The organism is Bacillus sp. AFS059628, assembly GCF_002571225.1.
Taxonomy (GTDB): Bacteria; Bacillota; Bacilli; order Bacillales; family Bacillaceae_G; genus Bacillus_A.
In genome coordinates this window covers 1-56,359 of the sequence record NZ_NVEC01000051.1, presented here as the reverse complement: position 1 = coordinate 56,359, position 56,359 = coordinate 1, and the positions used below count along the sequence as shown (strand labels likewise).

72 protein-coding genes and 2 other annotated features (1 of these 74 cut by a window edge) are annotated in these 56,359 nt (G+C 39.1%); of the genes, 70 read left to right on the top strand and 2 right to left on the bottom strand.

Annotated features, from left to right (window positions below; genetic code table 11):
- The 68 genes from mcsB to COL05_RS17495 form a co-directional block, all read left to right on the top strand.
- Positions 1-694: the 3' portion of a protein-arginine kinase McsB gene (mcsB, locus tag COL05_RS17830; protein WP_078418159.1), read on the top strand. Its footprint begins 371 nt before the window's first position; 694 of the gene's 1,065 nt are visible here — the last part of the coding sequence; the start codon falls outside the window, past its left edge; the stop codon is at positions 692-694.
- 22 nt (positions 695-716) lie between these two features.
- Positions 717-3,152 carry an ATP-dependent protease ATP-binding subunit ClpC gene (gene clpC, locus COL05_RS17825; RefSeq protein ID WP_000971179.1) on the top strand — a complete coding sequence of 812 codons (2,436 nt, stop codon included), beginning with the start codon at positions 717-719 and terminating at the stop codon, positions 3,150-3,152.
- Positions 3,153-3,248: 96 nt separating this feature from the next.
- Positions 3,249-4,625 (top strand): DNA repair protein RadA, encoded by a 1,377-nt coding sequence (gene radA, locus COL05_RS17820; RefSeq protein ID WP_001085207.1) that lies wholly within the window; start codon positions 3,249-3,251, stop codon positions 4,623-4,625.
- Between the two features lie 3 nt (positions 4,626-4,628).
- Complete coding sequence (gene disA / locus COL05_RS17815; RefSeq protein WP_078418158.1) at positions 4,629-5,702, top strand: DNA integrity scanning diadenylate cyclase DisA; 1,074 nt, start codon at positions 4,629-4,631, stop codon at positions 5,700-5,702.
- Positions 5,703-5,862: 160 nt separating this feature from the next.
- Positions 5,863-6,972: a PIN/TRAM domain-containing protein gene (locus COL05_RS17810; RefSeq protein ID WP_098669548.1), complete on the top strand. Its 1,110-nt coding sequence runs from the start codon at positions 5,863-5,865 to the stop codon at positions 6,970-6,972.
- Between the two features lie 16 nt (positions 6,973-6,988).
- Complete coding sequence (gene ispD / locus COL05_RS17805) at positions 6,989-7,669, top strand: 2-C-methyl-D-erythritol 4-phosphate cytidylyltransferase (protein ID WP_098669547.1); 681 nt, start codon at positions 6,989-6,991, stop codon at positions 7,667-7,669.
- Between the two features lie 115 nt (positions 7,670-7,784).
- On the top strand, positions 7,785-8,261 hold the full coding sequence (ispF, locus tag COL05_RS17800; RefSeq protein WP_000488386.1) for a 2-C-methyl-D-erythritol 2,4-cyclodiphosphate synthase: 477 nt from the start codon (positions 7,785-7,787) through the stop codon (positions 8,259-8,261).
- 89 nt (positions 8,262-8,350) lie between these two features.
- Positions 8,351-9,808, top strand: coding sequence for a glutamate--tRNA ligase (gene gltX, locus COL05_RS17795; protein ID WP_000415154.1), 1,458 nt, complete (start codon positions 8,351-8,353; stop codon positions 9,806-9,808).
- Positions 9,809-9,855: 47 nt separating this feature from the next.
- Positions 9,856-10,084: a binding site (T-box leader), on the top strand.
- A gap of 138 nt (positions 10,085-10,222) precedes the next feature.
- On the top strand, positions 10,223-10,888 hold the full coding sequence (gene cysE / locus COL05_RS17790; protein ID WP_098669546.1) for a serine O-acetyltransferase: 666 nt from the start codon (positions 10,223-10,225) through the stop codon (positions 10,886-10,888).
- Positions 10,869-12,266 carry a cysteine--tRNA ligase gene (cysS, locus tag COL05_RS17785; RefSeq protein WP_098669545.1) on the top strand — a complete coding sequence of 466 codons (1,398 nt, stop codon included), beginning with the start codon at positions 10,869-10,871 and terminating at the stop codon, positions 12,264-12,266. Before cysE ends, cysS begins: the two co-directional genes overlap by 20 nt.
- A gap of 2 nt (positions 12,267-12,268) precedes the next feature.
- On the top strand, positions 12,269-12,676 hold the full coding sequence (locus COL05_RS17780) for a Mini-ribonuclease 3 (protein WP_000564261.1): 408 nt from the start codon (positions 12,269-12,271) through the stop codon (positions 12,674-12,676).
- On the top strand, positions 12,673-13,416 hold the full coding sequence (rlmB, locus tag COL05_RS17775; protein ID WP_000093759.1) for a 23S rRNA (guanosine(2251)-2'-O)-methyltransferase RlmB: 744 nt from the start codon (positions 12,673-12,675) through the stop codon (positions 13,414-13,416). The genes COL05_RS17780 and rlmB overlap by 4 nt, the downstream gene beginning before the upstream one ends.
- A 3-nt stretch (positions 13,417-13,419) precedes the next feature.
- Positions 13,420-13,932, top strand: a complete 513-nt coding sequence (locus tag COL05_RS17770) for an NYN domain-containing protein (RefSeq protein WP_098669544.1) — start codon at positions 13,420-13,422, stop codon at positions 13,930-13,932.
- 67 nt (positions 13,933-13,999) lie between these two features.
- A complete protein-coding gene (locus COL05_RS17765) occupies positions 14,000-14,659 on the top strand; it encodes an RNA polymerase factor sigma-70 (RefSeq protein WP_000387198.1) in 660 nt (219 codons plus the stop codon).
- A 128-nt stretch (positions 14,660-14,787) separates the two neighbouring features.
- Positions 14,788-14,934, top strand: a complete 147-nt coding sequence (rpmG, locus tag COL05_RS17760; RefSeq protein ID WP_002070160.1) for a 50S ribosomal protein L33 — start codon at positions 14,788-14,790, stop codon at positions 14,932-14,934.
- A 32-nt stretch (positions 14,935-14,966) separates the two neighbouring features.
- Complete coding sequence (secE, locus tag COL05_RS17755) at positions 14,967-15,146, top strand: preprotein translocase subunit SecE (protein WP_001241321.1); 180 nt, start codon at positions 14,967-14,969, stop codon at positions 15,144-15,146.
- 131 nt (positions 15,147-15,277) lie between these two features.
- Positions 15,278-15,811, top strand: coding sequence for a transcription termination/antitermination protein NusG (nusG, locus tag COL05_RS17750; RefSeq protein WP_000415794.1), 534 nt, complete (start codon positions 15,278-15,280; stop codon positions 15,809-15,811).
- Between the two features lie 167 nt (positions 15,812-15,978).
- Entirely contained in the window at positions 15,979-16,404 is a 426-nt protein-coding gene (gene rplK, locus COL05_RS17745) for a 50S ribosomal protein L11 (protein WP_001085872.1), read from the top strand.
- Between the two features lie 177 nt (positions 16,405-16,581).
- Positions 16,582-17,274 (top strand): 50S ribosomal protein L1, encoded by a 693-nt coding sequence (gene rplA / locus COL05_RS17740; RefSeq protein ID WP_002020168.1) that lies wholly within the window; start codon positions 16,582-16,584, stop codon positions 17,272-17,274.
- Between the two features lie 49 nt (positions 17,275-17,323).
- Positions 17,324-17,467, top strand: a sequence feature (ribosomal protein L10 leader region).
- Between the two features lie 39 nt (positions 17,468-17,506).
- The gene (rplJ, locus tag COL05_RS17735; RefSeq protein ID WP_000048716.1) at positions 17,507-18,007 is read left to right on the top strand and encodes a 50S ribosomal protein L10; all 501 of its coding nucleotides are present in this window, start codon (positions 17,507-17,509) and stop codon (positions 18,005-18,007) included.
- 67 nt (positions 18,008-18,074) lie between these two features.
- The gene (rplL, locus tag COL05_RS17730) at positions 18,075-18,434 is read left to right on the top strand and encodes a 50S ribosomal protein L7/L12 (protein WP_000159736.1); all 360 of its coding nucleotides are present in this window, start codon (positions 18,075-18,077) and stop codon (positions 18,432-18,434) included.
- Positions 18,435-18,510: 76 nt separating this feature from the next.
- Positions 18,511-19,110, top strand: coding sequence for a class I SAM-dependent methyltransferase (locus tag COL05_RS17725; RefSeq protein WP_098669543.1), 600 nt, complete (start codon positions 18,511-18,513; stop codon positions 19,108-19,110).
- Between the two features lie 293 nt (positions 19,111-19,403).
- Positions 19,404-22,937: a DNA-directed RNA polymerase subunit beta gene (gene rpoB / locus COL05_RS17720; RefSeq protein ID WP_000147554.1), complete on the top strand. Its 3,534-nt coding sequence runs from the start codon at positions 19,404-19,406 to the stop codon at positions 22,935-22,937.
- A 37-nt stretch (positions 22,938-22,974) separates the two neighbouring features.
- Complete coding sequence (gene rpoC / locus COL05_RS17715; RefSeq protein WP_000567937.1) at positions 22,975-26,586, top strand: DNA-directed RNA polymerase subunit beta'; 3,612 nt, start codon at positions 22,975-22,977, stop codon at positions 26,584-26,586.
- A 113-nt stretch (positions 26,587-26,699) separates the two neighbouring features.
- The gene (locus COL05_RS17710; protein ID WP_000121830.1) at positions 26,700-26,948 is read left to right on the top strand and encodes a 50S ribosomal protein L7ae-like protein; all 249 of its coding nucleotides are present in this window, start codon (positions 26,700-26,702) and stop codon (positions 26,946-26,948) included.
- A gap of 114 nt (positions 26,949-27,062) precedes the next feature.
- Positions 27,063-27,485 (top strand): 30S ribosomal protein S12, encoded by a 423-nt coding sequence (rpsL, locus tag COL05_RS17705; protein WP_001142340.1) that lies wholly within the window; start codon positions 27,063-27,065, stop codon positions 27,483-27,485.
- 29 nt (positions 27,486-27,514) lie between these two features.
- Entirely contained in the window at positions 27,515-27,985 is a 471-nt protein-coding gene (rpsG, locus tag COL05_RS17700; RefSeq protein ID WP_001137493.1) for a 30S ribosomal protein S7, read from the top strand.
- Between the two features lie 208 nt (positions 27,986-28,193).
- Positions 28,194-30,272, top strand: coding sequence for an elongation factor G (fusA, locus tag COL05_RS17695; RefSeq protein ID WP_000090372.1), 2,079 nt, complete (start codon positions 28,194-28,196; stop codon positions 30,270-30,272).
- A 117-nt stretch (positions 30,273-30,389) separates the two neighbouring features.
- Complete coding sequence (gene tuf, locus COL05_RS17690; RefSeq protein ID WP_001029614.1) at positions 30,390-31,577, top strand: elongation factor Tu; 1,188 nt, start codon at positions 30,390-30,392, stop codon at positions 31,575-31,577.
- Between the two features lie 398 nt (positions 31,578-31,975).
- A complete protein-coding gene (gene rpsJ / locus COL05_RS17685) occupies positions 31,976-32,284 on the top strand; it encodes a 30S ribosomal protein S10 (RefSeq protein WP_001040596.1) in 309 nt (102 codons plus the stop codon).
- Between the two features lie 34 nt (positions 32,285-32,318).
- Complete coding sequence (gene rplC / locus COL05_RS17680) at positions 32,319-32,951, top strand: 50S ribosomal protein L3 (RefSeq protein WP_000160207.1); 633 nt, start codon at positions 32,319-32,321, stop codon at positions 32,949-32,951.
- Positions 32,952-32,976: 25 nt separating this feature from the next.
- Positions 32,977-33,600 (top strand): 50S ribosomal protein L4, encoded by a 624-nt coding sequence (gene rplD, locus COL05_RS17675; RefSeq protein ID WP_001127258.1) that lies wholly within the window; start codon positions 32,977-32,979, stop codon positions 33,598-33,600.
- Positions 33,600-33,890 carry a 50S ribosomal protein L23 gene (gene rplW / locus COL05_RS17670; protein WP_001205558.1) on the top strand — a complete coding sequence of 97 codons (291 nt, stop codon included), beginning with the start codon at positions 33,600-33,602 and terminating at the stop codon, positions 33,888-33,890. The genes rplD and rplW overlap by 1 nt, the downstream gene beginning before the upstream one ends.
- Before the next feature lie 28 nt (positions 33,891-33,918).
- Entirely contained in the window at positions 33,919-34,749 is an 831-nt protein-coding gene (gene rplB, locus COL05_RS17665) for a 50S ribosomal protein L2 (RefSeq protein ID WP_098669542.1), read from the top strand.
- A 60-nt stretch (positions 34,750-34,809) separates the two neighbouring features.
- On the top strand, positions 34,810-35,088 hold the full coding sequence (rpsS, locus tag COL05_RS17660; protein WP_098669541.1) for a 30S ribosomal protein S19: 279 nt from the start codon (positions 34,810-34,812) through the stop codon (positions 35,086-35,088).
- 17 nt (positions 35,089-35,105) lie between these two features.
- Positions 35,106-35,447, top strand: coding sequence for a 50S ribosomal protein L22 (gene rplV, locus COL05_RS17655; protein ID WP_001148024.1), 342 nt, complete (start codon positions 35,106-35,108; stop codon positions 35,445-35,447).
- A gap of 3 nt (positions 35,448-35,450) precedes the next feature.
- Positions 35,451-36,110: a 30S ribosomal protein S3 gene (gene rpsC / locus COL05_RS17650; protein WP_000529956.1), complete on the top strand. Its 660-nt coding sequence runs from the start codon at positions 35,451-35,453 to the stop codon at positions 36,108-36,110.
- A 1-nt stretch (position 36,111) separates the two neighbouring features.
- Positions 36,112-36,546, top strand: coding sequence for a 50S ribosomal protein L16 (gene rplP / locus COL05_RS17645; protein WP_000928971.1), 435 nt, complete (start codon positions 36,112-36,114; stop codon positions 36,544-36,546).
- On the top strand, positions 36,536-36,736 hold the full coding sequence (gene rpmC, locus COL05_RS17640) for a 50S ribosomal protein L29 (protein WP_000855718.1): 201 nt from the start codon (positions 36,536-36,538) through the stop codon (positions 36,734-36,736). Before rplP ends, rpmC begins: the two co-directional genes overlap by 11 nt.
- 20 nt (positions 36,737-36,756) lie before the next feature.
- Positions 36,757-37,020, top strand: coding sequence for a 30S ribosomal protein S17 (gene rpsQ / locus COL05_RS17635; protein WP_000004106.1), 264 nt, complete (start codon positions 36,757-36,759; stop codon positions 37,018-37,020).
- Positions 37,021-37,063: 43 nt separating this feature from the next.
- Complete coding sequence (rplN, locus tag COL05_RS17630; protein WP_000615912.1) at positions 37,064-37,432, top strand: 50S ribosomal protein L14; 369 nt, start codon at positions 37,064-37,066, stop codon at positions 37,430-37,432.
- A 38-nt stretch (positions 37,433-37,470) separates the two neighbouring features.
- The gene (gene rplX, locus COL05_RS17625; RefSeq protein WP_000558200.1) at positions 37,471-37,782 is read left to right on the top strand and encodes a 50S ribosomal protein L24; all 312 of its coding nucleotides are present in this window, start codon (positions 37,471-37,473) and stop codon (positions 37,780-37,782) included.
- Between the two features lie 26 nt (positions 37,783-37,808).
- A complete protein-coding gene (rplE, locus tag COL05_RS17620) occupies positions 37,809-38,348 on the top strand; it encodes a 50S ribosomal protein L5 (protein ID WP_098669540.1) in 540 nt (179 codons plus the stop codon).
- Between the two features lie 33 nt (positions 38,349-38,381).
- Positions 38,382-38,567 (top strand): 30S ribosomal protein S14, encoded by a 186-nt coding sequence (gene rpsN / locus COL05_RS17615; RefSeq protein WP_001085700.1) that lies wholly within the window; start codon positions 38,382-38,384, stop codon positions 38,565-38,567.
- A 29-nt stretch (positions 38,568-38,596) separates the two neighbouring features.
- On the top strand, positions 38,597-38,995 hold the full coding sequence (gene rpsH / locus COL05_RS17610; protein WP_000245511.1) for a 30S ribosomal protein S8: 399 nt from the start codon (positions 38,597-38,599) through the stop codon (positions 38,993-38,995).
- A 32-nt stretch (positions 38,996-39,027) separates the two neighbouring features.
- Entirely contained in the window at positions 39,028-39,567 is a 540-nt protein-coding gene (gene rplF / locus COL05_RS17605; RefSeq protein WP_000086558.1) for a 50S ribosomal protein L6, read from the top strand.
- 31 nt (positions 39,568-39,598) lie between these two features.
- Positions 39,599-39,961 (top strand): 50S ribosomal protein L18, encoded by a 363-nt coding sequence (rplR, locus tag COL05_RS17600; protein WP_000628816.1) that lies wholly within the window; start codon positions 39,599-39,601, stop codon positions 39,959-39,961.
- Between the two features lie 21 nt (positions 39,962-39,982).
- Complete coding sequence (gene rpsE, locus COL05_RS17595; protein ID WP_000554646.1) at positions 39,983-40,483, top strand: 30S ribosomal protein S5; 501 nt, start codon at positions 39,983-39,985, stop codon at positions 40,481-40,483.
- Between the two features lie 13 nt (positions 40,484-40,496).
- Positions 40,497-40,679 (top strand): 50S ribosomal protein L30, encoded by a 183-nt coding sequence (rpmD, locus tag COL05_RS17590; RefSeq protein WP_001085234.1) that lies wholly within the window; start codon positions 40,497-40,499, stop codon positions 40,677-40,679.
- 33 nt (positions 40,680-40,712) lie between these two features.
- Positions 40,713-41,153, top strand: a complete 441-nt coding sequence (rplO, locus tag COL05_RS17585; protein WP_000766080.1) for a 50S ribosomal protein L15 — start codon at positions 40,713-40,715, stop codon at positions 41,151-41,153.
- Complete coding sequence (gene secY, locus COL05_RS17580) at positions 41,153-42,454, top strand: preprotein translocase subunit SecY (RefSeq protein WP_000490117.1); 1,302 nt, start codon at positions 41,153-41,155, stop codon at positions 42,452-42,454. The genes rplO and secY overlap by 1 nt, the downstream gene beginning before the upstream one ends.
- A 56-nt stretch (positions 42,455-42,510) precedes the next feature.
- Positions 42,511-43,161 (top strand): adenylate kinase, encoded by a 651-nt coding sequence (locus COL05_RS17575; protein WP_098669539.1) that lies wholly within the window; start codon positions 42,511-42,513, stop codon positions 43,159-43,161.
- A complete protein-coding gene (gene map, locus COL05_RS17570) occupies positions 43,161-43,907 on the top strand; it encodes a type I methionyl aminopeptidase (RefSeq protein ID WP_000582539.1) in 747 nt (248 codons plus the stop codon). Before COL05_RS17575 ends, map begins: the two co-directional genes overlap by 1 nt.
- Before the next feature lie 68 nt (positions 43,908-43,975).
- Positions 43,976-44,194, top strand: a complete 219-nt coding sequence (gene infA / locus COL05_RS17565) for a translation initiation factor IF-1 (protein WP_001029884.1) — start codon at positions 43,976-43,978, stop codon at positions 44,192-44,194.
- A gap of 35 nt (positions 44,195-44,229) precedes the next feature.
- On the top strand, positions 44,230-44,343 hold the full coding sequence (gene rpmJ / locus COL05_RS17560) for a 50S ribosomal protein L36 (protein ID WP_000868344.1): 114 nt from the start codon (positions 44,230-44,232) through the stop codon (positions 44,341-44,343).
- 21 nt (positions 44,344-44,364) lie between these two features.
- Entirely contained in the window at positions 44,365-44,730 is a 366-nt protein-coding gene (gene rpsM, locus COL05_RS17555) for a 30S ribosomal protein S13 (RefSeq protein ID WP_000090788.1), read from the top strand.
- A 24-nt stretch (positions 44,731-44,754) separates the two neighbouring features.
- Complete coding sequence (gene rpsK / locus COL05_RS17550; protein WP_000101798.1) at positions 44,755-45,144, top strand: 30S ribosomal protein S11; 390 nt, start codon at positions 44,755-44,757, stop codon at positions 45,142-45,144.
- A 180-nt stretch (positions 45,145-45,324) separates the two neighbouring features.
- Entirely contained in the window at positions 45,325-46,269 is a 945-nt protein-coding gene (locus COL05_RS17545; RefSeq protein ID WP_000569643.1) for a DNA-directed RNA polymerase subunit alpha, read from the top strand.
- Between the two features lie 35 nt (positions 46,270-46,304).
- Positions 46,305-46,667 (top strand): 50S ribosomal protein L17, encoded by a 363-nt coding sequence (gene rplQ / locus COL05_RS17540; RefSeq protein WP_000331490.1) that lies wholly within the window; start codon positions 46,305-46,307, stop codon positions 46,665-46,667.
- A gap of 103 nt (positions 46,668-46,770) precedes the next feature.
- A complete protein-coding gene (locus COL05_RS17535) occupies positions 46,771-47,613 on the top strand; it encodes an energy-coupling factor ABC transporter ATP-binding protein (RefSeq protein ID WP_098669538.1) in 843 nt (280 codons plus the stop codon).
- Positions 47,589-48,470, top strand: coding sequence for an energy-coupling factor ABC transporter ATP-binding protein (locus tag COL05_RS17530; RefSeq protein ID WP_098669537.1), 882 nt, complete (start codon positions 47,589-47,591; stop codon positions 48,468-48,470). The genes COL05_RS17535 and COL05_RS17530 overlap by 25 nt, the downstream gene beginning before the upstream one ends.
- The gene (locus COL05_RS17525; protein WP_098669536.1) at positions 48,458-49,252 is read left to right on the top strand and encodes an energy-coupling factor transporter transmembrane component T family protein; all 795 of its coding nucleotides are present in this window, start codon (positions 48,458-48,460) and stop codon (positions 49,250-49,252) included. The genes COL05_RS17530 and COL05_RS17525 overlap by 13 nt, the downstream gene beginning before the upstream one ends.
- Before the next feature lie 14 nt (positions 49,253-49,266).
- Entirely contained in the window at positions 49,267-50,010 is a 744-nt protein-coding gene (gene truA, locus COL05_RS17520) for a tRNA pseudouridine(38-40) synthase TruA (protein ID WP_098669550.1), read from the top strand.
- 152 nt (positions 50,011-50,162) lie between these two features.
- A complete protein-coding gene (rplM, locus tag COL05_RS17515; protein WP_001260793.1) occupies positions 50,163-50,600 on the top strand; it encodes a 50S ribosomal protein L13 in 438 nt (145 codons plus the stop codon).
- Between the two features lie 21 nt (positions 50,601-50,621).
- Positions 50,622-51,014 carry a 30S ribosomal protein S9 gene (gene rpsI, locus COL05_RS17510; protein ID WP_000079986.1) on the top strand — a complete coding sequence of 131 codons (393 nt, stop codon included), beginning with the start codon at positions 50,622-50,624 and terminating at the stop codon, positions 51,012-51,014.
- 162 nt (positions 51,015-51,176) lie between these two features.
- Entirely contained in the window at positions 51,177-51,605 is a 429-nt protein-coding gene (locus COL05_RS17505) for a DUF2521 family protein (protein ID WP_098669535.1), read from the top strand.
- A gap of 66 nt (positions 51,606-51,671) precedes the next feature.
- Positions 51,672-52,385: an N-acetylmuramoyl-L-alanine amidase CwlD gene (gene cwlD / locus COL05_RS17500; RefSeq protein WP_098669534.1), complete on the top strand. Its 714-nt coding sequence runs from the start codon at positions 51,672-51,674 to the stop codon at positions 52,383-52,385.
- A 144-nt stretch (positions 52,386-52,529) separates the two neighbouring features.
- Positions 52,530-53,597: an Mrp/NBP35 family ATP-binding protein gene (locus COL05_RS17495; protein ID WP_098669533.1), complete on the top strand. Its 1,068-nt coding sequence runs from the start codon at positions 52,530-52,532 to the stop codon at positions 53,595-53,597.
- A 56-nt stretch (positions 53,598-53,653) separates the two neighbouring features.
- Here the strand turns inward: COL05_RS17495 and gerD are convergent, their stop codons facing one another.
- Complete coding sequence (gerD, locus tag COL05_RS17490) at positions 53,654-54,271, bottom strand: spore germination protein GerD (RefSeq protein ID WP_098669532.1); 618 nt, start codon at positions 54,269-54,271, stop codon at positions 53,654-53,656.
- A 139-nt stretch (positions 54,272-54,410) separates the two neighbouring features.
- Between gerD and kbaA the strand changes: the two genes are divergently transcribed.
- Positions 54,411-55,022 carry a KinB signaling pathway activation protein KbaA gene (kbaA, locus tag COL05_RS17485; RefSeq protein WP_098669531.1) on the top strand — a complete coding sequence of 204 codons (612 nt, stop codon included), beginning with the start codon at positions 54,411-54,413 and terminating at the stop codon, positions 55,020-55,022.
- Between the two features lie 90 nt (positions 55,023-55,112).
- Here the strand turns inward: kbaA and pdaB are convergent, their stop codons facing one another.
- A complete protein-coding gene (gene pdaB, locus COL05_RS17480) occupies positions 55,113-55,877 on the bottom strand; it encodes a polysaccharide deacetylase family sporulation protein PdaB (RefSeq protein ID WP_098346203.1) in 765 nt (254 codons plus the stop codon).
- A gap of 158 nt (positions 55,878-56,035) precedes the next feature.
- On the opposite strand from pdaB, the gene COL05_RS17475 reads away from it, so the two are divergent.
- The gene (locus COL05_RS17475) at positions 56,036-56,254 is read left to right on the top strand and encodes a hypothetical protein (RefSeq protein ID WP_000900296.1); all 219 of its coding nucleotides are present in this window, start codon (positions 56,036-56,038) and stop codon (positions 56,252-56,254) included.
- Positions 56,255-56,359: the final 105 nt, after the last annotated feature.

Genomic DNA, 56,359 nt, shown 5'->3' with positions numbered 1-56,359 from the left:
TCGGATTCAATGCTTATTTTCAGGATTGCAGTTATCAGAGGCTCTTCAAAGTGCCAATCAAATAGATAATTGGATAGAAAAAGAGGTTGAGTATGCTTTTGATGAATCACTTGGATATATTACGAGCTGTCCTACTAACGTTGGTACAGGATTAAGGGCTTCTGTAATGATTCATTTACCAGGACTCGTCTTAACGAAAAGAATTAGCCGTATCATACAAGTAATTCAAAAATTAGGGTTAGTAGTAAGAGGAATATACGGTGAAGGTAGCGAAGCGTTAGGTAATATATTTCAAGTGTCAAATCAAATGACACTAGGAAAATCTGAAGAAGATATTATTGCAGATTTAAAGAGTGTCATTCAACAAATTATACAGCAAGAAAAAATGGCGAGAGAATTAATTGTACAGAATTCAAGTATTGAGCTTGAAGACAAAGTTTATCGCTCTTATGGCATACTAGCAAACAGTCGGTTAATTCAATCTGCGGAAGCGGCCAATTGCTTATCAGATGTACGACTTGGTATTGATTTAGGATATATAAAAGGTGTGTCGAGAAATATTTTGACTGAACTAATGGTTCTTACACAACCAGGCATTTTACAACAATATGCAGGAGGGCCTTTAGGACCAGAAGAAAGAGATTATCGAAGATCAACCCTAATCCGTGAGCGATTACGTATTGAAAAAAACTAAGCGCAAGTAGGAGGCGATTTCTATGATGTTTGGAAGATTTACAGAAAGAGCACAGAAAGTATTAGCTTTATCTCAAGAGGAAGCAATTCGCATTGGGCATAATAATATTGGAACAGAACATATTTTACTTGGGCTTGTACGCGAAGGCGAAGGAATTGCAGCAAAAGCGTTAATTGCTCTTGGATTAAGCCCAGAGAAAGTTCAAAAAGAGGTAGAAGCGTTAATTGGGCGCGGAACAGAAGCTTCTCAAACTGTACATTATACACCACGTGCTAAAAAGGTTATTGAGTTGTCTATGGATGAAGCTCGCAAATTAGGTCATTCTTACGTTGGAACAGAACATATCTTACTTGGTTTAATCCGCGAGGGTGAAGGTGTAGCAGCACGTGTTTTAAATAATTTAGGTGTTAGTCTAAATAAGGCAAGACAACAAGTATTACAACTTCTTGGAAGTAATGAAGCAAGTTCAGGTCACCAAGGTGGTTCTTCAACAAATGCAAATACACCAACACTTGATAGCTTAGCACGTGATTTAACAGTTGTTGCACGTGAAAATCGTTTAGACCCTGTTATCGGACGTGGTAAAGAAATTCAACGTGTAATTGAAGTTTTAAGTCGTAGAACAAAAAACAACCCTGTATTAATTGGGGAGCCTGGTGTAGGTAAAACAGCAATTGCAGAAGGGTTAGCGCAACAAATCGTAAATAATGAAGTTCCTGAAACTTTAAGAGATAAGCGTGTTATGACACTAGATATGGGTACAGTGGTAGCTGGAACGAAATATCGTGGTGAATTTGAAGATCGTTTGAAGAAAGTAATGGATGAAATCCGCCAAGCAGGAAATATCATTCTATTTATTGATGAACTTCATACATTAATTGGTGCAGGTGGAGCAGAAGGTGCCATTGACGCATCGAACATTTTAAAACCATCTTTAGCTCGCGGGGAGTTACAATGTATTGGGGCGACAACGTTAGATGAATATCGCAAATATATTGAAAAAGACGCGGCTTTAGAGAGACGTTTCCAACCAATTCACGTTGATGAACCAAGCTTAGATGAATCAACTCAAATCTTGAAAGGGTTACGTGATCGTTATGAGGCACATCACCGCGTATCTATTACAGATGATGCCATTGATGCAGCTGTAAAGCTTTCAGACCGTTATATTACAGATCGTTTCTTACCAGATAAAGCGATTGATTTAATTGATGAAGCTGCTTCAAAGGTTCGCTTACGCTCGTATACAACACCACCAAATTTAAAAGAGCTGGAAGTGAAGCTTGAGGAAATTAGAAAAGAAAAAGATGCAGCTGTACAAAGTCAAGAATTTGAAAAAGCTGCGTCGTTACGTGATATGGAACAACGCTTACGTGAGAAGTTAGAGGATACGAAGCGTCAATGGAAAGAGCAACAAGGAAAAGAAAACTCAGAAGTGACAGTAGAAGATATTGCAAATGTCGTTTCTACGTGGACTCGTATCCCGGTTTCTAAACTTGCACAAACAGAGACTGACAAATTATTAAACTTAGAATCCATTCTTCATGATCGTGTTATTGGTCAAGATGAAGCGGTAGTAGCTGTAGCGAAAGCTGTTCGTCGTGCTAGAGCAGGATTGAAAGATCCGAAACGTCCAATTGGTTCATTTATTTTCTTAGGACCAACAGGTGTAGGTAAAACGGAGTTAGCAAGAGCGTTAGCAGAATCTATGTTCGGTGATGAGGATGCAATGATCCGCATCGATATGTCGGAGTACATGGAGAAGCATTCTACTTCTCGTTTAGTTGGTTCTCCTCCAGGGTATGTTGGATATGAAGAAGGTGGACAGTTAACAGAGAAAGTTCGCCGTAAGCCATATTCAGTAGTCTTATTAGATGAAGTAGAGAAAGCTCATCCTGATGTGTTTAACATTCTACTACAAGTATTAGAAGATGGTCGCTTAACAGATTCTAAAGGGCGTACAGTTGATTTCCGTAATACAATTGTTATTATGACATCTAACGTTGGTGCAGAGGCGTTAAAACGTAATAAACATCTTGGATTTAACGTCCAAGATGAGAGCCGCGATTATTCAGATATGAAAGGTAAAGTAATGGATGAATTGAAAAAGGCATTTCGTCCAGAATTCTTAAACCGTATTGATGAAATTATCGTGTTCCATATGCTTGAGAAAAAACATATTCAAGAGATTGTAACACTTATGGTAAATCAGTTAGTGAACCGCTTAAAAGAGCAAGAAATTGAATTGCATTTAACAGAAGGAGCGATTTCAGCTATTGCTGATAAAGGATTTGACCGAGAGTACGGTGCTCGCCCACTTCGTAGAGCAATTCAGAAACATGTAGAAGATAGACTATCGGAAGAACTTTTAAAAGGTGCTATTGAGAAAGGACAAAAAGTTATCTTTGATGTTGAAGGAGAATCATTTGTCATTCATAGTGCTGAAAAGGTAAAATAAGTATAGACAAACTAAGAGGGCTACGAGATAGCCCTCTTTCTTGTACGAGAAGGATAAACTGTTTATAGATGAAAGTGAAGTGAAATATAAAACGATATGGCTAAAAAGAAAACAAAATTCACATGTCAAGAGTGTGGGTATCAGTCACCGAAATATATGGGAAAATGCCCTGGATGTGGTCAATGGAATACGCTTGTTGAAGAGATGGAACCGGTTGTATCATCAAGGCGCCTTAATTATGCCAATGCAATTCAATCGGAAGTAACAAAACCAAGACGCCTAACAGAAGTAGAAACAAAATCTGAGGCGCGTATTGAAACGAAATTCCAAGAATTTAATCGTGTACTTGGTGGCGGGATTGTAGATGGTTCCTTAGTACTTATTGGTGGAGACCCTGGGATTGGAAAATCAACGTTACTATTACAAATATCATCGCAATTAGCAGATTCTTCATATGATGTACTATATATATCGGGTGAAGAATCAGCAAAACAGATTAAACTGCGTGCGGATCGTTTACATGTAAATGGTAGTAATCTATTTGTTGTATCAGAGACGGATTTACAGCGAATTGCAGCCCACATTGAAGAAGTGAATCCAGCCTTTGTTGTTATTGATTCCATCCAAACGATACATTTACCTGAGGTAACGTCAGCACCGGGAAGTGTGGCACAAGTACGTGAATGTACAGCGGAATTAATGAAACTTGCAAAAACGAAAGGGATCCCTATTTTTATCGTTGGACATGTGACAAAAGAGGGCGCAATCGCAGGACCTCGTATGTTAGAACATATGGTCGATGCAGTTCTTTACTTTGAAGGAGACCGTCATCATACATATCGTATTTTGCGAGCTGTGAAGAATCGTTTTGGTTCTACAAATGAAATGGGTATTTTTGAAATGAAGGAACTTGGTCTCGCGGAAGTCTTAAATCCTTCTGAAATTTTCCTTGAGGAAAGACCAGTTGGGGTTGCAGGATCGACAGTGGTTGCCTCAATGGAAGGAACACGACCAGTTTTAGTAGAAATACAAGCATTAATCTCCCCTACTAGTTTTGGAAACCCTCGAAGAATGGCAACGGGAATTGACCATAACCGTGTATCGCTTATTATGGCAGTGTTAGAAAAAAGAACAGGTTTATTATTGCAAAATCAAGACGCATATTTAAAAGTAGCAGGCGGTTTGAAGTTAGATGAACCGGCAATTGATTTAGCTGTGGCTTTAAGTATAGCTTCAAGTTTTAGAGATAAATCTACGGCACCGACCGATGCAGTAATAGGAGAAGTAGGATTAACTGGAGAAATAAGAAGGGTATCAAGAATTGAACAACGTGTACAAGAAGCAGCTAAATTAGGATTTCAACGCGCTATTATTCCTAGGAAAAATTTAGGAGGATGGACAATTCCAGATGGGATTGAGGTAGTAGGTGTATCCAATTTAGGAGAAGCGCTTCGTTTGACATTAGGAGGCTAGGCTATGGAAGAAAACAAGCAACGTGTCAAAAGTATGATTAATATTTTACAACTTGTGGCCCCGGGAACACCACTGCGCGAAGGGATAGATAATGTACTTCGCGCACAAACAGGGGGATTAATTGTTCTTGGATATAATGAACAAATTAAAAGTATTGTTGATGGTGGGTTTCATATTAATTGTGCATTCTCTCCCGCTAGTTTATACGAATTAGCAAAAATGGATGGAGCACTTATTTTAAATGAAACTGGAAGTAAAATTTTGATTGCGAACGCACAGTTAGTTCCAGAGTCATCTATTGACTCTATTGAGACTGGTATGCGCCATCGAACGGCGGAGCGTGTAGCAAAGCAGACAGGTAGCCTCGTAGTGGCTATTTCACAAAGACGTAACGTAATTACGCTATATCAAGGGAATTTACGTTATACACTAAAAGATATAGGTGTTATTTTAACAAAGGCAAACCAAGCTATTCAAACGTTAGAAAAATATAAGGCTGTATGGAATGATGGGATTACGAATTTGGGCATTCTAGAATTTGAAGAGGTCGTTACAATGTCCGAAGTAGTTCATGTTTTACATAGTGTTGAAATGGTACTACGTATTAAAAATGAAATATTGAGCTATATTCATGAACTGGGGACAGAAGGTAGGTTAATTCGTTTACAACTTACGGAACTACTAGCCGATTTAGAAGCAGAGGCAGCACTATTAATTAAAGATTACTATCAAGAAAAAACGCAAGATCATCATCAAATATTGAAAAAGTTACAAGAACTTGCGAATGCACAACTTCTAGAGGATAGCGATTTAGTTAAATTGCTCGGATACCCAGGACAAACAAGTTTAGAAGAAAGTGTGACACCGAGAGGATATCGAATCACTAGCAAAATTTCACGTGTTCCACCACTTATCATTGAAAATTTAATTAATCGATTTAAAACCTTACAAGGTGTTTGTCGGGCGACTATTAATGAATTAGATGATGTAGAAGGAATTGGGGAAGTCAGGGCGAAGAAAATACGAGAAGGCCTAAAAAGAATTCAAGAGCATCTCTATATGAGTAGACACAATTAAGAATATTACATTGATTCCATAATATAACGACACTAGAACATTTTTGGTATATGATATGATATATTGGTAAATAAAACTATTTATAAAAAAACACGTCCGCTTTTGCATTCGGCGTTTTGATTAGCGAAACAATGGTTAATAATGAGTAGGAGGTGGTTGGATGTTAAAACGGATTGTACAGCTCTTCTTTTTAGTAATCGGGGGAGCGTTAGGGATTTACTTAATCCCAAAAGTTATTAATGTATTAGACATCGGTGCCGTTCCTTTATTGGAAGGATCGTATGTTCGTGCAATTATTGGTGCAATTATTTTATTTTTAACAACATTTTGGCTTGTAGATTATATTGTTCAACTTATTAAGCATATTGAAGAGGCTCTTGTAAAAGCGCCTGTAGCAGATGTTTTATTTGGTACATTAGGTTTAATCTCGGGGCTTATTGTTGCGTACTTAATTTTAATACCAATTCGTGAATTTACAATTCCAGTTATTAGTACGGTGTTGCAAGTGTTCTTTACTCTTTTACTAGGATATTTAGGATTCCAAGTAGGGTTTAAAAAGAGGAATGAATTGTTAGGATTATTTACATTACCACAACGTGGGAAGAAGAAAAATAATAATAGTGAGAATGAAGAACCAGAAAATGAGGCAGAAGAATCTTTAGCACATTGGAAAATTCTTGATACGAGTGTAATTATCGATGGACGTATTGCTGATATTTGCCAAACAAAGTTCTTAGAAGGAACAATTGTCATTCCACAATTCGTGTTAGAAGAACTTCAGCACATTGCCGATTCTTCCGATGCTTTAAAGCGTAATCGTGGTCGCAGAGGATTAGACATTTTAAATCGTATTCAAAAAGAGATGCCGATTCCGGTAGAGATTTATGAAGGCGATTTCGAGGATATTCAAGAAGTGGATAGCAAACTTGTAAAGTTGGCAAAAATCACTGGTGGAACGGTAGTGACGAATGATTTCAACTTAAACAAAGTTTCTGAATTACAAGGGGTAACGGTGTTAAACATTAACGATTTAGCTAATGCAATTAAACCTGTTGTACTCCCAGGTGAAGAACTAAGTGTTTATGTTGTAAAAGATGGAAAAGAACAAAATCAAGGTGTTGCATATTTAGATGACGGCACGATGATTGTAGTAGAAGACGGTAGAGAATATGTAGGCTCACAACTCGATGTACTCGTTACGAGTGTGTTACAAACATCGGCGGGTCGTATGATTTTCGCCAAACGTAAGTTATTAGAAAAGGCATTATAAGTAGAGGATTATTAATATGTATACATTAATTATTCCAGCAGCTGGTCAAGGAAAGCGGATGGGCGCTGGCAAAAATAAGTTATTTTTACTTATTAATGAAGTACCGATTATTGTGCAGACGTTACGTGCTTTTGAAAAGGATAAGGCGTGTAAAAATATTATTATGGCAATTAATGAAGAAGAGCGCCCGTATTTTGAAGAGTTAATGCAGAAGTATCCGATTGAAAAGCCAGTACAATTTATTCAAGGTGGAGCTGAAAGACAAGATAGCGTGTATAACGCGATTCAGCATACGAGTGGTGTTGAGTATGTTCTTGTACATGATGGGGCACGCCCGTTCATAACGAATAAAGTGATTCAAGATGTATTAACTGCAGCAGAAAAATATGGAGCTTCCATTTGTGCGGTGCCAGTAAAAGATACCGTTAAGAAAGTAGAGCAGGGTGTCGTTGTCGAAACGGTAGAGAGATCTCAGCTTAAAGCTGTACAAACACCGCAAGGGTTCTCTGTTTCTCTTTTATTAGAAGCTCATAGAAGCGCGAAGCAGAGTTGTTTCCTTGGTACAGATGATGCAAGTCTCATAGAACGTATCGGGAAGCAAGTAGGTGTAGTAGAGGGGAGTTACTATAATATTAAAGTAACGACTCCAGAGGATTTACTAATTGCTGAAAGTTTTCTTCACGTTCAAAAGAAATGATAGCAATGATTATAGCGAAGAAAAGCTCGGCAACGGCCGGGCTTTTCTTTATAAGGATAGCGATATAATATAGAATCATAAAGCCCAGTAGTTTAGCTTGAGGAGGATGTAAAAAATGTTTCGAATTGGACAAGGTTTTGATGTGCATGAATTCGCGGAAGGTAGACCGTTAATTATTGGTGGAATTACAATTCCCCATGAGAAAGGATTAATCGGTCATTCGGATGCAGATGTATTGTTACATACAATTGCGGACGCATGCTTAGGTGCAATTGCAGCAGGAGATATCGGAAAACATTTCCCTGATACAGACCCTGCCTTTAAAGATGCTGATTCAGCTGTATTACTGCAAAAGGTTTGGGAATTTGTGCGTGAACAAGGTTATGAGTTAGGGAATTTAGATTGTACAATTATTGCTCAAAAGCCAAAAATGGCACCACATATTGAAAGTATGCGTAAACGCATTAGCGAGTTATTAGAAACGTCTATTGATAATATTAATGTAAAGGCAACAACAACAGAAAAATTAGGATTTACAGGTAGAGAAGAAGGAATTGCTTCTCAAGCAGTTGTTTTATTGCAGAAAAAATAATGGTTTTTAATTCGTAAGATGGATAATCACATTTTTTTGGTGTACAATTATAGAATGTGTTGACATTAAGAATGGAAGGTGTACCAATTATGGAAAAGCAAGTGAGAGTGCGCTATGCGCCAAGTCCAACAGGACACTTACATATCGGAAATGCGCGTACGGCATTATTTAATTATTTATTTGCTCGTCATCAAGATGGTAAGTTTATTATTCGTATTGAAGATACTGATGTAAAACGTAATGTTGCAGGTGGAGAAGAAAGCCAATTAAAATACTTGAAATGGCTCGGTATGGACTGGGATGAAGGTGTTGATGTTGGTGGTGAATTTGGACCATATCGTCAAACAGAGCGTTTAGATATTTATAAAAAGTTATATGAAGATTTATTAGAGCGTGGTCTAGCTTACAAATGTTATATGACAGAAGAAGAGTTAGAGGCAGAACGTGAAGGGCAAATCGCTCGTGGTGAAACACCTCGTTACGCAGGTAACCACCGTGATTTAACTGAAGCACAAGTGAAAGAATTTGAAGCTGAGGGACGTATTCCAAGTATTCGTTTCCGTGTACCAGCTGACCGTGATTACACATTTAAAGATATCGTAAAAGATGAAGTTGCATTCCATTCAAATGATTTCGGTGATTTCGTTATCGTGAAAAAAGATGGAATTCCAACTTATAACTTTGCGGTAGCAGTAGATGATCACTTAATGGAAATTACACACGTACTTCGTGGTGATGACCATATTTCAAACACACCAAAACAAATGATGATTTATGAAGCTTTCGGTTGGGATATCCCACAATTCGGTCACATGACTTTAATTGTAAATGAAAGCCGTAAAAAATTAAGTAAGCGTGATGAATCTATTATTCAATTTATTGAGCAATATAAAGAGCTTGGATATCTTCCAGAAGCAATCTTTAACTTTATTGCATTACTAGGTTGGTCGCCAGTGGGAGAAGAAGAAATCTTCTCTCAAGAAGAGTTTATCAAAATGTTCGATGCAGCTCGTTTATCAAAATCACCTGCATTATTTGATTCTCAAAAACTAAAATGGATGAACAACCAATATATGAAAAAGCAAGATTTAGATACGGTAGTAGAATTAAGCTTACCGCATCTAGTGAAAGCTGGACGTATAGGTGAAACTTTAAGTGAACAAGAACAAGCTTGGATTCGTGATGTAATTGCGTTATATCATGAACAAATGAGCTTTGGAGCTGAAATTGTAGAGCTTTCTGAAATGTTCTTCAAAGATCATGTTGATTATGAAGAAGAAGGACAAGAGGTATTAAAAGGTGAACAAGTACCAGAAGTACTTCGTGCATTTGCTGGTCAAGTAGAAGCACTAGAAGCGATGGAACCAGCAGCAATTAAGGCGGCTATTAAAGCAGTTCAAAAGGAAACAGGTCATAAAGGTAAAAACTTATTTATGCCAATCCGTGTTGCAACTACTGGTCAAACACATGGCCCAGAACTTCCGAATGCTATTGCACTTCTTGGAAAAGAAAAAGTTTTAAATCGTCTACAAAAAGTAATTGGTTAACATTTTCTAGGTTTAGAAATATAATAAGTATACTTAAAACCTAATAAGGAAAAGCGACGAGAAGGAGAAGTAGAAAATCAGGCTTTTTACAGAGAGAACCACCTTTAGGCTGGAAGTGGTTTATAAGCGGATTTTTGAAATGCCCCTTCGAGTCTTCTGCTGAACAGCAAATTGTTTTGTAAAGTAAGCAGAAGCGGTTTACACCGTTATCAGAGATGAGTTTGAGGCTTATTTAGCCTAAACAGAGTGGAACCGCGCTTATAAGGCGTCTCTGTCATTATGACAGAGGCGTCTTTTTTTATACCGTAAAACTGGGTGTGGGTATAAGTTTTATTCGCGTGTATAAAGATTTAGGGAGATAAGTAGGGAGTTAGTTCACTCGAAAAAGCAGCCCATAAAGGGGAGGGAACGTCGATGTTTAAGAGGCTTCGGGAAGATATTGAAGTCGTTTTTGAACAGGATCCAGCGGCAAGAAGTTACTTCGAAGTCATTTTGACTTACTCTGGATTACATGCAGTTTGGGCCCATCGAATTGCACATGCTTTTTATAAAAAGAATTTCTTCTTTATGGCACGTTGGATCTCACAAGTTAGTCGTTTCTTTACTGGCATTGAGATTCATCCAGGAGCAACAATTGGTCGTCGTTTTTTCATAGACCATGGAATGGGGGTTGTAATTGGAGAAACGTGTGAAATTGGTGATAATGTAACAATCTATCAAGGGGTTACATTAGGTGGTACGGGTAAAGAAAAGGGAAAGAGGCACCCTACAATTCAGGATAATGTATTAATTGCAACGGGTGCTAAAGTACTAGGATCCATTACAGTTGGAGAGAATTCTAAAATTGGAGCAGGTTCTGTCGTATTAAAAGAAGTCCCTGCACATTCTACAGTTGTAGGTATACCTGGCCGAGTCGTTATTCAAAATGGAGTAAAGATTGGTCAAGAATTAAATCATTCTGACCTTCCGGATCCAATTTTTGATAAATTAAAGGTTATGGAAGTAGAACTTGATAAATTAAAAAAACAACTTGAAGTAAAGGTAGAAAGGGAGGATAAAAATGACTATTCACATTTATAATACGTTAACACGTCAAAAGGAAGAGTTTACTCCATTAGAAGAAAATAAGGTAAAGATGTATGTATGCGGACCTACAGTTTATAACTACATTCATATTGGGAATGCAAGACCACCTATGGTATTTGATACGGTACGCCGTTATTTAGAATATAAAGGGTATGATGTGCAGTACGTATCTAACTTTACTGACGTAGATGATAAATTAATTAAAGCAGCAAATGAATTAGGTGAAGATGTGCCAACAATTGCTGACCGTTTCGTTGAAGCGTATTTTGAAGATGTAACGGCGCTAGGTTGCAAGCATGCAACAGTGCATCCACGTGTAACGGAAAATATGGATATCATTATTGAATTTATTCAAGAACTTGTGAATAAAGGATATGCATATGAATCAGAAGGAGATGTGTACTTTAGAACGAAGGAATTCGAAGGATACGGTAAATTATCTCATCAACCAATCGCAGACTTACGTCACGGTGCGCGCATTGAAGTAGGAGAGAAGAAACAAGATCCACTTGATTTCGCTTTATGGAAAGCTGCGAAAGAAGGAGAAATCTTCTGGGAGAGCCCTTGGGGGCAAGGTCGTCCAGGTTGGCATATCGAATGCTCGGCAATGGCGCGTAAATACTTAGGGGACACAATTGATATTCATGCTGGCGGTCAGGACTTGGCATTTCCTCATCATGAGAATGAAATCGCGCAATCTGAGGCGTTAACAGGAAAAACATTTGCACGTTATTGGATGCACAATGGATATATTAATATTAATAATGAGAAGATGTCTAAGTCACTTGGGAACTTCATTTTAGTTCACGATATCATTAAGCAATATGATCCACAGTTAATTAGATTCTTTATGCTATCAGTACATTACCGTCACCCAATTAATTTCAGTGAAGAGTTATTACAAAGCACAAATAACGGACTGGAAAGAATTAAAACGGCTTACGGTAACTTAAAACACCGTATGGAAAGTAGTACAGATTTAACAGATCATAATGAGAAATGGTTAGCTGAACTGGAGAAATTCCAGGCTGCATTTGAAGAAGCGATGGATGATGACTTCAATACTGCTAATGCAATCACTGAATTATATAATGTAGCCAATCATGCAAATCAATATTTACTGGAAGAACATACGTCTACAGTGGTAATTGAAGCATACGTAAAACAACTTGAAATATTATTTGATATTTTAGGATTGGAATTAGCGCAAGAAGAGTTACTTGATGAAGAAATTGAGGCACTTATTCAAAAACGTATTGAAGCTCGTAAAAATCGTGATTTTGCATTGTCAGATCAAATTCGCGATGATTTAAAAGAACGTAACATTATTTTAGAAGATACCGCTCAAGGTACAAGATGGAAAAGAGGATAAGAATGATTGATGCAAAGCAATTAAACAGCTTAGCGTTAGCATATATGGGTGATGCGGTATATGAACAATATATCCGCTATCACCTACTTCAAAAAGGGAAAGTTCGTCCTAATCAATTACATCGATTAGGGACAAGCTTTGTTTCGGCAAAGGCACAGGCGAAAGTTGTTTATCATTTATTAGAGACAGCATTTTTAACTGAGGAAGAAGAAGCGGTATTAAGAAGAGGACGCAATGCCAATTCGGGTACTGTTCCGAAAAATACGGATGTACAAACATATCGACATAGTACAGCCTTTGAAGCGCTTATTGGCTATCATCACTTATTAAATAATCGTGAAAGATTAGACGAAATTGTATATAAGGCAATTGCTGTTTTAGAAGAAAAGGAAGGGGGCACATCATCATGAGTAGTGAATATATTATCGGACGTAACCCTGTAATTGAAGCGTTACGCTCAGGAAGAGATATTAATAAAATTTGGATCGCAGAAGGTGCTGCCAAAGGACAAGTACAAATTGTACTAGCACTAGCGAAAGAAAATAAGATTATTTTGCAACATGCACCAAAAAAGAAATTAGATCAATTAGTTGAGGGGAACCATCAAGGTGTAATTGCTCAAGTGGCTGCATATCAATATGCTGAGCTAGAAGATCTATTCAAAGTAGCAGAGAAGCGTAATGAAGATCCGTTCTTCTTAATTTTAGATGAAATTGAAGACCCACATAACCTAGGTTCTATTATGCGTACTGCGGATGCGACAGGAGCTCATGGCATTATTATTCCAAAAAGAAGAGCTGTAGGACTTACAGCATCAGTTGCGAAAGCATCTACTGGGGCAATTGAATATATTCCGGTTGCGCGCGTAACGAATTTATCTCGTACAATCGATGAATTAAAAGAACGTGGACTTTGGATTGCTGGTACAGATGCAAAAGGGAAAACGGATTACCGTAATTTAGATGGTAAAATGCCAATTGGATTAGTAATTGGAAGTGAAGGAAAAGGTATGAGTCGTATTATTGGTGAAAAATGTGATTTCTTAATTACTTTACCGATGGTTGGTAAAGTTACATCCTTAAATGCTTCAGTAGCCGCGAGTCTGTTAATGTATGAGGTATATCGTAAACGTAACGAAATTGGTAAATAAAAAATGAACGATATTTTAATCGTTGACGGTTACAACATTATTGGAGCTTGGGGAGACTTGAAGAAACTACGGGATGTAGATTTGCAATCATCAAGAGATGCGCTGATTGATAAGATGGCGGATTATCAAGGTTACACAGGTACAAGGGTAATGATAGTCTTTGATGCTTATACAGTCCACGGTATTGAAAAAAAGATGAAACAATCGCGTGTGGAAGTTATATTCACAAGGAAGAATCAAACTGCAGATGAAAAGATAGAGCAACTTGCAATTGAGCTTAGAAATATAAATACGCAAATATATGTTGCGACTTCTGATTATACGGAACAATGGGTTATATTTGCACAAGGTGCTCTTCGGAAATCTGCACGTGAATTAGAGTTGGAAGTACAAGCGATGGAACAACAAGTAAGAAGGCGTACACAAGACACAAAAGAAAAACAACCCGCCATGCGAAAGATATTTAGTAAAGATATTACAGAAAAGTTAGAAAAATTAAGAAGAGGAGAGCGTTGAAGCATTGACGCTCTTTATCTTTTTACTGTATAATATTTCTAAATAAATAGCGGTCGGAGGGATCAAGGTGGAAGCAGGCTTCGTAAGTGTAGGCGACGTTACATTTCGTGATTTAGAAGATGAGGCAATCGTTGAGTTAGTTCGAAAAGGTAATACTGACGCTCTAGAATATTTGATTCACAAATATAAGAACTTTGTTCGCGCGAAATCGAGATCTTATTTCTTAGTGGGTGCCGATCGAGAAGATATTGTTCAAGAAGGTATGATTGGATTGTTTAAAGCGATTCGTGATTATAAAGAGGACAAGCTGTCTTCATTCAAAGCATTTGCTGAACTGTGTATCACTCGACAAATTATTACCGCTATTAAAACAGCAACCAGGCAAAAGCATATTCCGTTAAATTCATATGTGTCTTTAGATAAACCGATTTATGATGAGGAATCGGATCGGACATTATTAGATGTTATTTCGGAAGCGAAGGTAACTGATCCTGAAGAAATGATTATAAGTCAGGAAGAATATACAGACATAGAATCTAAAATATCTGAATTATTAAGCGATTTAGAAAGAAAAGTGCTTTCTTTATATCTGGATGGTCGTTCTTATCAGGAGATTTCGGAACAGTTAAATAGACATGTGAAATCTATTGATAACGCTTTACAGAGGGTGAAGCGAAAATTGGAACGATATATGGAAATGAGAGAGAGTACCACTTTAAATTCATAACAAGTACTACAGGTGTAAAAAATCACCTGTTTTCTTTTTGTAGAGAGTACAAAAGGCATGACATTGACATTGTCTTTTGTTGTATGATACATTTTTAGGGACATAATGTTACAAGGTTGGTGTAACTAATGAGGAAAAAAGTTGTACTCTCATGTGAAGAGTGTAAAAATCGAAACTACTCTACGATGAAAGATACGAGCTCAGTAGAGCGACTTGAAATAAAGAAATTCTGTAAAACATGCAATCAGCATACAGTTCACAAGGAAACAAAATAAATAATTGAAATAATACACTGGAGGTCCCGTAGATGCGTTTAACGAACTTTTTCGGCGATGTAGGTCGCGAAATGAAAAAAGTAAGTTGGCCTAAAAAAGATGAATTACTCCGTTCAACAGCGACTGTTATCGCTACAGTTGTCTTCTTTGCGATTTTCTTCGCAGTGGTTGATATGGGCATTTCTTCTTTAATTCGGTTAATTCTTGGTTAATTCTTGAATAAGAAGCACTTATCCATGATATAATGTTATTTATAAGAACTGTGTAAAAGCCCGGTGAACGGGTTTTTTCATTTGCGCAAAAAAATGTACGTCAGGGAGGGAAGGACGCTCGTCCTAAATGAATGGAAAAAAGTTGGTATGTTGTCCATACTTATTCTGGATATGAAAATAAAGTAAAAGCAAACCTAGAGAAACGTGTAGAATCAATGGGTATGCAAGATAAAATTTTCCGTGTTGTTGTCCCGGAAGAAGTAGAAGTAGAAATGAAAAACGGTAAAGAAAAATTAATGAAAAGAAAAGTGTTCCCAGGTTATGTATTAGTAGAATTAATCATGACTGATGACTCTTGGTATGTTGTACGTAACACGCCAGGTGTAACTGGGTTCGTTGGTTCTTCTGGTTCTGGATCTAAACCATCACCTCTATTAGAAGAGGAAGTTGTTACCATTATGAAACATATGGGAATGGACAACGAAGTGGTTGATTTCGACTTTGAACTTCATGAGACAGTACGTGTAAATGAGGGACCATTTGCAGATTATACAGGTGCTATCGAAGAAATTGATGTGGAGAAGAAAAAGGTTAGCGTGCTTGTGGACATGTTTGGTCGCGAGACTCCAGTTGAGCTTGACTTCCATCAAATTGAAAAATTATAAAATGAAACTTGAAATGAATTGTAAAAAGTGATAATATCTTTTAAGTCAGTACGTCTTCGTTATCGGAGACGTTTTTTGAAAGATTTTATCCTTACAGATAAAATATGACGTGGGAGGGCAAATCACTGTCCAATTGACCACATCACGGACTTAAGGAGGTGTGTCTCGTGGCTAAAAAGGTAATTAAAATGGTAAAACTTCAAATTCCTGCAGGTAAAGCTAACCCAGCTCCACCAGTTGGTCCAGCATTAGGACAAGCAGGTGTTAACATCATGGGCTTCTGTAAAGAGTTTAACGCTCGTACAGCAGATCAAGCTGGTCTTATCATCCCTGTTGAAATTACGGTATTTGAGGACCGTTCATTCACTTTCATTACTAAAACTCCTCCTGCTGCTGTTCTTCTTAAGAAAGTAGCTGGTATTGAGTCTGGTTCTGGTGAACCAAACCGTAATAAAGTGGCAACTGTTAAGCGTGATAAAGTACGCGAAATCGCTGAAACTAAAATGCCTGACCTTAACGCTGCTAGCGTAGAAGCTGCAATGCGTATGGTTGAAGGTACTGCACGCAGTATGGGCATCGTTATCGAAGACTAATTCGATTTGTTTTTTAAAAAAGGTTGCGGGTCTGGAATTCCAATTCGCAACCTTTATTATCGTAAATGATTATCGTTTTTAAATAAATGGATGGCGCGCATCCTCAGGTTATACCTGAAAATAAGCGTAAACGTGGGAGGTTATTCCGCTAAAACCACATTCGAGGAGGAAATAAAAATGGCTAAAAGAGGTAAAAAGTACGTAGAAGCTGCAAAGCTTGTTGATCGTGCAGCTGCTTACTCTGCAACAGAAGCAGTAGAATTAGTAAAGAAAACAAACACAGCTAAATTTGATGCAACTGTAGAAGCTGCATTCCGTTTAGGTGTTGACCCTAAGAAAGCTGACCAACAAATCCGTGGTGCAGTTGTTCTTCCACACGGTACTGGTAAAGTACAACGTGTATTAGTATTCGCTAAAGGTGAAAAAGCTAAAGAAGCTGAAGCTGCTGGAGCTGACTTCGTAGGCGATGCAGATTACATCGGTAAAATCCAACAAGGTTGGTTCGACTTCGATGTAGTAGTAGCAACTCCTGACATGATGGGTGAAGTTGGTAAACTTGGTCGCGTATTAGGACCTAAAGGTTTAATGCCAAACCCTAAAACTGGAACAGTTACTTTCGATGTAACTAAAGCTGTTAACGAAATCAAAGCTGGTAAAGTTGAATACCGCGTTGATAAAGCTGGTAACATCCACGTTCCAATCGGTAAAGTATCTTTCGAAGATGCTAAATTAGTAGAAAACTTCAGAACAATTGCTGACACTTTACAAAAAGTTAAGCCAGCTGCTGCAAAAGGTACTTACATGAAGAACGTAACAGTTGCTTCTACAATGGGACCTGGCGTACGTGTAGACGTTTCTACATTAGCGTAAATTTTGGAAGTTGACTTCATAAAGAAGTTTTTATATAATCATTTATGTTGTGAATTTAATTAGTGTACCGTAGACAGTAGGTGTCAATAGACTTAATTTCCTACCTAGGTGTTAATATACGAAGCGGAATTTTTTTCTGTGACTATATGCCTCCATGTCTACAAGTTGGGCATGGAGGTTTTTAGTGCACTTTCGGTACATCTTCTATATAATCTACAGGAGGTGTAATAACATGAGCAAAGTAATCGAAACTAAACAACAAGTTGTAACTGAAATCGCGGACAAACTTCGCGCTAGTAAATCTACAATTGTTGTTGACTACCGTGGTTTAACAGTTTCTGAGGCAACAGAATTACGTAAGCAATTACGTGAAGCTGGCGTTGAGTTCAAAGTTTACAAAAACTCTCTAACTCGTCGTGCTGCAGAGTCTGCTGAAATGGCTGAGTTAAATGAATTCTTAACAGGACCAAACGCAATCGCGTTCAGTAACGAGGATGTAGTTGCTCCTGCGAAAGTATTAAACGACTTCGCTAAAGATCATGAAGCTTTAGAAATTAAAGCGGGCGTAATCGAAGGTAAACTTGTAACACTTGATGAGGTTAAAGCAATCGCTACTCTTCCATCACGTGAAGGCTTACTTTCTATGCTTCTTAGCGTTCTTCAAGCTCCAATCCGTAACCTTGCACTTGCTACTAAAGCAGTTGCAGACCAAAAGGAAGAGCAAGGCGCTTAATTTTTTAAAAGATAATTACGTATTATCGATAAAACAATACAAACCTATTTAAGGGAGGATATTTACAATGACTAAAGAACAAATCATTGAAGCAGTTAAATCTATGACTGTATTAGAACTTAACGACTTAGTAAAAGCTATCGAGGAAGAATTCGGCGTAACTGCTGCTGCTCCTGTAGCTGTTGCTGGTGGCGCTGGAGAAGCTGCTGCTGAGAAAACTGAATTTGATGTGGAACTAACTAGCGCTGGTGCACAAAAAATCAAAGTTATCAAAGTTGTTCGTGAAATCACTGGTCTTGGCTTAAAAGAAGCTAAAGAATTAGTTGACAACACTCCAAAAGTAATCAAAGAAGCTGCTGCTAAAGAAGAAGCTGAAGAAATCAAAGCTAAACTTGAAGAAGTTGGCGCTGCTGTAGAAGTTAAGTAATTAACTTTTGATGCTTTAAAAAAAGCTCGCTCTCATGCGAGCTTTTTTTTTAACTGTAAAGAAAAGAGGTGGCCATATGGCAGACCATTATTTTTCTAACGACCCTTCTAGTAAAAGTGATCGTAAGCGATGGGAATTTACCCTTCGTGGATCTCAATTTACTTTCTTATCTGACCGTGGGGTGTTCTCGAAAAACGAAGTGGACTTTGGTTCTCGTCTTTTAATTGAAGCGTTTCAAGTGCCAGATATTAAAGGTGATATATTAGACGTAGGTTGTGGATATGGACCAATTGGTTTATCGTTGGCGAAAGAGTTTCAAGACTGTAAAGTTCACATGGTGGATGTGAATGAAAGGGCACTTGAGCTTGCGAAAGAAAATGCCGCTAACAACAGAATTGGAAATGTGCACATTTTTCAAAGTAGCGTCTATGAAAATGTAGATGGTATCTATGCTGCTATTCTATCTAATCCTCCGATTCGTGCAGGTAAAGATATCGTGCATGAGATTTTAGAAAAAGCTGTAGAGCATTTAGTTCCAGGTGGAGAGTTGTGGATTGTTATTCAAAAGAAGCAAGGTGCACCATCTGCGCTAAAAAAACTAGAAGAAGTATTTTCTGAAGTCGAAGTTGTAGAAAAGAAAAAAGGATATTATATCATAAAATCAAAAAAACGTTGACGGTTATTTTTGGCTATGTTAACATTATACAATGCCAATATATGATTTTCTGCGTTGAGAAAGATGTATATTTTTGTTTCTCTTGGAAAAGATAGTAAAATCAGCAGATTATGAAACAGAATGATGGTTTTCTTATAGAAGCCATTTTTCTTTTTTGAGCAGGTAGAAAGACTCAACGTATTTATCTTTAAGAGAAAAAAGACTACGCTAGATAGCAGTAGTTGTATTTATTTGTGATTTTGCACAAATTTTTTTGTGCATTTATAATACTCATGATTTGAGGGGTGAAGCAGTTGACAGGTCAACTAGTTCAATACGGACGCCACCGCCAACGAAGAAGTTATGCCCGTATTAGTGAAGTATTAGAGTTACCAAATCTTATCGAAATTCAAACCTCTTCTTATCAGTGGTTTCTTGATGAGGGTTTGCGAGAAATGTTCCAAGACATTTCTCCGATTGAAGACTTTACGGGAAATCTATCGCTTGAATTTATCGACTACAGCTTGGGTGAACCTAAATACTCTGTAGACGAATGCAAAGAGCGTGATGTGACGTATGCAGCACCACTTCGTGTAAAAGTGCGTCTAATCAACAAGGAAACTGGTGAAGTAAAAGAACAAGATGTGTTCATGGGAGATTTCCCACTCATGACAGAGACTGGAACATTCGTAATTAACGGTGCAGAACGTGTTATCGTTTCCCAGTTAGTTCGCTCTCCAAGCGTATACTATAGTGGCAAAGTGGATAAAAACGGAAAACGTGGTTTTACTGCTACTGTAATTCCAAACCGCGGAGCTTGGTTAGAGTATGAGACAGATGCTAAGGATGTTGTATATGTGCGTATTGACCGTACGCGTAAACTTCCTGTAACTGTTTTGTTACGCGCATTAGGGTTTGGCTCTGATCAAGAAATCACCGAGCTTTTAGGTGATAACGAATACTTAAGCAACACATTAGAAAAAGACAACACAGATAGCACAGAAAAAGCATTGCTTGAAATTTATGAGCGTCTACGTCCTGGTGAACCACCAACAGTAGAAAATGCTAAGAGCTTACTTGTGTCTCGTTTCTTCGATCCAAAGCGCTACGATTTAGCAAATGTAGGTCGCTACAAGATCAACAAGAAGTTACACATTAAAAACAGATTGTTTAATCAACGTTTAGCTGAAACATTAGTGGATCCAGAAACTGGTGAAATTTTAGCGGCAGAAGGAACAATCTTAGATCGTCGTACACTTGATCGCATTTTACCTTACTTAGAGAAAAACATTGGATTCAAAACAGCGAAACCAATGGGTGGAGTGGTAGAAGGCGATGTTGAGCTGCAATCTATTAAGATTTATGCTCCTGAGTCGGAAGGCGAACGCGTAATTAACGTAATTGGTAATGCAAATATTACTCGCGATGTAAAACACATCACACCAGGTGATATTCTTGCTTCTATCAGTTACTTCTTCAACCTACTATACAAAGTAGGGGATACAGATGATATCGACCATTTAGGAAACCGTCGTCTGCGTTCCGTTGGAGAACTATTACAAAATCAATTCCGTATCGGTCTTTCTCGTATGGAACGTGTTGTTCGTGAGAGAATGTCGATCCAAGATACAAATGCAATTACACCACAGGCGCTAATTAACATTCGTCCTGTTATTGCATCTATTAAAGAGTTCTTCGGAAGTTCTCAGTTATCTCAGTTCATGGACCAAACAAACCCATTAGCAGAGTTAACTCACAAACGAAGACTATCTGCATTAGGACCGGGTGGTTTAACGCGTGAGCGCGCAGGCTTTGAAGTGCGTGACGTTCACTACTCTCACTATGGTCGTATGTGTCCAATTGAAACACCAGAGGGACCAAACATCGGTTTGATTAACTCATTATCTTCGTTCGCGAAAGTAAATGAGTTTGGTTTCATTGAAACACCATACCGTCGTGTTGACCCAGAAACTGGTCTTGTAACAGGGCATGTTGATTATTTAACAGCAGATGAAGAAGATAATTATGTTGTAGCCCAAGCGAACATGAAGTTATCGGAAGAAGGAGAATTCCTTGATGAAGATATCGTAGCTCGTTTCCGTGGTGAAAACATTGTCACAAATAAAGAACGCATCGACTACATGGATGTATCACCAAAACAAGTAGTGTCGGCAGCGACAGCTTGTATTCCGTTCTTAGAAAACGATGACTCTAACCGCGCACTTATGGGAGCGAACATGCAACGTCAGGCGGTTCCGTTAATGAATCCGGAATCTCCGATTGTAGGTACAGGTATGGAGTACGTATCAGCAAAAGACTCAGGTGCTGCAGTAATCTGTAAACACCCTGGTATTGTTGAGCGCGTAGAAGCACGTGAAGTTTGGGTACGTCGCTATGTAGAAGTTGACGGTCAAACAGTAAAAGGCGATTTAGATCGCTACAAAATGCAAAAATTCATTCGTTCTAACCAAGGAACTTGCTACAACCAACGTCCAATCGTAAGTGTTGGAAATGAAGTTGTAAAAGGTGAAATCCTTGCGGATGGTCCTTCTATGGAATTAGGTGAACTAGCACTTGGACGTAACGTGCTTGTTGGCTTCATGACTTGGGACGGTTATAACTACGAGGATGCGATCATCATGAGTGAGCGCCTTGTAAAAGATGATGTGTACACTTCTATTCATATTGAAGAATATGAGTCAGAAGCTCGTGATACGAAGCTTGGACCAGAAGAAATTACACGTGACATTCCAAACGTTGGGGAAGATGCATTACGTAACCTTGACGAGCGCGGTATCATTCGCGTTGGTGCGGAAGTAAAAGATGGAGATTTACTTGTTGGTAAAGTAACACCTAAAGGTGTAACAGAATTAACAGCTGAAGAACGTCTATTACATGCAATCTTTGGAGAAAAAGCACGTGAAGTACGTGATACATCACTACGTGTACCACACGGTGGTGGCGGTATTATCTTAGACGTAAAAGTATTCAACCGCGAAGATGGCGATGAATTGCCACCAGGCGTGAATCAACTTGTACGTGCATATATCGTTCAAAAACGTAAAATTTCTGAAGGTGACAAGATGGCCGGACGTCACGGTAACAAAGGTGTTATCTCTCGTATTTTACCAGAAGAAGATATGCCTTACTTACCAGACGGTACGCCAATCGATATCATGTTAAACCCATTAGGGGTACCATCTCGTATGAATATCGGTCAGGTATTAGAGCTCCATCTTGGTATGGCAGCAAGATACCTTGGCATTCACATTGCAACACCAGTATTCGATGGTGCTCGTGAGGAAGATGTTTGGGGCACAATTGAAGAAGCTGGTATGGCAAATGACGCGAAAACAATCCTGTATGACGGACGTACTGGTGAACCATTCGATAACCGCGTATCTGTTGGTGTCATGTATATGATCAAACTTGCGCACATGGTTGACGATAAACTTCATGCTCGTTCTACTGGACCATACTCACTTGTAACGCAGCAGCCTCTTGGAGGTAAAGCTCAGTTCGGTGGACAGCGTTTCGGTGAGATGGAGGTTTGGGCACTTGAAGCTTACGGTGCTGCTTATACTCTTCAAGAAATCTTAACAGTGAAGTCTGATGATGTTGTTGGACGTGTTAAGACGTATGAAGCAATTGTTAAAGGCGAAAATGTTCCAGAACCAGGCGTTCCTGAATCATTCAAAGTATTGATTAAAGAGCTGCAAAGTTTAGGTATGGACGTTAAAATGATGTCTAGCGACGATACAGAAATTGAAATGCGTGATACGGAAGATGACGATGATCATCAATCAGCAGATAAATTGAATGTCGAAGTTGAGACAACTAAGGAATAATTGGGATAACCTGTAGACTAAAAGGGAGGTAGGCCCCTTGATAGATGTAAATAACTTTGAATATATGAAGATTGGACTTGCTTCACCTGACAAGATTCGTTCTTGGTCATACGGTGAAGTTAAGAAACCAGAAACAATTAACTATCGTACGTTAAAGCCTGAAAAAGATGGCTTGTTCTGTGAGCGTATTTTCGGACCACAAAAGGACTGGGAATGTCATTGCGGAAAATACAAACGTGTACGTTATAAAGGTGTAGTTTGTGATCGATGTGGCGTTGAAGTAACGCGTGCAAAAGTACGTCGTGAACGTATGGGTCATATCGAATTAGCTGCTCCTGTATCTCATATTTGGTATTTCAAAGGTATCCCGAGCCGCATGGGACTTGTCTTAGACATGTCCCCTCGCGCGCTTGAAGAAGTAATTTATTTCGCTTCTTATGTTGTAACAGAAAGTGGAGATACACCACTTGATAAGAAGCAATTACTTTCTGAAAAAGAATACCGTGCATATCGTGATCGATATGGTAGCACATTCCAAGCTGCTATGGGTGCAGAAGCGATTAAAAAGCTATTGCAAGACATCGATTTAGATAAAGAAGTAGACTTCTTAAAAGAAGAATTAAAAACAGCACAAGGACAACGCCGTACTCGTGCTATTAAACGTCTAGAAGTATTAGAAGCATTCCGTAACTCTGGAAATGAGCCATCTTGGATGATCTTAGATGTTCTACCAGTAATTCCACCAGAACTACGCCCAATGGTACAGTTAGATGGTGGACGTTTTGCTACTTCTGACTTAAACGACTTATACCGTCGTGTAATTAACCGTAATAACCGTTTAAAACGTCTATTGGACTTAGGTGCACCAAGCATTATCGTTCAAAACGAAAAACGTATGTTACAAGAAGCTGTAGACGCATTAATCGATAATGGTCGTCGTGGCCGTCCAGTTACTGGACCAGGTAACCGTCCATTAAAATCACTATCTCATATGCTTAAAGGTAAACAAGGACGTTTCCGTCAAAACTTATTAGGTAAACGTGTTGACTACTCTGGACGTTCTGTAATCGTTGTAGGACCGAACTTAAAGATGTATCAATGTGGATTACCGAAAGAGATGGCGCTTGAATTGTTCAAACCTTTCGTAATGAAAGAGTTAGTTGAAAAAGGATTAGCACACAACATTAAGAGTGCGAAACGTAAAATCGAGCGTGTACAACCTGAAGTTTGGGACGTTTTAGAATCTGTGATTAAAGAACATCCAGTACTTCTAAACCGCGCACCAACACTTCACCGTCTTGGTATTCAGGCGTTTGAACCTACATTAGTAGAAGGTCGCGCAATCCGTCTTCACCCACTTGTATGTACTGCATACAACGCGGACTTTGACGGTGACCAAATGGCCGTTCACGTACCTTTATCATCAGAAGCACAAGCAGAAGCTCGTCTTCTTATGTTAGCGGCACAAAACATCTTGAACCCGAAAGACGGAAAACCAGTTGTTACTCCATCTCAGGATATGGTATTAGGTAACTACTACTTAACACTTGAGCGTGAAGGCGCAATCGGTGAAGGTATGGTCTTCAAAGATGCGAACGAAGCATTACTTGCATACCAAAATGGATATGTACATCTTCATACACGTGTTGCAGTAGCTGCAAGCGCAGTAAACAACGCAACATTTACTGAAGAGCAAAAGAGTATGCTTCTATTAACAACAGTTGGTAAATTAATATTCAACGAAATCTTACCAGAGTCGTTCCCTTATATTAATGAACCAACAAATTCAAACCTTGAAAAAGAAACACCAGCGAAATATTTCGTTGAAAAAGGTGCGAACATTAAAGAAATTATTGCTAGTCGCGAAGAAGTGGCGCCATTTAGTAAGAAAATCCTTGGTAACATCATTGCGGAAGTGTTTAAACGTTTCAAAATTACAGAAACGTCTCGCATGCTTGACCGTATGAAAAACTTAGGATTCAAATACTCTACAAAAGCTGGTATTACAGTTGGGGTATCTGACATTCTTGTATTAGGCGAAAAAGATGAAATTCTCCACGAAGCACAAGCAAAAGTAGATAATGTAATTAAACAATTCCGTCGCGGTTTAATCACGGAAGAAGAACGTTACGATCGCGTTATCTCTATTTGGAGTAATGCAAAAGATGTTATCCAAGGAAAACTGATGAAGTCCTTGAATAAACGCAACCCAATCTTCATGATGAGTGATTCCGGTGCCCGTGGTAACGCATCGAACTTTACTCAGCTTGCTGGTATGCGTGGTCTGATGGCCAATCCATCTGGTCGTATCATCGAACTTCCGATCAAATCAAGTTTCCGTGAAGGTTTAACAGTACTTGAGTACTTCATTTCTACGCATGGTGCGCGTAAAGGTCTTGCCGATACAGCACTTAAAACTGCCGATTCTGGTTACTTAACACGTCGTCTTGTTGACGTTGCACAAGATGTAATCGTTCGTGAAGATGATTGTGGAACAGATCGTGGTTTATTAATTGGTGCGATTAAAGAGGGTAATGAAGTTATTGAGTCATTATATGATCGTCTTGTTGGACGTTTTGCAAGAAAAACTGTAAAACATCCTGAAACAGGTGAAGTATTAGTTGCTGAAAATCAATTAATTACTGAAGATATCGCTCATATCGTTGAGAATTCGGGTGTTGAAACTGTAAACATTCGTTCAGCGTTCACGTGTAACACTCGCCATGGTGTATGTAAGAAGTGTTACGGTCGTAACTTAGCAACTGGAACAGACGTAGAAGTAGGGGAAGCGGTAGGTATTATCGCAGCTCAATCTATCGGTGAGCCAGGTACACAGTTAACGATGCGTACGTTCCATACAGGTGGGGTTGCCGGAGATGATATCACTCAAGGTTTACCTCGTATCCAAGAGATCTTCGAAGCTCGTAATCCGAAAGGTCAGGCAGTTATCAGTGAAATCGACGGTGTTATCGCAGCGATCAACGATGTTAAAGATCGCCAAGAAGTAGTTGTACAGGGTGAAGTTGAAGCTCGTACGTATGCTATTCCTTATGGTGCTCGTCTGAAAGTAATTCCAGGACAGAAAATTAGCCACGGTAAAGAGTTAACAGAAGGTTCTATTGATCCGAAAGAATTACTAAAAGTAACGGACATTACGGCAGTTCAAGAATACTTATTACGTGAAGTTCAAAAAGTATACCGTATGCAAGGGGTAGAAATTGGTGACAAGCACGTAGAAGTAATGGTACGCCAAATGTTACGTAAAGTTCGCGTAAGTGATGCAGGTGAAACAGATGTATTACCAGGAACGTTACTAGATATCCATCAGTTTACTGATGCGAATGCGAAGGTGTTACTGCAAGGTAAACAACCAGCAACAGCTAGACCTGTTCTACTTGGTATTACAAAAGCTTCACTTGAAACAGATTCATTCCTATCTGCAGCATCGTTCCAAGAAACAACTCGTGTCTTAACTGATGCAGCGATTAAGGGTAAACGTGATGAGCTTCTAGGATTGAAAGAAAATGTTATTATCGGTAAACTTGTTCCTGCTGGAACAGGTATGAATCGTTATCGCAAAGTGGATCTTGTTAAAACAACACAAGATGACATGAATGTAGAAAACGATGAAGTTTATGTGGAACAGTAAAATTTTCCGTCGTAAATTTTGTATAAAAACAGTTAATCCTAGTTGACATTGTATGAGTCAAAATGTTACTATAAGCAAGGTTGCTCCTGAACGATGCTTTGGAGGATATTTATATGTCTTATCAAAAAGTGTCAAATGCTGAAAATGTGGTCGTTGGTCATAAACGCACATTGGAAGCAATCAAAAATGGTATAGTTAAGGAAGTTGTCATTGCAGAAGATGCTGATATGCGGTTAACCCATGTTATTATTCGTACTGCATTGCAACATAACATACCCATAACAAAAGTTGAATCAGTTCGTAAACTTGGAAAAGTTGCGGGGATTCAAGTAGGAGCTTCAGCAATAGGAATAATAAGTTAAAACTGTTTTTGTGAGGAGAGAGCATTTGCTCTCCCTTGCAAAAACTTTGTTTTCAACTAATAATGAACCACCTGGATATGTGGTCATACAAACATGCGAAGGGAGGATAATCAAATGCCTACTATTAACCAATTAGTGAGAAATGGTCGTACTGATAAAGTATGGAAATCTAAATCACCTGCGTTAAACAAAGGTTTTAACTCTTTAAAGAAAAAATCAACTGATATCTCTGCACCTCAAAAACGTGGTGTATGTACTCGTGTTGGTACAATGACTCCAAAGAAACCTAACTCAGCGTTACGTAAATATGCTCGTGTTCGTTTAACAAATGGTATTGAGGTAACAGCATACATCCCAGGTATCGGTCACAACTTACAAGAGCACAGCGTAGTATTAATTCGCGGTGGTCGTGTAAAAGACTTACCAGGGGTACGTTACCACATCGTTCGTGGTGCGCTTGATACAGCTGGTGTTGACAAGCGTATGCAAGGCCGTTCTAAATACGGTACTAAAAAGCCAAAAGCGGCTAAGAAATAATAACTTTTTAATGAAAGGAGGAACTCAATATGCCTCGTAAAGGACCTGTTGCAAAACGTGACGTGTTACCAGATCCAATGTACAATTCGAAACTAGTAACACGCCTTATCAACAAAATGATGGTTGACGGTAAAAAAGGTAAATCTCAAACAATTCTTTATAATGCGTTCGATATCGTAAGCGAACGTACTGGTAAAGAGCCAATGGAAGTATTCGAGCAAGCTCTTAAGAACATTATGCCTGTTCTTGAAGTACGCGCTCGTCGTGTTGGTGGTGCTAACTACCAAGTTCCAGTTGAGGTTCGTCCAGAACGCCGTACAACTTTAGGTCTTCGTTGGTTAGTAAACTACGCTCGTCTTCGTGGTGAAAAAACTATGGAAGAGCGTCTTGCTAACGAAATCTTAGATGCAGCTAACAACGCTGGTGCATCTGTTAAGAAACGTGAAGACACTCATAAAATGGCAGAAGCTAACAAAGCATTTGCTCATTACCGTTGGTAGGATTCAACGTAAAATAAATGTAAGCATAAACCGCTTTATTTGTCGCTTATGGAAGTGTGGAGAGGGAGAATGCCTCTCCCTTTCGTTGGGCGCTCGTTTTACATAATGAGGGTACTGGACATACTGACATGTGTAACAATATAAAGTGGCTTTTTTGCTACTTAAAATAAAAAAATCCAATCCATATATGGAAGGAGCAAGACACCAAATGGCAAGAGAGTTCTCTTTAGAAAACACTCGTAATATTGGTATCATGGCTCACATCGATGCTGGTAAAACAACAGCTACTGAGCGTATTCTGTACTACACAGGACGTATTCACAAAATCGGTGAAACTCACGAAGGTGCATCTCAGATGGACTGGATGGAGCAAGAGCAAGAGCGTGGTATCACAATTACTTCTGCTGCAACTACAGCACAATGGAAAGGTCACCGTGTAAACATCATTGACACTCCAGGTCACGTAGATTTCACAGTAGAAGTAGAACGTTCTTTACGCGTACTTGATGGCGCAGTAGCAGTACTTGATGCACAATCTGGTGTAGAACCACAAACAGAAACTGTTTGGCGTCAGGCTACTACTTACGGCGTACCTCGTATCGTATTCGTTAACAAAATGGATAAAATCGGTGCAGATTTCTTATACTCTGTAGGAACAATCCACGATCGTTTACAAGCAAACGCACACCCAATTCAGTTACCAATCGGTGCTGAAGATGAGTTCAATGGTATCATTGACCTTGTTGAAGAATGTGCTTACATGTACGGTAACGATTTAGGAACAGACATTCAACGTGTTGAAATTCCTGAAGAGCACAAAGAACTAGCTGAAGAATACCGTGGAAAACTTATTGAAGCGGTAGCTGAGCTTGATGAAGAAATGATGATGAAGTACCTAGAAGGTGAAGAAATCACTGTAGAAGAGCTTAAAGCTGGTATCCGTAAGGCTACAACTTCTGTAGAATTCTTCCCAGTAATCTGTGGTTCTGCATTCAAAAACAAAGGTGTTCAAATTCTGTTAGACGCAGTTATCGACTACCTACCATCTCCATTAGATGTACCTGCAATCAAAGGTACTCTTCCGGATACAGATGAAGAAGTAGAACGTAAGTCTAGCGATGAAGAGCCTTTCTCAGCTCTAGCATTCAAAATCATGACTGACCCTTATGTTGGTAAGTTAACATTCTTCCGTGTGTACTCTGGTGTGTTAAACTCCGGATCATACGTGAAAAACTCAACTAAAGGTAAGCGTGAGCGTGTAGGTCGTATCCTACAAATGCACGCTAACAGCCGTGAAGAGATTTCAACAGTTTACGCTGGTGATATCGCTGCTGCTGTAGGTTTAAAAGATACTACTACTGGTGATACTCTTTGTGACGAGAAGAGCCTTGTTATCCTTGAGTCTATGGAATTCCCAGAGCCAGTTATCTCTGTAGCTATCGAACCAAAATCAAAAGCTGACCAAGATAAAATGGGTACAGCATTATCTAAGCTTTCTGAAGAAGATCCAACATTCCGTGCTCACACTGACCAAGAAACTGGCCAAACAATCATCGCTGGTATGGGTGAACTTCACCTTGATATCATCGTTGACCGTATGCGCCGTGAATTCAAAGTTGAAGCAAACGTTGGTGCTCCTCAGGTAGCATACCGTGAGACTTTCCGCGCTGCTGCGAAAGTTGAAGGTAAGTTCGCTCGTCAATCTGGTGGACGTGGACAATTCGGTCACGTTTGGATTGAGTTTGAACCTAACGAAGAAGGTAAAGGATTCGAATTCGAAAACAAGATCGTCGGTGGTGTTGTTCCACGTGAATACATCCCAGCTGTAGGCGCAGGTCTTGAAGATGCACTTAAAAATGGTGTACTTGCTGGATATCCAGTAGTAGACATTAAAGCTGCATTAGTTGACGGATCTTACCATGATGTCGATTCATCTGAGATGGCGTTCAAAATCGCTGCATCTATGGCACTTAAAGCTGCGGTTTCTAAATGTAACCCAGTAATTCTTGAGCCAATGATGAAAGTTGAAGTTGTAATTCCTGAAGAGTACATGGGTGACATTATGGGTGACGTAACATCTCGTCGTGGACGTGTAGAAGGTATGGAAGCTCGCGGTAACGCTCAAGTTGTTCGCGCTATGGTTCCACTTTCTGAAATGTTCGGTTATGCAACGTCATTACGTTCTAACACTCAAGGACGCGGAACATTCTCTATGGTGTTTGACCACTATGAAGAAGTACCAAAGTCTGTTTCTGAAGAAATTATCAAAAAAAATAAAGGTGAATAATTGATTTTTATCGATTCTTCACGTATAACTACTTATGTAAGCTTAGAAAGTGGGACGCAAGTTTCGCTTTCTAGCCTAAATATAAAATAACCTATATAAACTAAGGAGGAATTTAGAATGGCTAAAGCTAAATTCGAACGTTCTAAACCCCATGTTAACATCGGTACAATCGGCCACGTTGACCATGGTAAAACTACATTAACTGCTGCGATCACTACAGTACTTGCAAAAGCTGGTGGTGCTGAAGCACGCGGATACGATCAAATCGATGCTGCTCCAGAAGAAAGAGAGCGCGGTATCACAATCTCAACTGCACACGTTGAGTACGAAACTGAAACTCGTCACTATGCACACGTTGACTGCCCAGGTCACGCTGACTATGTTAAAAACATGATCACTGGTGCTGCTCAAATGGACGGCGGTATCTTAGTAGTATCTGCTGCTGATGGCCCAATGCCTCAAACTCGTGAGCACATCCTTCTTTCTCGTCAAGTAGGTGTACCTTACATCGTTGTATTCTTAAACAAATGCGACATGGTAGACGACGAAGAATTATTAGAATTAGTAGAAATGGAAGTTCGCGACCTATTATCTGAATACGGATTCCCAGGCGACGACATTCCTGTAATCAAAGGTTCTGCTCTTAAAGCTCTTCAAGGAGAAGCTGATTGGGAAGCAAAAATCATTGAATTAATGGCTGAAGTTGATGCTTACATCCCAACTCCAGAACGTGAAACTGACAAACCATTCTTAATGCCTGTAGAGGATGTATTCTCTATCACAGGTCGTGGTACAGTTGCTACTGGTCGTGTTGAGCGCGGTATCGTTAAAGTTGGTGACGTAGTAGAAATCATCGGTCTTGCTGAAGAAAATGCTTCTACAACTGTAACTGGTGTAGAGATGTTCCGTAAACTTCTTGACCAAGCTCAAGCTGGAGACAACATCGGTGCTTTACTTCGTGGGGTTGCTCGTGAAGACATCCAACGTGGACAAGTACTTGCAAAAAGCGGTTCTGTAAAAGCTCACGCTAAATTCAAAGCTGAAGTTTTCGTATTATCTAAAGAAGAAGGTGGACGTCACACTCCATTCTTCGCTAACTACCGTCCTCAGTTCTACTTCCGTACAACTGATGTAACTGGTATCATCCAATTACCAGAAGGTACTGAAATGGTAATGCCTGGTGACAACATCGAAATGACTATCGAACTTATCGCTCCAATCGCTATCGAAGAGGGAACTAAATTCTCTATTCGTGAAGGTGGACGTACAGTAGGTTACGGTGTAGTTGCTACTATCGTTGAGTAATCTTAACTGATATAAAAAACCCCGAGGGAAAATCCCTCGGGGTTTTTGTTTGCGTTTCTATAATGAATGAAATCATATTTTTATATTTTGACGAGTTTCTTCTATAGTATATAAAAAGCAATAAACAAAACCCAGAAACTGTAAAGTGAATTCTGGTAGATGAAAACTTGAAATTCTTTAAAGTGCCATGTATAATAGCAAAAGTAGAGAAAAGCAGATGCAAACAAAAAGATGCTTGCATCTAGACGAATAACATTGTATAATAGACAATGTTGGTCTTTGACTGCGATGAAGTGGAAGGTTGCTGACACACCCGGCCGCTTTGCCATGGCATGGTGTGGGGAAATTTCCATGGAGAAGGTCTATTTTAGAAATAGGCGAACGAAGGAGGGAAAATAATGGCAAAAGAAAAAATTCGTATCCGTTTAAAAGCTTACGATCACCGTATTCTTGATCAGTCTGCTGAGAAAATTGTAGAAACAGCTAAGCGTTCTGGGGCAACAGTTTCTGGTCCGATCCCATTACCAACTGAAAAAACTGTTTACACAATTCTTCGTGCTGTTCATAAGTACAAAGATTCTCGTGAGCAATTCGAAATGCGCACGCACAAACGTCTAATCGACATCGTGAGTCCTACTCCACAAACAGTAGATTCATTAATGCGTTTAGACTTACCATCTGGTGTAGATATCGAAATCAAACTATAATTTATATAACTTAAAAATGTAGGAGGTGTAACTCATGACCAAAGGAATCTTAGGAAGAAAGATCGGTATGACTCAAGTATTTGCTGAGAACGGTGAGTTAATCCCAGTAACAGTTATCGCTGCTAATCCAAACGTTGTTCTTCAAAAGAAAACAACTGAAACTGATGGCTACAACGCAATCCAGTTAGGATTTGAAGATAAACGTGAAAAGTTAACTAACAAACCTGAACAAGGCCACACTGCCAAAGCATCTACAACTCCTAAGCGCTTCATTCGCGAAATCCGCGATGCAGACGTGGACGGATTAGAGGTTGGTCAAGAGGTAAAAGTTGACGTATTCGCTACAGGTGAAATCGTTGATGTAACAGGAATTTCTAAAGGTAAAGGTTTCCAAGGTGTTATCAAACGCCACGGACAATCTCGCGGACCTATGTCTCATGGTTCTCGCTATCACCGTCGTCCAGGTTCAATGGGCCCAGTTGCTCCGAACCGTGTATTCAAAGGCAAAAAACTTGCTGGACGTATGGGTGGAGACCAAGTTACTATCCAAAACTTAGAAATCGTTCAAGTTGACACTGAGCGCAACTTATTATTAGTAAAAGGTAACGTTCCAGGTGCTAAGAAATCTCTTGTAGTTGTTCAAGGCGCTGTGAAGGTTAGCAAATAATTCACAATAGGAAGGAGGAATTCCAATGCCAAAAGTTACTGTATATAACCAAACTGGTTCACAGGTTGGTGAAATCGAATTAGCTGAAGCTATTTTCGGTATCGAACCAAATGAAGCTGTACTTTTCGAAGCTGTAATGATGCAACGTGCATCTTTACGTCAAGGTACACACAAAGTAAAAACTCGCTCTGAAGTTCGCGGTGGTGGTCGTAAACCATGGCGTCAAAAAGGAACTGGACGTGCTCGTCAAGGGTCTATCCGCTCTCCTCAATGGCGTGGTGGTGGTACGGTATTCGGACCTACACCAAGAAGCTATGCGTACAAACTTCCTAAGAAAGTTCGTCGTTTAGCAATCAAATCTGCATTAGCTACTAAAGTAGTTGAGAACAACATTGTAGTTCTTGAAGACCTAGTGTTAAATGCACCAAAAACAAAAGACATGCTAGCAGTACTTAAAGGATTAACTGTTGAGAAGAAAGCTCTTATCGTAACTGCTGATGCAAACGAATCTGTAGAGTTATCTGCTCGCAATATCCCTGGAGTAACAGTAATCACTGCTGATGGCGTAAACGTTTTAGACGTGCTTCATCATGATAAGCTAATCATGACAAAAGCGGCAGTGGAAAAAGTAGAGGAGGTGCTTGCATAATGAGAGATCCTCGTGATATCATTAAGCGCCCAGTTATCACTGAACGTTCTATGGAAATGATGGCTGAAAAAAAATACACGTTCGATGTGGACGTTAAATCTAATAAAACAGAAGTTAAAGATGCTCTTGAAGCGATCTTTGGTGTTAAAGTAGAAAAAGTGAACATCATGAACTACAAGCCGAAAGCAAAACGCGTTGGTCGTCACGCTGGTTTTACTAGCCGTCGTCGTAAAGCAATCGTTAAGCTAACTGCTGACAGCAAAGAAATCGAAATCTTCCAAGGCGTTTAATTCTTACTAAAGAAGGAGGGAAATTGAGATGGGAATTAAAAAGTATAATCCAACTACTAACGGTCGTCGTAATATGACTACGAATGATTTCGCTGAAATCACGACTGACAGACCCGAAAAGTCATTACTTGCTCCTTTAAGCAAGAAGGCTGGTCGTAATAACCAAGGTAAAATTACTGTACGTCATCAAGGTGGCGGACATAAGCGTCAATACCGTATCATCGACTTTAAGCGTAACAAAGATGGAATTCCAGGACGCGTTGCTACGATCGAATACGATCCAAACCGCTCTGCGAATATCGCATTAATTAACTACGTTGACGGTGAAAAACGTTACATTCTTGCTCCTAAGAACTTAGAAGTAGGTATGGAAATTATGTCTGGCCCAGAAGCTGACATTAAAATCGGTAACGCATTACCATTAATCAACATTCCAGTAGGTACTGTTGTTCATAACATCGAGCTTAAGCCTGGTCGTGGCGGACAATTAGTTCGTTCTGCTGGTACATCTGCTCAAGTACTTGGTAAAGAAGGTAAATACGTACTTGTACGTTTAACTTCTGGTGAAGTACGTCTTGTATTATCTGCTTGTCGCGCTTCAATCGGTCAAGTAGGTAACGAACAACACGAACTTATCAAAATCGGTAAAGCAGGTCGCTCTCGCTGGTTAGGTAAACGCCCAACAGTTCGTGGTTCTGTAATGAACCCAGTTGATCACCCACACGGTGGTGGTGAAGGACGTTCTCCAATCGGACGTAAGTCTCCAATGTCTCCATGGGGTAAACCAACTCTTGGATTCAAGACTCGTAAGAAAAACAAAGCGTCTGACAAATTCATCGTTCGTCGTCGCAAAAAATAATGGGATTGTAGTACGGTTCATTTCTAGAACCGTACGCCAATCACGAAGGGAGGCACCAAAATGGCTCGTAGCTTAAAAAAAGGACCATTTGTCGATGATCATTTAATGAGCAAAATGGAAAAATTAGTTGCATCTGAGCAAAAACAAGTTGTTAAAACTTGGTCTCGCCGTTCAACAATCTTCCCTCAGTTCATCGGACACACAATCGCTGTATATGACGGTCGTAAACACGTACCTGTGTACATCACTGAGGACATGGTTGGCCACAAGTTAGGTGAATTCGCACCAACTCGTACGTATAAAGGTCATGATGCTGACGATAAGAAAACTAGAAGATAATGAGAGGAGGCACTTCAATGCAAGCTAAAGCAGTAGCGAGAACAGTTCGTATTGCTCCTCGTAAAGTTCGTTTAGTTGTAGACTTAATCCGAGGTAAGCAAGTGGGTGAAGCGATTGCTATCCTTAACCACACACCAAAAACTGCTTCTCCAGTTGTAGAAAAAGTTTTAAAATCTGCAATCGCAAATGCAGAGCACAATTATGAAATGGACATTAACAACCTAGTTGTTGAGAAAGTTTTCGTTGACGAAGGTCCTACGTTAAAACGTTTCCGTCCACGTGCAATGGGTCGTGCAAGCCAAATTAACAAACGCACAAGCCACATCACAGTTGTGGTATCAGAAAAGAAGGAGGGATAATCGATGGGTCAAAAGGTTAATCCAATTGGTCTTCGTGTCGGCGTTATCCGTGACTGGGAATCTCGTTGGTTCGCTGAGAAAGATTACGCTACATTATTACATGAAGACATCAAAATCCGTGAGTACATTAATGTACGCTTAAAAGATTCTGCTGTTGCTAAAGTAGAAATCGAACGTGCAGCAAATCGTGTAAATGTTACAATTCACACTGCAAAACCTGGTATGGTAATTGGTAAAGGTGGTACTGAAGTTGAAGCACTTCGTAAAGCTCTTAACCAATTAACAGGCAAGCGTGTACACATCAACATTTTAGAAGTTAAGAGAGCTGATCTTAACGCTAAATTAGTAGGCGAAAACATCGCTCGTCAATTAGAAAACCGTGTATCATTCCGTCGTGCACAAAAGCAAGTTATTCAACGTGCTATGCGTGCAGGTGCTAAAGGTATTAAAACACAGGTTTCTGGTCGTCTTGGCGGAGCTGATATCGCTCGTGCAGAATCTTACAGTGAAGGAACTGTTCCACTTCATACACTTCGCGCTGATATTGACTATGCAGCAGTTGAAGCTGATACAACATACGGTAAATTAGGCGTAAAAGTATGGATCTACCGTGGAGAAGTCCTTCCTACAAAAAAGAAAGCTTCTGAGGAAGGAGGAAAATAATATGTTAATGCCAAAACGCGTAAAATATCGTAGAGAGCATCGTGGTAAAATGCGTGGTCGTGCTAAAGGTGGAACTGAAGTTGCTTTCGGTGAATTCGGTTTACAAGCACAAGCTGCTTCATGGATTACAAACCGTCAAATCGAAGCTGCTCGTCGTGCAATGACTCGTTACATGAAACGTGGCGGTAAAGTATGGATTAAAATTTTCCCTTCTAAACCTTACACTGCAAAACCTCTAGAAGTACGTATGGGTTCCGGTAAAGGGGCACCAGAAGGCTGGGTAGCAGTAGTAAAACCTGGGAAAATTATGTTCGAAATCGCGGGTGTATCTGAAGAGGTAGCACGCGAAGCATTACGTCTTGCAGCTCACAAGTTACCTGTGAAATGTAAATTCGTAAAACGTGAAGAAAATGGTGGTGAATCTAATGAAAACTAATGATATTCGTGAATTAACCACTGCCGAAATCGAAACAAAAGTTAAAGCTTTAAAGGAAGAGTTGTTTAATCTTCGCTTCCAACTTGCTACAGGACAATTAGAGAATCCAACTCGCATTCGTGAAGTGCGTAAAGCAATTGCTCGTATGAAAACTGTAGTTCGTGAAAGAGAGATCGGAATTAATCGATAAATTGAGGGGAGGTTTGCATAGTGAGCGAACGTAACCAACGCAAAGTTTATACTGGTCGTGTTGTGTCTGACAAAATGGACAAAACGATTACAGTTTTAGTTGAAACTTACAAAACTCATTCCTTGTACGGAAAACGTGTTAAGTATTCTAAGAAGTACAAAGCCCATGATGAGCAAAACCAAGCGAAACTTGGCGATATCGTTAAAATCATGGAAACTCGCCCGCTTTCTGCTACTAAGCGTTTCCGTTTAGTTGAAATCGTTGAAGAAGCGGTTATTATCTAAATAGACGAATCGGAATTTTTAGTCCGAAGGGAGGTTTCATAACATGATCCAACAAGAATCTCGTTTGAAAGTTGCTGACAACTCTGGTGCACGTGAACTTTTAACAATTAAAGTATTAGGCGGCTCTGGTCGTAAATATGCTAACATTGGTGACATTATCGTTGCTACGGTAAAACAAGCAACACCAGGTGGCGTTGTTAAAAAAGGTGACGTTGTTAAAGCAGTAGTAGTACGTACGAAGAGCGGAGCTCGTCGTCCGGACGGTTCTTACATCAAATTTGATGAAAACGCAGCGGTTATCATTAAAGACGATAAGAGCCCACGTGGTACTCGTATCTTCGGACCAGTAGCTCGTGAATTACGTGATAGCAACTTCATGAAGATCGTTTCTTTAGCTCCAGAAGTTCTATAATTTAAGGTATTGCCTTGCTAAGGAGGTGCAGAATTAAGATGCATGTAAAAAAAGGTGATAAAGTACAGGTAATCACTGGTAAAGACAAAGGAAAACAAGGCGTTATCCTTGTGGCTTTCCCAAAGCAAAACCGTGTTATCGTTGAGGGTGTCAATATCGTTAAGAAGCACTCTAAGCCATCTCAATTAAATCCACAAGGTGGAATTATTACTAAAGAAGCACCTATTCACGTTTCTAACGTTATGATTTTAGATCCGAAAACAGGTGAACCTACTCGTGTAGGCTTCAAAGTAGAAGATGGTAAAAAAGTTCGTATTGCAAAAAAATCTGGTGAATTATTAGATAAATAATTTTCTTAAGAAAGGAGGTCACTTCATTGAATCGCCTTAAAGAGAAGTTCCAAAAGGAAATTACTCCTGCTCTAATGAGCAAGTTTAACTATAAATCTGTAATGCAGGTACCAAAAATCGAAAAGATCGTAATCAACACTGGTGTTGGTGACGCGGTATCTAACTCAAAAGCTTTAGACAACGCAGTAGAAGAATTAACACAAATCGCAGGTCAAAAACCTGTTGTAACTCGTGCTAAAAAATCTATCGCTGGTTTCCGTCTTCGTGAAGGTATGCCAATCGGTGCGAAAGTAACTTTACGCGGCGAGCAAATGTATGAGTTCTTCGACAAATTAGTATCAGTTTCTTTACCACGTGTACGTGATTTCCGTGGTGTTTCTAAGAAATCATTCGATGGTCGTGGAAACTACACATTAGGTGTTAAAGAGCAACTTATTTTCCCTGAGATTGATTATGATAAAGTAAGCAAAGTCCGCGGTATGGACATCGTAATCGTTACTACAGCGAAAACTGATGAAGAAGCTCGTGAACTGTTAACACAATTCGGTATGCCATTCCAAAAATAATGGAAGCCAACGCTAAGTAGAGGAGGCGAAAACGTGGCTAAAAAATCTATGATAGCGAAACAAAAGCGTACTCCTAAGTTTAAAGTACAAGAGTATACACGTTGCGAACGCTGCGGTCGTCCGCATTCTGTATACCGCAAATTTAAACTTTGCCGTATTTGTTTCCGTGAACTTGCATATAAAGGTCAAATTCCTGGTGTTAAAAAAGCTAGTTGGTAAAACCCACAAATGGGAAGGAGGTAAAACACATGGTGATGACAGATCCAATTGCAGACATGCTTACTCGCATCCGTAATGCGAACATGGTACGTCATGAGAAATTAGAGGTTCCTGCTTCTAAAATCAAAAAAGAGATCGCTGAACTTTTAAAACGTGAAGGTTTCATTCGTGATGTAGAATACATCGAGGATAACAAACAAGGTATCCTTCGTATTTTCCTGAAATATGGTGCAAACAATGAACGTGTAATCACTGGATTAAAACGTATCAGTAAGCCTGGCTTACGCGTTTACGCTAAAGCTGACGAAGTACCACGTGTACTTAACGGATTAGGTATCGCTCTTGTTTCTACATCTAAGGGAGTAATGACAGACAAAGACGCTCGTCAATTACAAACTGGTGGAGAAGTAGTAGCATACGTTTGGTAATATATATTTAAAACGAACGGAGGTGTGACCACATGTCTCGTATTGGTAAAAAGATTCTTGAAATCCCTGCAGGTGTTACTATTACAGTTGCAGAAGACAATACTGTAACAGTAAAAGGCCCTAAAGGTGAATTAACTCGTACTTTCAATGCTGATATGCTTATCAAAATTGAAGAGAATACATTAACAGTTGAGCGTCCATCTGAACAGAAGGAACACCGTGCATTACACGGTACAACTCGTGCTTTAATCGGAAACATGGTTGAAGGTGTAACTGAAGGTTTCGCACGCGGACTTGAATTAGTCGGTGTTGGTTACCGTGCTCAAAAACAAGGTGATAAACTTGTATTAAGCGTAGGCTATTCTCATCCAGTAGAAATGACTCCGGAAGCAGGTCTTGAAGTTGAAGTACCTGCACCAACAAAGATCGTAATCAAAGGTATCGACAAGCAACGTGTTGGCGAATTCGCTGCTAACATCCGCGCTGTACGTGCTCCTGAGCCTTACAAAGGTAAAGGTATTCGTTACGAAGGCGAAGTTGTTCGTCGTAAAGAAGGTAAAACTGCTAAGTAAACCCGTTAGGTGAGAGAAAGGAGTGACAAGAATGATCACTAAAGCTGATAAAAATGCGACTCGTAAGAAAAGACATGCGCGTGTACGTGCTAAACTTACTGGTACTGCAGAACGTCCACGTTTAAACGTGTTCCGTTCTAACCAACATATTTACGCTCAAGTTATTGATGATGTAAATGGTGTAACGTTAGTAAGTGCATCTACTCTTGATAAAGACCTTGCTCTTAACGGTACTAGCAATATTGAAGCTGCTACGAAAGTTGGAGAATCAGTTGCTAAGCGTGCTGTAGAGAAAGGCGTTAAAGAAGTAGTATTTGATCGCGGTGGTTACTTATACCATGGCCGTGTTAAAGCTCTAGCTGAAGCTGCTCGTGAGGCTGGATTACAATTTTAATGGTCAAAGGAGGGAAAATTGATGCATCGCATTGACCCAAGTAAATTAGAACTTGAAGAACGTGTAGTTACGATAAATCGTGTCGCGAAAGTTGTTAAGGGTGGTCGTCGTTTCCGCTTTGCTGCACTAGTTGTAGTTGGCGATAAAAACGGTCATGTTGGATTCGGTACTGGTAAAGCACAAGAGGTACCAGACGCAATCCGCAAAGCTATCGAAGACGCTAAGAAAAACTTAATCGCTGTACCATTAGTTGGTACAACAATTCCACACACAATCAACGGTCATTTTGGCGCTGGTGAAGTATTCTTAAAGCCTGCTGCTGAGGGTACTGGTGTTATTGCAGGTGGACCTGTTCGTGCGGTCCTTGAATTAGCTGGTGTACAAGATATTCTTTCGAAATCTCTTGGTTCTAACACACCAATCAACATGATTCGCGCTACTGTGAACGGATTAAGCGAACTTAAGCGCGCTGAAGATGTTGCAAAATTACGCGGTAAATCTGTAGAAGAGCTACTAGGTTAAGGAGGGAAAACAAATGGCGAAAAAGTTAGAAATTACCCTCACTCGTAGTGTAATTGGTCGTCCACAAGATCAACGTGCGACGGTAGAAGCTTTAGGTCTTAAAAAGTTGAATTCAACTGTAGTTAAGGAAGAAACTCCTGCTATTCTTGGTATGATCAACAAAGTTTCTCACCTTGTAACTGTAAAAGAAGCTTAAGGATAACTCATTAATATAAGGAGGTGCCTGGGAATGAAACTTCATGAATTAAAACCTGCAGAAGGTTCTCGTAAAGTACGTAACCGTGTCGGTCGTGGTATCGGTTCTGGTAACGGTAAAACTGCTGGTAAAGGTCATAAAGGACAAAACGCACGTTCTGGCGGCGGTGTTCGTCTTGGCTTCGAAGGTGGTCAAACTCCATTATTCCGTCGTTTACCAAAACGCGGCTTCACAAACATTAACCGTAAAGAGTTTGCTATTGTAAACTTATCAACGTTAAATCGTTTTGAAGATGGTACAGAAGTAACACCTGAATTATTGCTGGAAACTGGCGTTATCAGCAAGTTAAACGACGGTGTTAAAATTCTTGCAAGCGGCGCAGTAGAGAAAAAACTAACTGTTAAAGCGCACAAGTTCTCTTCAAGTGCTAAAGAAGCAATTGAAGCAGCTGGTGGATCAGTTGAGGTGATCTAATGTTTCGTACAATCTCCAACTTTATGCGCGTTGCTGAGATAAGACGTAAAATATTATTCACTTTAGCGATGTTAATCGTATTCAGGATTGGCACGTTTATCCCCGTGCCATTTACAAATGGAGACGTACTGAAGGCACAAGATCAATTAAATGCTTTAGGTATTCTAAATACATTTGGCGGTGGAGCCTTGAAAAACTTCTCCATCTTTGCGATGGGAATCATGCCGTATATTACAGCATCCATCATCGTGCAATTATTGCAGATGGATGTTGTTCCTAAATTTTCGGAATGGTCGAAGCAAGGTGAAATGGGCCGTCGTAAATTAACGCAATTCACGCGTTATTTTACAATTGTTCTTGCGTTTATTCAGGGGTTTGGTATGTCAATCGGTTTTAACGGTATGGTAGGTGGACAATTAATTTTGAATCCTGGTTGGAGCACTTATTTATACATTGCTACGGTACTGACTGCTGGTACTGCATTTTTAATGTGGTTAGGCGAACAGATTACAGCTAAAGGTGTAGGTAATGGTATTTCCATCCTTATCTTTGGTGGTATTGCCGCAGCGATCCCAAGTGTTATATCTCAAGTGTATCAGCAACAGTTTCAAAATATCGGAGATCAATTGTTCATGAGTATCGTTAAAGTTGCATTGATCTTACTAGCTGTGCTAGCAGTTATTGTGGGTGTTATTTTCATTCAACAGGCTGTTAGAAAGATCCCAATTCAATATGCGAAGCGTGTAACAGGAGGAAATGGTGGTTATGCTGGAGCACAAAACACACATTTACCGCTTAAGGTAAATAGTGCTGGTGTTATTCCAGTAATTTTTGCTGTTTCATTCTTAATTACGCCTCCGACTATTGCACAGTTCTTCCCGAAACATGATGTATCGCAGTGGATTATTGCTAACTTTAACTATTCTCACCCAGTGGGAATGATCATATATGTTGCGCTCATTGTAGCCTTCACATATTTCTATGCGTTTGTTCAGGTTAATCCAGAACAAATGTCAGAGAATCTAAACAAGCAAGGTGGATATGTTCCAGGTATTCGTCCGGGTAAGAATACGGAACAATATCTAACAAAAATCTTGTATCGTTTGACCTTTGTAGGATCAATTTTCCTAGCAGCGATTGCAATCTTACCAGTTATCTTTACGAAGCTGGGAAATCTTCCTCCATCTGCACAGATCGGTGGAACGAGTATGTTAATCGTTGTCGGCGTTGCTTTAGAAACAATGAAGCAGCTAGAAAGCCAACTGGTAAAACGCCATTACAAAGGGTTTATCAAGCAGTGAGTAAGTGGGAAGTATTGTCTTCCCTACATGCTCATGTACTCTGAGGGGGAACAAGGATGAACTTAATTTTAATGGGGCTTCCTGGTGCTGGTAAAGGTACACAAGCCGAACAGATTGTTGCCAAGTATAACATCCCTCACATCTCAACAGGAGATATGTTCCGTGCAGCTATGAAGGCTGAAACTGAAATGGGTTTACAAGCAAAATCTTTTATTGATAAAGGTGCACTTGTTCCAGATGAAGTTACAATCGGAATTGTTCGTGAACGTTTAAGTCAAGAAGACTGCGTAAAAGGCTTCTTACTAGATGGTTTCCCACGAACTGTTGCACAAGCATCAGCTCTTGAAGAGATTATGAAAGATCTTGGCAAAAAAATCGACTATGTTTTAAACATTAATGTGGATTCAGGGTTGTTATTAAAACGTCTTACAGGCCGTCGCATTTGTAAAGAGTGCGGTGCGACTTACCACTTAGAATTCAATGCGCCAGCAAAAGTTGACGTGTGTGATAAATGTGGTGGCGAATTATATCAACGCTCTGATGACAATGAAGAAACTGTAGCAAATCGCTTAGATGTAAATATTAAGCAAACAAAACCTTTGCTTGATTTCTACGAGGAGCTTGGTTACTTACAAAGCATTAATGGTGAGCAAGATATCAATAAAGTATTTGCTGATATCGATGTTCTCATCGGAGGCTTAGCGTAATGATAATCTGCAAAACTCCTCGCGAGATAGAAATCATGCGAGAAGCTGGCAGGATCGTTGCTTTAACTCATCAGGAGTTAAAACAGCACATTACTCCAGGAATTACAACGAAAGAGCTCGATCAAATAGCGGAAAAGACGATTCAAAAATATGGTGCTACGCCATCTTTTAAAGGATACAACGGATTTCCGGGGAGCATATGTGCTTCTGTAAATGAAGAGCTTGTACACGGAATTCCAGGGAAGCGCAAGCTCAAAGAGGGCGATATCATCAGTATCGATATTGGTGCGAAATACAATGGGTACCATGGAGATTCTGCATGGACGTATCCAGTTGGAAACATTTCTGAATCTGTTCAAAAGCTACTTGATGTCACAGAAAAATCGTTGTATCTTGGTCTAGAACAAGTAAAACCAGGCGAGAGATTATCAAATATCTCACATGCGGTTCAAACCCATGCTGAAGAGAATGGATTCTCGATCGTTAGGGAGTATGTTGGTCACGGAATCGGGCAAGACTTACATGAGGACCCTCAAATCCCGCACTATGGTCCACCAAATAGAGGCCCTAGATTAAAGCCGGGAATGGTCATCTGTGTTGAGCCGATGGTGAATCAAGGAAGACGATATGTAAAAACACTATCTGATGACTGGACAGTGGTAACGGTAGATGGTAAATGGTGTGCCCATTTTGAGCACACGATTGCTCTTACAGAAGCAGGATACGAAATCCTTACCACTTTATAAGTAGCTGGCTCTCCGGGATTTCAGAGCAGTGTAAAATGTTACTGATTTGAAGAAGGGAGAACTATTGAATGGCTAAAGATGATGTAATTGAAGTCGAAGGTACCGTTCTTGAAACGTTGCCAAATGCTATGTTCAAAGTAGAATTAGAGAATGGGCATGTCGTATTGGCTCACGTTTCTGGTAAAATCCGTATGAACTTCATTCGTATTTTACCAGGAGACAAAGTTACGGTAGAATTATCTCCGTACGATTTAAATCGTGGTCGTATTACGTACCGTTTTAAATAATATAGCACTCCGTAATCTTTAAGGAGGTTCGAGACATGAAAGTAAGACCGTCAGTTAAACCAATCTGCGAAAAATGTAAAGTTATTCGTAGACGTGGAAAAGTAATGGTTATTTGTGAAAACCCTAAACATAAACAAAAACAAGGTTAATCAGAAGGAGGTGCATTCGTAATGGCACGTATCGCAGGTGTAGATATTCCTCGAGACAAACGCGTTGTTATTTCTTTAACTTACGTATTCGGCATTGGTCGCACAACTGCTGAAAAAATTCTTGCTGAAGCAGGTATTTCTGAAGAAACACGAGTTCGTGATTTAACGGAAGACGAATTAGGACGTATCCGTGATATCATCGATCGTATTAAAGTTGAGGGAGACCTTCGTCGTGAAGTATCTCTTAACATTAAACGTCTAATGGAGATCGGTTCTTACCGTGGTCTTCGTCACCGTCGTGGTTTACCAGTTCGTGGTCAAAACTCTAAAAACAATGCTCGTACACGTAAAGGTCCACGTCGTACAGTAGCAAATAAAAAGAAATAATAAGTAAAGGAGGTTGAACTAACAATGGCACGTAAAACAAACACTCGTAAAAAACGTGTGAAAAAGAATATTGAAGCTGGTATAGCTCATATTCGTTCTACTTTCAACAACACAATCGTAACTCTTACAGATACTCACGGTAACGCACTTTCTTGGTCTAGTGCTGGTGCACTTGGTTTCCGTGGATCTCGTAAATCTACTCCATTCGCTGCGCAAATGGCTGCTGAAACTGCTGCTAAAGCTGCAATGGAGCACGGTTTAAAAACTTTAGAGGTTACTGTTAAAGGTCCTGGTGCTGGTCGTGAAGCTGCAATTCGTGCTCTTCAAGCTGCAGGTCTAGAAGTAACAGCAATTAGAGATGTTACTCCAGTTCCTCATAATGGATGTCGTCCACCAAAACGTCGTCGTGTGTAATTTTTCTGTATAGAATTTTCCCTTTTGTCTATAATGGATATGATGCATTATCGAGAAATTTCGTACAGAAACATCGCTTGTTGTGCACAATCGGGAACTGCCTAAGGGGGACTTTCGGTTAGACAGGGGTTATACCTTTGTTTAACCGGGGTTTCGACGTTTTGAAGGAGGGTTTAGTTAATGATTGAAATCGAAAAGCCGAAAATCGAAACGGTTGAACTTAACGAAGATGCTAAATATGGTAAATTCGTAATTGAACCGCTTGAGCGTGGATATGGTACTACTTTGGGTAACTCCTTACGTCGTATTCTTTTATCCTCACTCCCTGGTGCCGCTGTTACTGCTATCCAAATCGATGGCGTATTACATGAATTTTCAACAGTTGAGGGCGTAGTAGAAGACGTTACGACGATCATCTTAAACTTGAAAAAGTTAGCTCTTAAAATCTACTCTGAAGAAGAGAAGACGTTGGAAATTGATGTGCAGGGCGAAGGTATTGTCACAGCTGCTGATATTACTCACGATAGTGATGTAGAAATCTTAAATCCAGATTTACACATTGCAACGTTAGCAAAAGATGCGCATTTCCGCGTGCGTTTAACTGCAAAGCGTGGCCGTGGGTATACGCCAGCTGATGCAAATAAAAGCGAAGATCAACCAATAGGAGTAATTCCTATTGATTCTATTTATACTCCAGTATCACGTGTGACTTACCAAGTGGAAAAGACACGTGTCGGACAAGTGGCTAATTATGATAAGCTTACGCTTGATGTATGGACGGATGGAAGCATCGGGCCAAAAGAAGCTATCTCTTTAGGTGCCAAAATCTTAACTGAGCATTTAAATATCTTTGTTGGTTTAACTGATGAAGCACAAAATGCTGAGATTATGGTCGAGAAGGAAGAAGATCAAAAAGAGAAAGTTCTTGAGATGACTATCGAAGAACTAGACCTTTCTGTTCGTTCTTATAATTGCCTAAAACGTGCAGGAATTAATACTGTACAAGAGCTTGCGAACAAAACAGAAGAAGATATGATGAAAGTTCGTAACTTAGGACGTAAATCCTTAGAAGAAGTTAAACATAAACTTGAGGAATTAGGTTTAGGTTTACGTAAAGACGACTGAGGATTTAAACCCATCAACAAAGGAGGGAACTACGAATGGCATACAGAAAATTAGGCCGTACAAGTGCGCAACGTAAAGCTATGTTACGTGACTTAGCTACTGATTTAATTATCAACGAGCGCATCCAAACGACAGAAACTCGTGCAAAAGAACTTCGTTCTGTAGTGGAAAAAATGATCACTTTAGGTAAACGCGGAGATCTTCATGCTCGTCGTCAAGCAGCAGCTTTCATTCGCAATGAAGTAGCTAACGCTGAGACTGGTCAAGATGCACTTCAAAAATTATTCGCTGATGTAGCTCCACGCTATGCTGAGCGCCAAGGCGGATACACTCGTATTGCAAAAATTGGTCCACGTCGCGGAGACGCAGCACCAATGGTAATTATCGAGTTAGTATAATGATAATTAAAAGGGCAGGACAGTTCTTTTCAAGAAACTGGTCATGGCCCTTTTTTTTAAATATAAAAATAGGCTTACTTGACGAAGGAAAGGGTGCCTTGTATTGAAAAAAGAGAAACTTCGGACAGAAAATATATCATTTCAATATCCTGGGGCAGCCACTTATGCGTTAAAAGATGTTTCATTTTCCTTATATGAAGGAGAATGGGTATCTGTTATTGGACAAAACGGTTCAGGGAAGTCTACACTTGCAAAATTATTGAATGGTTTGTTTTTGCCAGAAGCAGGAACTATTACAGTAAATGATACAATGGTTTTATCAGAGGAAACGGTATGGGATGTTCGAAAACAAATTGGGATGGTATTTCAAAATCCAGATAATCAATTTGTTGGAACGATAGTGCAAGATGACGTTGTCTTTGGCTTAGAGAATATCGGAATGCCAAGAGAGCAAATGGTAGAAAGATTAGATCAGGCCTTGCGACTCGTCCGTATGGAAGAGTTTCTTAATGATGAGCCTCATTCGTTATCTGGTGGGCAAAAGCAGCGAGTGGCAATAGCAGGCGTTTTGGCACTTCAGCCATCTATTTTAATATTAGATGAAGCAACGTCAATGCTAGACCCCCAAGGGAGACGTGAAGTAGTAGAAACGGTTAGACAACTCGTTAATCAAAAAGGTATTACTGTTTTATCAATTACGCACGATTTAGAAGAAGCGGCACAATCAGACCGTGTCATTATTTTAAATAAGGGAGAGATATTAGAGGAAGGAACTCCAGAACAAATTTTCAAGTCCTCTCATATGCTCCAAGAAATTGGATTAGATGTACCATTCTCAGTGAAAATAGCAGAATTATTAAAAAGAAATGAAATTCTCTTGCAAAATACGCATCTTACAATGGAAAGCTTGGTGAACGAACTTTGGAGATTACATTCCAAAAAGTAGAACATCGTTATCAATATAAAACTCCATTTGAAAGACGCGCACTTTATGATGTAGACGTGTCGTTTCCAAGTGGGGGCTATTATGCCATTATCGGTCATACTGGTTCAGGTAAGTCGACGATGATTCAACATTTAAATGGTTTATTGCAGCCGACAAATGGCACAGTTCAAATTGGTGAACATTTCATTTCGGCAGGAAAGAAAGAAAAAAAGCTAAAGCCACTACGTAAAAAGGTAGGGGTTGTCTTTCAGTTCCCAGAACATCAGTTGTTTGAAGAGACTGTAGAGAAAGATATTTGTTTCGGTCCTACTAATTTCGGAGTATCTGTAGAAGAAGCGAAGCAAAAGGCAAGAGAGGCAATTGAACTTGTAGGGTTAGAACCAGAACTGTTAGCACGTTCACCATTTGAGTTAAGTGGTGGACAAATGAGGCGTGTTGCTATAGCAGGCGTATTAGCTATGGAACCCGAAGTGCTTGTATTAGATGAACCTACAGCAGGACTAGATCCAAAAGGGCAGAATGAACTTATGGAAATGTTTTATAAGCTACATAAGGAGAAAGGTCTTACAGTTATCCTTGTAACGCATAATATGGAGGATGCTGCTAAATATGCCGAACAGATTGTAGTCATGCATAAAGGAACGGTCTTTTTGCAAGGAAGTGCAGAGGAAGTATTTTCACATGCTGATGAATTAGAGAAAATTGGCGTGGATCTTCCTATGTCTTTAAAGTATAAACGTGCAATTGAAGAGAAGTTTGGCATTTCAATCCCAAAGGCTACCTTATCTTTAGAGGATCTTACTCATGAAGTTGTGCAGGTGTTACGAAAAGGTGGTCATGAATCATGCAGCAGTTGATTATTGGAAGGTATATTCCAGGGAATTCTCTTATTCATCAACTTGATCCACGTACGAAGCTGCTGATTGTCTTTTTATATGTATTTGTTGTTTTCTTAGCAAATAATGCGATTTCATATGGATTTTTATTTTTATATGCACTCATTGCTTTATTTTTTGCAAAAGTGCCGATTCGTTATGTACTTTCGGGCTTAAAACCAATTCTATGGATTTTTCTTTTTACATTTTTCCTGCATATTTTTACAAATAAAGAAGGGGAAGTACTATTCCAGCTTGGTTGGTTTTCGATACATGAAAAAGGATTAGAGCAAGGGATATACATTTCTATACGATTCTTCGTTATTATTTTAATGACGACATTATTAACGTTAACGACGACACCTATTGAGATTACAGATGGTTTGGAGACGTTATTAAAGCCTTTGAAGCGTATAAAAGTTCCTGTTCATGAAATCGCATTAATGATGTCAATTTCTCTTCGTTTTATCCCGACATTGATGGATGAAACGAGTAAAATAATGAAGGCACAAGCGTCACGTGGTATTGATTTTGCTGGGGGACCGATAAAAGATAGGATGAAAGCTATTATCTCACTACTCGTCCCTCTATTTATCAGTGCTTTTAAGCGCGCAGAGGACTTAGCAATTGCTATGGAAGCTCGTGGGTATCAAAGTGGCGAAGGACGTACTAAATTTAGGCAACTACGCTGGAAAACAAGTGATACAGTAACGATAATAAGCTTACTTTGTTTAGCTTGTATTTTGGCATGGGTGCGATCGTAATGGAGAATAGAGAAATGGATAGAATAAAATGTACGGTTGCATATGATGGCATGCATTTTTGTGGTTATCAAATTCAGCCGCAACATCGTACTGTTCAACAAGAAATAGAGAAAGCTTTACAGAAATTGCATAAAGGAGAACTTGTTCGTGTGCAAGCATCTGGCAGAACGGATTCTACTGTTCATGCTAAAGGACAAGTGATACACTTTGATACACCGTTGTCTCTTGAAGAGTGGCAATGGAGTAATGCATTAAACACAATGCTACCAGATGATATTGTTATTAGACAGGTAGAGAAAAAAACAGAAGAATTTCATGCGCGTTACGGTGTCGAGAGAAAAGAATATCGTTATCGTGTATTATTATCAAAGACTGCGGATGTATTCCGTAGAAATTACGTATATCAATATCCATATCCGCTTGAAATAAACGCTATAAGAAAAGCGATCCCTTATTTTATTGGAACGCATGATTTCACTTCTTTTTGTTCGGCAAAAACTGACAAAAAAGATAAAGTGAGAACAATTTATGAAATTGAGCTAATTGAGCAAGACGATGAATTAATTTTTCGTTTTGTAGGTAATGGATTTTTATATAATATGGTCAGAATTATTGTTGGTACGTTACTGAGCGTAGGGCAAGGAAAGCTTGATCCAGACAGCATTCCAGAGATTCTAGCGAAACAAAATCGTCAGTTTGCTGGAAAGATGGCTCCTGGTCATGGCCTTTACTTATGGCAGGTAAACTATAACAACTAATCCTGGTGTAACATTTGCTTGACATTAGAAACTCAAAAGTATATCATAACATATGGTATTGTTTCTAAAACCACGATTAGCCCCGGAAGGAAATCGTGTTTAAGATAAACAATAGATTTTTTCTATGGAAAAGATAACGAGGAGGGAAACACATGCGTACGACTTTTATGGCAAAAGCTAACGAAGTTGAGCGTAAATGGTATGTGGTTGATGCTGAAGGTCAAACTTTAGGTCGCCTTGCTAGTGAAGTAGCATCCATTTTACGTGGTAAAAACAAACCTACATTTACACCACACGTTGACACGGGTGATCATGTAATTATTATTAACGCTGAGAAAATTCATTTAACAGGTAATAAATTAAACGATAAAATTTACTACCGTCACACTAACCACCCAGGTGGACTTAAACAAAGAACAGCTCTTGAAATGCGTACAAACTACCCTGTACAAATGTTAGAGCTTGCAATTAAAGGCATGCTTCCAAAAGGACGCTTAGGCCGTCAAGTTTCTAAGAAACTAAACGTGTATGCTGGAGCAGAGCATCCACACCAAGCACAAAAACCAGAAGTTTACGAACTTCGCGGATAATCAATTAAAGGAGGGCTTACTTTGGCACAGGTTCAATACTATGGCACTGGACGTCGTAAGAGTTCAGTAGCGCGCGTACGCCTAGTTCCAGGCGAAGGACGCGTTATCATTAACGGTCGTGATTTTGAAAACTATATCCCATTTGCTGCATTACGTGAAGTAGTGAAACAACCTCTAGTTGCAACAGAAACTTTAGGTAACTACGATGTACTTGTAAACGTAAATGGTGGTGGATACACTGGTCAAGCTGGTGCTATTCGTCACGGTATTTCTCGCGCTTTATTAAAAGCTGATCCAGAATACCGTCTAACACTAAAACGTGCAGGTCTATTAACTCGTGACGCACGTATGAAAGAGCGTAAAAAATACGGTCTTAAAGGCGCACGTCGTGCACCTCAGTTCTCAAAACGTTAATTTTTGCGAACTAAAAACCCCAACCATTTTGGTTGGGGTTTTTTTATGTTTCATTCCTCTTTTGGAATTTTTGTAGTTTGGAATATTTTAGTGCTATCCTCTCGTGTATGCTTCTTCTTTAGAAGTTTAGACTAATATGTATTAGGGAGGTTTATAAGTACTATGAATGTCATTGTCAGCTTACAAGAAAAACAAAAAGAAAAGCAGTTGAAATATGAACGGAAGATGCTGCGGGAATTATCATTAAAAACATTACGTTCAAATATTAGAGATGCCTTTCAGATGCAGGAACTTCATCGACAGTATGAAGATTACTGTATTGAACTAGGGATAGAATCGTATTTATTAGGAGCGAGATATAGTAAGTTTGGTTATTACGGTGAATCATTTTTTGATGTGAAATATAGAGCCTTAGAAGAAGAGCAACAATTAACGGAAACACTATTTCAATTTTTGGCTAGCATGACTATGCGGGAAATTAAGTTAGAAGATGAGGAATTGCTTTTTCAATCTTGCCAGCAGTTTATCGGTTTATGGTGGCAGGAAGGATATGAAAAAGGTGAAAGAAGATATCGATTAAAGCTTCATTAAGACAAGCATAAACTTTCCTCTTGTCCCATATAAGTAATTAGAGGGACTAGCTGGAGGAGGAAAGGTATGAAGAGAATTCGAATTATCTCTTTTGCACTCGCTGCGGTTATTTTGTTTTTTTTAGTTAAACAAGAGTTTCAAATTACAAAATCGTGGCGAGCTTGGAATTTACCCTTATCAGGGAAAGTAATTGTATTAGATGCTGGGCATGGTGGACCAGACGGAGGGGCTGTTGGTGGAAAGGATATTGTAGAGAAGGATATTACGCTTGAGATTACAAAGAAGGTACAAGATTATTTACAAGAGCAAGGTGCGCTAGTTATTTTAACGCGTGATGGAGATTATGATTTAGCTCAGAAAGATACAAAATCATATAGTAGACGTAAAGCAGAGGATTTAAAAAAGCGTGTAGAGATTATTAATAAACCTGATGTAGACTTTTTTGCGAGTATTCATTTAAACGCTTTAACTAGTAGTGGATCGAAAGGCGCACAAACGTTCTATTACCGTTCTTCGATTGAAAATGAACGTGCTGCGAAATTTATACAAGCGGAATTGAGAACGAGTTTAGAGAATACGAATCGTTCTGCTAAAACAATTTCTCATGTGTATTTATTGAAGTATGCGAAAACACCAGGCGCTTTAATTGAAGCTGGCTTTTTATCGAATGTAAATGAAAGGTATATGTTAAATTCGGAGAAATATCAGCAAAAGGTAGCGGCTGCAGTATATCGTGGTATATTACGTTATTTCACGGAAAAAGGAAATCCTCCAGAATAAGGAGGATTTTTTTGCGTTTCTCTCGTTAACGAAGTTTTCCGAAAATATGTTATACTGGAAATGTAAACGCATTTATTTCGAAAATAAAGAGAGATACATTAAATTAACATTACGTTATTTTTCATACAGGGGGCTGGGCTAATTATGGTAACGAAAGAGCAAGTAGTGGAAGCGTTAGAAGGGATTGTAGATCCATTTTTACATAAAACGTTAAAAGAAACAGGGGCAATTAAAGAGGTAACGGTTAAGCCTGAAAAGGAACATGTAAGTGTTAAAATTGCAATCGTAAAAACCGGTACAGCGGAACAAATGCAATTGCAATCTGGAATTGTAAAGTTAGTAAAAGAACTAGGAGCAGCAACAGTAGGGCTTCGCTTTGCAGAATTTACAGAAGCGGAATTAGCTCAGTTTGCACCAGAACAGGAAGAGGAGCAAACTGAATCTTTATTGTCACCAAATTCAAAAACGACATTTTTAGCAGTGGCGAGTGGGAAAGGTGGAGTTGGGAAATCGACAGTTTCTGTTAACCTTGCTATTGCTTTAGCTCGTCTAGGGAAAAAGGTTGGTATCATTGATGCGGATATTTATGGTTTTAGCGTACCGGATATGATGGGGATAGAAAAACGTCCTGTTGTAAGAGGAGATAGAATCATTCCAGTGGAACGTCTGGGTGTAAAGGTAATCTCAATGGGGTTCTTTGTAGAAGATAATGCACCAGTTATTTGGAGAGGGCCTATGCTTGGGAAAATGTTAAATCATTTCTTCACAGAAGTAGAGTGGGGAGATTTAGACTATTTAGTTTTAGATTTACCACCGGGTACAGGTGATGTTGCACTAGATTTACATTCGATGTTGCCGGCTTGTAAAGAAATTATTGTCACAACGCCGCATCCGACAGCGGCATTTGTAGCAGCGCGTGCTGGAGCTATGGCTTTACGCACAGAACATAGTATTCTTGGCGTTGTTGAAAATATGGCGTATTTTGAAAGTAAAACAACTGGTGAAAAAGAATATGTGTTTGGAAGAGGTGGAGGAGATAAATTAGCTGCAGAACTTCAAACGGAAGTACTTGGCCGAATCCCACTTCAACAACCTGATTGGAATAAAGAAGACTTTGCACCGTCGGTATATGAAGATACACATACGACAGGTCTTATTTATCGCACGATAGCTGAGACAGTGATTGATAAAACAGCTGTTGCGCAAAAATAAAATAATAATGAGTGGATGATACGCATATTGTCCACTCATTATTATCGTTATTATTTTTATTGCTGTTCTTTTTTATCGCCTTGAGAACCACCTTCACCGCCTGCTTCTTTTTTATCAGAGCCACTTTTTTCAGCCTTTTGTACACCTTTACTAATAATATCAATCATCTTAGCTTGGAAGAGTGGGCTTTCGGCAGTTTCTGTTAGTACTTGTTGTAAATATTGGCGGTATTCTTTGCTCTTCATCGTTTGTAGCATCATTTTTTCTACTTCAGGGTTTTTCATAATTTCTATAACGCCTGCTTGGTATTCAGGGTCTTTTAGTAAAGTTTTCATTAAGGCTGTTTGTTCTTTTCCCATACTTTTAGCGAATTTCGATGAGAACTCAGGGTCTTTAAAGAGCTTTTCCCAGAATTGTTGCCCTTTGTCGGATACCATTGCATCTTCAATCGTTTTCTTTACTACTGTTTCATCTAGTATGAGTGCTTGTTTCATTTTTTCATCAGTTAACACATCTTGAATGGCTTTCTTACCTTGATCAGTTTTTAAAATATCAACAATCATTTTCTTTGTTTGATCATAATCAAGTTCGGACTTTGCTTCTTTTTCTTGTGCACATGCTACAAGTACAAAGAATAAAAAAGAAGAAGTCAAAACGAGCAGCATCCGTTTCATAAGTTGGAACTCCTTTCAACACAGTTCTCTCTTTTTAATATAAATATCTTTAAGGAATTTATACATGAACATGGCTAGCTTTTTGAAATTGTCATTGATACAATTTGATTAGAAATATAAGGATAATGGGGGATGTGTTGTGAATAGCCGCAAGTGGGTACGACTATTTTTTAAGACGTTGTTTCTTGGTGGGATTAGTACGGTCATTATTGGGTTTGTTTTGGAGTGGGACAAGTACGCTAAATTTTTTCAAAATTTCGACGTTAAGGAGATTTTAGCGGTTTCCTTTTGGTTGATGGGCGTAGGGTTTATTTTTAGTGTTATAAGTCAAATGGGGTTCTTTGCCTATTTAACAATCCATCGTTTTGGATTAGGGATGTTCAGGTCACCTTCTTTATGGAATATAGTCCAGCTCTTCTTCATTGCATTCGTTTTATTTGATTTCGTGTATTTAAGATCTGTGTTGATTGCAAATGGGGAAGTTTCATTAGGAAATAACATACTTGTTGCTGGTGTGTTATTTGTGTTTGGTGCCATTGTTGCTTATATAAAAAGTAAAGAAACGAACAAAAAGGCATTCGTGCCCGCTTTGTTCTTTATGGTTGTTGTAACAATTCTTGAGTGGGTACCAGCTCTTCGAATTAATGATACAGATTGGTTATATTTAATGGTGATACCACTTTTATTATGTAATGCATATCAGTTACTTATATTACATCGTTTAATTGGAAAGACGAGTAAGTCGGCCTAATTAAGAGAGCTTTTACGTAGAGTAGTTGTACAAATGTAAAAAGCTCTATTACCTGAATGAAAGGTAGTAGAGCTTTTTATGTTTGAAGAATTATTGCACATCTTCACTTTTCGTACTTGTGTTGGAAATAAGTTGTGATACGGATATTTGCTCATACCCGTCACTCTTTAATTTTTGCAGAAGCAGTGGTAAAGCTTTATTTGTTTGGAGGGCAGAATCGGATGCGTGTAATAAGACGATATCTCCACCTTTTAAATTATTAGAGACCGTGGAAACGATATTGTTTACACCAGGGTTTTTCCAGTCGTTTGAGTTATTACTCCAATGAACGACGGTGTATCCGAGCGATTCTGCTATTTTAAGTGTTGCTTTGTTAAAATCTCCACTAGGTGGACGCAATAGTTTGATTTGTTTCACACCGAGTTTTGTAAACACATCTTGTGCTCGTAAAAGATCTCTTCGTATTTCGTTTGTCTCTAGAGAAGTGTAGGACGTGTAATTATAACCCATACTACCGATTTCATGTCCATCTTTTATGATACGCTCGACAACATCAGGATGTCTTTCTGCCCATGCAGCAGAAAGGAAGAAAGTTGCATTCTTAATATCTCTTTCTTTAAGTGTATCAAGGATTGGAATTGCTTTTTTGTCTCCCCAACTAATATCAAACGTAAATGCAACTTGTTTTTTAGAGGTATCGCCTTTGTAAATGACTTTAGGCCCTGTAGCGGTTGAAAAAGCAGACTCGTGTGAATATGTTTTCAAAAAGAGTAGCCATGCTGTAAATAAGGAAAGTATCACTATTAAGCTAATGTGTTTAAAGTTTCTTTTACTCGTAATAAAAAAGAAAAACATAATATTACGCCCCTTTGTCCAATCCTTTTCAGTTACATATATGCTGTAAATATAAAAAAGAGAACAAGGGATTAATATCGTAAGTAGTGGATATAATGGATGGTAGGAAAAATGAGCGGAACATTTATTGCTCTTTAAGAAATGATTGAGGTGATGATTTGCTTGGGTTTATGTTAACGAAGGAAGAGAAAAAAGAAATGGAATACATATTGAAGAGAGAGTTAGAAGAACTCTTATTTGATTTTGAAGATGAACGTATTCATGACGTTGTAAAAAAGGCGATGGAAGAAAGGTATAAAATCATTTTTTGTTTGTTTCGAAGAGTCGCTAATGCAGAGGAATGTATTCGTTATGTAAGAAAAAGAACTTTTTATTAAAAAGTGTTGACGTCCATAGATATTATATGATAAATTAATAACCGTCGCTGATGCAGAAACGCAGAAGACGACAAAAAAGAAATTAAAAAACTTAGTTGACATTGA

Bases quoted from the DNA above. Each gene is read 5' to 3' on its own strand.
- clpC (WP_000971179.1), top strand. From the start codon at position 717: ATGATGTTTGGAAGATTTACAGAAAGAGCACAGAAAGTATTAGCTTTA.
- radA (WP_001085207.1), top strand. From the start codon at position 3,249: ATGGCTAAAAAGAAAACAAAATTCACATGTCAAGAGTGTGGGTATCAG.
- disA (WP_078418158.1), top strand. From the start codon at position 4,629: ATGGAAGAAAACAAGCAACGTGTCAAAAGTATGATTAATATTTTACAA.
- COL05_RS17810 (WP_098669548.1), top strand. From the start codon at position 5,863: ATGTTAAAACGGATTGTACAGCTCTTCTTTTTAGTAATCGGGGGAGCG.
- ispD (WP_098669547.1), top strand. From the start codon at position 6,989: ATGTATACATTAATTATTCCAGCAGCTGGTCAAGGAAAGCGGATGGGC.
- ispF (WP_000488386.1), top strand. From the start codon at position 7,785: ATGTTTCGAATTGGACAAGGTTTTGATGTGCATGAATTCGCGGAAGGT.
- gltX (WP_000415154.1), top strand. From the start codon at position 8,351: ATGGAAAAGCAAGTGAGAGTGCGCTATGCGCCAAGTCCAACAGGACAC.
- cysE (WP_098669546.1), top strand. From the start codon at position 10,223: ATGTTTAAGAGGCTTCGGGAAGATATTGAAGTCGTTTTTGAACAGGAT.
- cysS (WP_098669545.1), top strand. From the start codon at position 10,869: ATGACTATTCACATTTATAATACGTTAACACGTCAAAAGGAAGAGTTT.
- COL05_RS17780 (WP_000564261.1), top strand. From the start codon at position 12,269: ATGATTGATGCAAAGCAATTAAACAGCTTAGCGTTAGCATATATGGGT.
- rlmB (WP_000093759.1), top strand. From the start codon at position 12,673: ATGAGTAGTGAATATATTATCGGACGTAACCCTGTAATTGAAGCGTTA.
- COL05_RS17770 (WP_098669544.1), top strand. From the start codon at position 13,420: ATGAACGATATTTTAATCGTTGACGGTTACAACATTATTGGAGCTTGG.
- rpmG (WP_002070160.1), top strand. From the start codon at position 14,788: ATGAGGAAAAAAGTTGTACTCTCATGTGAAGAGTGTAAAAATCGAAAC.
- secE (WP_001241321.1), top strand. From the start codon at position 14,967: ATGCGTTTAACGAACTTTTTCGGCGATGTAGGTCGCGAAATGAAAAAA.
- nusG (WP_000415794.1), top strand. From the start codon at position 15,278: ATGGAAAAAAGTTGGTATGTTGTCCATACTTATTCTGGATATGAAAAT.
- rplA (WP_002020168.1), top strand. From the start codon at position 16,582: ATGGCTAAAAGAGGTAAAAAGTACGTAGAAGCTGCAAAGCTTGTTGAT.
- rplJ (WP_000048716.1), top strand. From the start codon at position 17,507: ATGAGCAAAGTAATCGAAACTAAACAACAAGTTGTAACTGAAATCGCG.
- rplL (WP_000159736.1), top strand. From the start codon at position 18,075: ATGACTAAAGAACAAATCATTGAAGCAGTTAAATCTATGACTGTATTA.
- COL05_RS17725 (WP_098669543.1), top strand. From the start codon at position 18,511: ATGGCAGACCATTATTTTTCTAACGACCCTTCTAGTAAAAGTGATCGT.
- COL05_RS17710 (WP_000121830.1), top strand. From the start codon at position 26,700: ATGTCTTATCAAAAAGTGTCAAATGCTGAAAATGTGGTCGTTGGTCAT.
- rpsL (WP_001142340.1), top strand. From the start codon at position 27,063: ATGCCTACTATTAACCAATTAGTGAGAAATGGTCGTACTGATAAAGTA.
- rpsG (WP_001137493.1), top strand. From the start codon at position 27,515: ATGCCTCGTAAAGGACCTGTTGCAAAACGTGACGTGTTACCAGATCCA.
- fusA (WP_000090372.1), top strand. From the start codon at position 28,194: ATGGCAAGAGAGTTCTCTTTAGAAAACACTCGTAATATTGGTATCATG.
- tuf (WP_001029614.1), top strand. From the start codon at position 30,390: ATGGCTAAAGCTAAATTCGAACGTTCTAAACCCCATGTTAACATCGGT.
- rpsJ (WP_001040596.1), top strand. From the start codon at position 31,976: ATGGCAAAAGAAAAAATTCGTATCCGTTTAAAAGCTTACGATCACCGT.
- rplC (WP_000160207.1), top strand. From the start codon at position 32,319: ATGACCAAAGGAATCTTAGGAAGAAAGATCGGTATGACTCAAGTATTT.
- rplD (WP_001127258.1), top strand. From the start codon at position 32,977: ATGCCAAAAGTTACTGTATATAACCAAACTGGTTCACAGGTTGGTGAA.
- rplW (WP_001205558.1), top strand. From the start codon at position 33,600: ATGAGAGATCCTCGTGATATCATTAAGCGCCCAGTTATCACTGAACGT.
- rplB (WP_098669542.1), top strand. From the start codon at position 33,919: ATGGGAATTAAAAAGTATAATCCAACTACTAACGGTCGTCGTAATATG.
- rpsS (WP_098669541.1), top strand. From the start codon at position 34,810: ATGGCTCGTAGCTTAAAAAAAGGACCATTTGTCGATGATCATTTAATG.
- rplV (WP_001148024.1), top strand. From the start codon at position 35,106: ATGCAAGCTAAAGCAGTAGCGAGAACAGTTCGTATTGCTCCTCGTAAA.
- rpsC (WP_000529956.1), top strand. From the start codon at position 35,451: ATGGGTCAAAAGGTTAATCCAATTGGTCTTCGTGTCGGCGTTATCCGT.
- rplP (WP_000928971.1), top strand. From the start codon at position 36,112: ATGTTAATGCCAAAACGCGTAAAATATCGTAGAGAGCATCGTGGTAAA.
- rpmC (WP_000855718.1), top strand. From the start codon at position 36,536: ATGAAAACTAATGATATTCGTGAATTAACCACTGCCGAAATCGAAACA.
- rplN (WP_000615912.1), top strand. From the start codon at position 37,064: ATGATCCAACAAGAATCTCGTTTGAAAGTTGCTGACAACTCTGGTGCA.
- rplX (WP_000558200.1), top strand. From the start codon at position 37,471: ATGCATGTAAAAAAAGGTGATAAAGTACAGGTAATCACTGGTAAAGAC.
- rpsH (WP_000245511.1), top strand. From the start codon at position 38,597: ATGGTGATGACAGATCCAATTGCAGACATGCTTACTCGCATCCGTAAT.
- rplF (WP_000086558.1), top strand. From the start codon at position 39,028: ATGTCTCGTATTGGTAAAAAGATTCTTGAAATCCCTGCAGGTGTTACT.
- rplR (WP_000628816.1), top strand. From the start codon at position 39,599: ATGATCACTAAAGCTGATAAAAATGCGACTCGTAAGAAAAGACATGCG.
- rpsE (WP_000554646.1), top strand. From the start codon at position 39,983: ATGCATCGCATTGACCCAAGTAAATTAGAACTTGAAGAACGTGTAGTT.
- rpmD (WP_001085234.1), top strand. From the start codon at position 40,497: ATGGCGAAAAAGTTAGAAATTACCCTCACTCGTAGTGTAATTGGTCGT.
- rplO (WP_000766080.1), top strand. From the start codon at position 40,713: ATGAAACTTCATGAATTAAAACCTGCAGAAGGTTCTCGTAAAGTACGT.
- secY (WP_000490117.1), top strand. From the start codon at position 41,153: ATGTTTCGTACAATCTCCAACTTTATGCGCGTTGCTGAGATAAGACGT.
- COL05_RS17575 (WP_098669539.1), top strand. From the start codon at position 42,511: ATGAACTTAATTTTAATGGGGCTTCCTGGTGCTGGTAAAGGTACACAA.
- map (WP_000582539.1), top strand. From the start codon at position 43,161: ATGATAATCTGCAAAACTCCTCGCGAGATAGAAATCATGCGAGAAGCT.
- infA (WP_001029884.1), top strand. From the start codon at position 43,976: ATGGCTAAAGATGATGTAATTGAAGTCGAAGGTACCGTTCTTGAAACG.
- rpmJ (WP_000868344.1), top strand. From the start codon at position 44,230: ATGAAAGTAAGACCGTCAGTTAAACCAATCTGCGAAAAATGTAAAGTT.
- rpsM (WP_000090788.1), top strand. From the start codon at position 44,365: ATGGCACGTATCGCAGGTGTAGATATTCCTCGAGACAAACGCGTTGTT.
- rpsK (WP_000101798.1), top strand. From the start codon at position 44,755: ATGGCACGTAAAACAAACACTCGTAAAAAACGTGTGAAAAAGAATATT.
- COL05_RS17545 (WP_000569643.1), top strand. From the start codon at position 45,325: ATGATTGAAATCGAAAAGCCGAAAATCGAAACGGTTGAACTTAACGAA.
- rplQ (WP_000331490.1), top strand. From the start codon at position 46,305: ATGGCATACAGAAAATTAGGCCGTACAAGTGCGCAACGTAAAGCTATG.
- COL05_RS17525 (WP_098669536.1), top strand. From the start codon at position 48,458: ATGCAGCAGTTGATTATTGGAAGGTATATTCCAGGGAATTCTCTTATT.
- truA (WP_098669550.1), top strand. From the start codon at position 49,267: ATGGATAGAATAAAATGTACGGTTGCATATGATGGCATGCATTTTTGT.
- rplM (WP_001260793.1), top strand. From the start codon at position 50,163: ATGCGTACGACTTTTATGGCAAAAGCTAACGAAGTTGAGCGTAAATGG.
- COL05_RS17505 (WP_098669535.1), top strand. From the start codon at position 51,177: ATGAATGTCATTGTCAGCTTACAAGAAAAACAAAAAGAAAAGCAGTTG.
- cwlD (WP_098669534.1), top strand. From the start codon at position 51,672: ATGAAGAGAATTCGAATTATCTCTTTTGCACTCGCTGCGGTTATTTTG.
- COL05_RS17495 (WP_098669533.1), top strand. From the start codon at position 52,530: ATGGTAACGAAAGAGCAAGTAGTGGAAGCGTTAGAAGGGATTGTAGAT.
- gerD (WP_098669532.1), bottom strand. From the start codon at position 54,271: ATGAAACGGATGCTGCTCGTTTTGACTTCTTCTTTTTTATTCTTTGTA.
- pdaB (WP_098346203.1), bottom strand. From the start codon at position 55,877: ATGTTTTTCTTTTTTATTACGAGTAAAAGAAACTTTAAACACATTAGC.